Here is a 54775-nt window from a genome sequence, read left to right as displayed (position 1 = left end):
GTCGCCGCAGGCGAAGTGCCGCGCGTGATCGGCGGGCTCAAGCCGGCATGACGCGGCTGAGGCTCGCGATCCTCATCTCGGGCCGCGGCTCCAACATGGAAGCTCTGCTGCGCGCCGCCAGGGACCCGGCCTACCCGGCCGAGCCAGTGCTCGTGTTGTCCAACCGCCCGGACGCCGCCGGATTGCAATTCGCCGAAGCGGCGGGCGTCGCCGCGCTGGCTATCGACCACAAGACCTACGGCAAGGACCGGGAAGCCTTCGAGTTCCATGTCGACTCAACCTTGCGCGGCGCCGGCGTCGAGGTCATCGCGCTCGCCGGGTTCATGCGGGTGCTGACGCCCTGGTTCGTCAAACGCTGGGAAGGCCGGATGATCAACATCCACCCGTCCCTGTTGCCGAAGTACAAGGGGCTCGACACCCACCAGCGCGCCCTTGATGCCGGCGATACCGAAGCTGGCTGCACCGTCCACTGGGTCAGCGCCGGAGTCGATGAAGGCGAGATCATCGCGCAGGCCCGCGTGCCCATCTTGCCGGGCGACACGGCAGAGACGCTGGCCGCGCGGACACTTCCCGCCGAGCACAAGCTCTACCCCGAAGCGCTCGCCAAGGCGTGCGCCGTGATCGCCGCGCGCTAGCCGTGCCGCGACCGAAGCACTGGATTGCCGCCGCGATGTCGGGCAGGTTCCCTGAAGCCCGGCAGGGGAAGAAGGCAAGCGCATGACCGACATCGTCATCACCAAGGAAGACGGACCCCGCAAAGGCCGCTACGTCGCGCGTATCGATGGCATCGATGCCGAGGGCGAGATCACCTACACGCATCCCCGCGCCGGTGTGATCAGCGCCAACCATACCGGCGTGCCCGAGGCGATGGGCGGACAAGGCGTCGCGCGGGCGCTGCTCGATTTCATGCTCGAGGATGCCCGCACCAACGGTTTCAAGATCATCCCCGTCTGCCCTTATGTGCGCGGCCAATATGCCAAGCATCCCGAATGGGCGAACCTTTTCACTATCGGGCCGGGCGAGATCCCCTGACCGCGCCGCCCGCCCCGACACCCCCGAAAGATGGACACCTCCATGCAGCAGATCGTCTTGAAGCAATATTGCGACGGCCCGCCGAAGCCTTCGGATTTCGAGCTTGTCACCCTGCCTCTACCTGAACCGAAAGACGGACAATTCCGTGTACGGCATGTCTGGTGCTCGGTAGATCCCGGCACGCGCTCGCGGCTGTCCGGCGGCGACAGCTACGCGGCCGCCCTGCCCCTCGGCAAGCCGGTGGACGGGTTCAGCGCCGGCGTCATCGACGCGTCGAACAATCCGGACTGGCCGGTCGGCACCAACGTGTTCTGCGCGGGCGGCTGGAAAACCCATTCGCTGCAATCCGGCAAAGGCTTCATCGGCAAGGTGATCGATGTGCCGGGCGTGCCGCTCTCGGCCTGGATCGGCGTGCTGGGCGTGCCCGGACTGACGGCCTGGTTCGGTATGAAGGACGTCGCACGTTTCAAGGAAGGCGACACGGTGCTGGTGACGTCTGCGGCGGGCCCGGTCGGCGCGACCGCCGGCCAACTGGCGAAAGCCTGGGGTGCCTCGAAAGTGGTCGGCGTGGCAGGCTCGGATGCGAAGTGCGACTGGCTGGTGAAAGAGGCGGGCTTTGACGCCGCGATCAATTACAAGTCGGCGGCGGACCTCACCGGAGCCATCGCGGCGGAATTTCCGGCAGGCGTCGATATCCTGTTCGACAATGTCGGCAATGCGATGGTCAACCGCGTGCTGCCCTTGATGGCAATGAACGGGCGGATCTGCATTTCCGGTCAGGTGGCCGACTATAATCTGACCCCGGAGCAAACCCCGGGCATCGTCAACACCAAGCCGTTTATCACGCACCGCGTGAACATGCAGGGCCTCGTCGTGTTCGACTTTGCGCGCCGCTTCCCCGAAGCGCTCTCCACCATGGCGCGGATGATCGCGGACGGATCCCTGAAGACGCAGGAAGAACAATTCGAAGGAATCACCGCCATGCCCGAAGCCTTCTGCGGCCTGTTCCGCGGCGAGAATACCGGCCGGCGCGTCGTGAAGGTCGGCGAGGACTAGGCAGCCCGCGTCCGGACGCAGCTTTCGGGCTGGCCGGTTTTGGGGGGCTTGGGTTTTTCAGACTCGCTTATGCAGGGCGGCGTGCGCCGCGCTGGATTCCGGCTTTCGCCGGGATGACAGGATGATAGGGGTTGGGGTCATGTCAGGGCGGCCTTAAGGAGGGTCAGCGCTTCCTCGGCAAAGCGGCGCATGTTTTCGGGGCGGTCGGTGAGGCCGGTTTCGAGCGTGCGGGAGACTTCGAACTTTCCAGGACCGGCGAGCGCCACGCAGGTGTGGCCAGCGGCGTCACCATAGCCGTTGCCCGTGGGGCCCGAGGCGCCGGTTTCGCAAAGGCCCCAATGGGCATCGAGCTTACCGGCGATGGTGCGCGCGAGGAGCCGGGCGTAAGGTTCGGTCGAGGAGCGCATGCCGCCGAGATCCTCACGGCGCAGCCCTAGCAAGCCGCGGAAGGCCTGCGGCGTGTAGATGACCCCGCCGCCGCGATACCAGGCAGACGCGCCCGGCGCGGCCAACAGGGCAGCGGAGATCAATCCGCCTGCGGAAGATTCCGAAACCGCCACGGTCTCGCCGCGCGCCTTGAGGCGCGCGCCGATGTCCTCAGCAAGAGGCAGGAGAGATTGCATGGCCCTACTTGTTGCCGATCCATTCGAATTCCGGCTCATCCCACCAGGGGAAGAAGCCCGGCATGCCATCCGACACCTTCACCGGATAGGTCGGCTGGCGCTTCTCGAGGAAGCTCATGACACCTTCCTTGGCATCCGGCGTCTTGCCGCGCGTGTAGATGGCCGCGGAGTCGACGATATGGGCTTCCATCGGGTGGGAGGCGCCGAGCATGCGCCACATCATCTGGCGCGTCAGGGCGTTGGAAACCGGCGCGGTATTGTCCGCTATCTCGCGGGCCAGGGCGCGCGCGGTGGTCATCAGGTCTGCCAGCGGCACGACGCGGCTAACGAGGCCGCCGGAGAGGGCTTCGGACGCGGGGAAGACGCGGCCTGTATAGCACCACTCCAATGCCTGCTGGATGCCGACCAGGCGCGGCAGGAACCAGCTGGAGGCAGCTTCGGGGTTGATGCCCCGGCGGTTGAACACGAAGCCGAAGCGGGCATTCTCCGAGGCGATGCGGATGTCCATCGGCAGCTGCATGGTGACACCGATGCCGACGGCGGCGCCGTTGATGGCGCCGATGACCGGCTTGAGGCTGTTGAAGATGCGCAGGGTGACGCGGCCGCCGCCATCGCGCTGGATGTCGACCGACTCGGTGCGGCCCTTCTCGCCGTCGCCGGCGCGGGCGTCATAGTCGAAGGTCTTGGCGCCGGCTGACAGGTCTGCGCCGGCGCAGAAGGCGCGCTCGCCGTGCCCGGTGACGATGACGACCTTCACATTGTCGTCGGCGTCGGTGATGTCGAAGGCCTCGATCATTTCGTACATCATGGTGCCGGTGAAGGCGTTCATGTTGTCCGGGCGATGGAGGGTCAGCGTGGCGATGCCGTCCTCGATGTCGAGAATGATTTCCTTGAATTCCTTGGGACGGGCCATGCTGATTCCTCCGGTCTGGTTAAGCTGGCCCCGACAAGGGGCCCCTTCCCTTGCGTCCGTCAAGCGCAGGACGAGGCGCGCGGATGGGGAGTGACGGGGCCGTCATTTTTCGCTAGCGATCCGGCCATGGATTTTGTGCCCCTGCCCGAAGTGACCACCCTGGCCGCGCCGTTCTTCGTGCTGTCGGTGGCGCTCGAATGGTGGGCGGTCAAGACCGGCCGGGCCAAAGGCCGCTACGAGACGAAGGATGCCTTCGCCTCGATGGCGATGGGGGTGGGCAACCTGGTGGTCAATACGCTGACCGCTGCGGTGTTTGCCTGGCTGATGGCACTGGCCTGGCCGTACAGGATTGCAACGCTGCCGATGACCTGGTGGACGGTGGCGCTGGCCTTCCTGCTGTATGACTTCGTGTATTACTGGAAGCACCGGTTTGCGCACCAGATGCGCTGGTTCTGGATGGAGCATGTGACGCACCATTCCTCCGAGCACTACAATCTGACGACCGCGCTGCGCCAGCCCTGGTTCGGGCCGTTCACGGGGCTGATCCTGCTCGGCGTGCCGATGGTGTGGCTGGGCTTCCATCCTTATATCATTGCGTTCGTAGGCGGCCTGAACCTGCTCTACCAGTTCTGGATCCATACCGAGGCGATCGGGCGGATGCCCGGCTGGTTCGAAGCGGTGTTCAATACGCCGAGCCATCACCGCGTGCACCATGCGACCAATCCCCGGTACCTGGATGCGAACTATGCCGGCGTGTTCATCATCTGGGACAAGATGTTCGGCAGCTTCGTACCGGAACTGGACCGGGAAAAGCCCGTATACGGAATTGTGAAACCCGTCGGCTCGTACAATCCGGTCGTGCTGGCCTTCCATGAGCTTGCCGGACTGGTGCGCGACTGCGCCCGCGACGGGTTGCGCCCGTGGCGCTGGCTCGGGCGGGCGGTGAATGCGCCCGGCTGGAGCCCCGACGGGGCGCACGCCCGGTCGACAGAGCTGAAGCGCGCCTATGTCAAGGATCATCCGGAAGAGGCCGGACAAGCAGGACTGCCGAAATGACGACTCAAGACTTGATCAAAGCCTATTACGCCGCGTTCAACGCCAAGGACTGGACGAAGATGGCCGGCTGCGTGGCGGAGGATATCAACCATTTCGTCAACGAGGGCGACAAGCGCGGCGGGCGCAAGGCGTTTGCAGAGTTCATTGCGCACATGGACGATTGCTATAACGAGACGCTCACGGACATCGTCGTGATGCCGTCCGCAGACGGATCACGCGCGGCGGCCGAGTTCATCGTCCACGGCATCTACAAGAAGACCGATTCCGGACTGCCCGAGGCGCACGGACAGACCTACCGCCTGCCAGCTGGCGCATTCTTCGACGTGAAGGACGGCGCGATTACGCGGGTGACGACGTACTACAATCTCAAGGAATGGATCCGGCAGGTCTCGTGAAGACGCGAACGCTGACCGGCGCAGACCTGGAGGCGGCCCTGCCTGCGCTGGCGGCGCTGCGCATCGAGGTGTTTCGCGCCTTTCCTTATCTCTATGCCGGGACAGAAGACTACGAGCAGCGCTACCTGCGCGACTTTGCGGCGGCGAAGGACAGTTTCGTGGTCGCCGCCGAGACAGAGGCCGGGCGGATCGTCGGCTGCGCGACCGGTTCGGCGATCACGGGGCATCACGACGCGTTCGCGGCGCCGCTGGCGGCAGCGGGGTATGACCTCGCCTCGACATTCTATTTCGGCGAGTCGGTGCTGCTGGCGGACTATCGGGGCCATGGGCTGGGCCATGCTTTCTTCGATGCGCGCGAAGCCCATGCACGAGCGCGGGGATACGAGCGCACCTGTTTCTGCGCGGTCGAGCGGGCGAAGGACCATCCGCTGAGGCCGGCGGACCATTCGCCGCTGGACGCGTTCTGGACCAAGCGGGGCTATCGCAAGCTGGACGGCCTGCTGACCACATTCGACTGGCCCACGACCCCGGGCGGGCCCAGCGAGACGCACGCCATGGGCTACTGGATGCGGTCGTTCTGACGCCCCCTCCCGCGAGGTCAATCGTGGACAGTTCGGGGGGCGACGCTAGAGTTCGCCGCGAAATGCCACCGGGACAAGGTGGCCCCCGAGGAGACCGCCATGCACCCGTTCCACCACGCGAAAACCCATCCTGACAAGCCCGCCATCATCATGGCCGCGACCGGTGAAACCATCACCTTCAAGCAGCTGGACGAGCGCTCCAACCGGATCGCGCACGCACTGCGGGCCGCAGGCTGCAATCCCGGCGACACGATCGCGATCTTCGCCGAGAACTCGCCCCGGTATTTCGAAGTCTGCTGGGCGGCGCAGCGGGCGGGGCTTTACTACGTGGCCGTCTCCTCGCGCCTGACGACACCGGAAGTGGGCTACATCATCGAGGATTCGGGCGCGAAACTGCTGATCGCCGGTGCGAGCAAGGCCAGCGTGGCGAAGGAAGTGAAAGCCGCGACAGGGCTGACCGATTGCTGGTCGATCGACGGCACGATCGAGGGGTTCAAGTCGCTCGAGACGCTGACGGCGACCTATCCGACAACGCCAATTGCCAACGAGATGGCCGGCACCGACATGCTCTATTCCTCCGGCACGACCGGCCGTCCGAAAGGCATTCGCCCGCCGCTGCAGCCGGACCTGCCTATCGATGCGGACAATGCGCTGATCCAGATTGCGAAGGTGATGTCCGGTGCGAATGCTGACTCGATCTACCTCTCCCCCGCCCCGCTGTATCACGCGGCGCCGCTACGCTGGTGCATGACGTTCACGCGGATCGGCGCGACGCTGGTGATCATGGAGAAGTTCGAGCCCGAGGCCTACCTGAGCCTTGTCCAGAAGTACAAGGTCACTCACTCGCAGCTCGTGCCGACGATGTTTGTGAAGATGCTGAAGTTACCCGAAAACGTGCGCAAATCGTACGACGTCTCCAGCCTGAAGTTTGCGATCCATGCTGCGGCGCCCTGCCCTGTGCCGGTGAAGGAACAGATGATCGCCTGGTGGGGCCCGGTGATCGACGAGTATTATGCCGGCTCTGAAGGCAACGGCATGACCTGGGTGAAAAGCCCGGACTGGATGACCCACAAGGGCACGGTCGGCCGCGCGATTATGGGCGAGCTGCACATCTGCGACGAGAATGGCGACGAAGTGCCGGTGGGCGAAGAGGGCCAGGTGTATTTCGGAGGCACCACGCCACCGAACTATCATAACGACCCCGAGAAGAACAAAGCCGCGCTGAACCCGAAACACCCCGACTGGTCGTCACTGGGCGATGTCGGCAAGGTGGACGAGGACGGTTTCCTCTACCTCACGGACCGCAAGGCCTTCATGATCATATCCGGCGGCGTGAACATCTATCCGCAGGAATGCGAGAACATCCTGATCACCCACCCGAAAGTGGCCGATTGCGCCGTGATCGGTGTGCCGGACGAGGAGTTCGGCGAAGCGGTGAAGGCTGTGGTGCAACCGATGCCAGGCATTGCGCATTCGGAAGAACTGGCGGCTGAGCTGATGGCCTTCTGCCAGGCCAACCTGTCAAAGATCAAATGCCCGAAGAGCATCGACTTCGATCCAGAACTGCCGCGCCACCCGACCGGCAAGCTGTACAAGCGGCTGATCCGCGACCGCTACTGGGGCAACAAGACCAGCCGGATCGTTTAGGGCCGGCCCCTTGCCGCCCAGGCCCGCCCGGCGCATCCTGCCGGAAAATCCCGGGAGGAAAGCATGGTCCAGCGCAGCGATTTTCCGGAGAGCTTCGTCTGGGGCGCGTCGACGGCGTCGTACCAGATCGAGGGCGCCTTCAAGGATGACGGGCGGGGCCTGAGCATCTGGGATGCATTCAGCGCCGAGCCGGGCCGTGTGAAGAATGGCGACACGGGCAATGTCGCTTGCGACCATTACCATCGGTACAAGGAAGATGTGGCGCTGATGAAAGCGGCCCATTTCGGCGCCTACCGGTTCTCGACCTCGTGGAGCCGGGTGCTCCCGGAAGGCCGGGGACAGCCGAACGAGGACGGGCTCGATTTCTATGACCGGCTGACAGACGAATTGCTGCGCCAGGGCGTCGCGCCGTGGCTCTGCCTCTACCACTGGGACCTGCCGCTGGCTTTGCATGAAGCGGGGCTCGGCTGGACGAACCGGGAGATCGTGCCGCTGTTTGCCGACTATGCCGGGCTGATGGCGCGTCGGTTGGGTGACCGGATCGTCCATTGGGCGACGTTCAACGAGCCGAACATGTTCACAATGCTTGGCTATGGCGCGGGTGTGCATGCGCCGGGCATTCGCGACCGGGAAGCCTGGCTGGACGCGGTGCACAACGTCAACCTGTCGCACGGCGCGGCGGTGCGCCGGCTGAGAGCGGAGCTGCCGGCCAGCGCACAGATCGGATCGGTGCCGAACCTGCAACCCGCCCTGCCCGCGACCGACACGGACGAAGACCGTGCGGCGGCGGCGATAATGGATTCGGCCATGAACCGGGGCACGGCCGATCCGGTCTTCCTGGGCAAGTATGATCCGATCATGCGCGGCTGGCTGGGCGACCGCGTGAAGTCCGATGACGAGGCTGACATCCACGCGCCGCTCGACTGGCTGGGACTAAACCACTATTCGCCGACTTATGCCTCGGCGCGGGCCAACGCTTTCGGCTTCCGCAACGTTGATCCGCCGGACGGCGCGGAGACGACGCTTATGGGCTGGCATGTGCAGCCGGGCGCGTTCCGCGACATCCTGGTCGAGACGTCCAAGCGCTATGGTTTGCCTGTCTATGTGACCGAGAACGGCATGGCCGACGATGTGGAACCGGACGCGCACGGCCGGGTGAATGATGCCGCACGGGTGGCTTACCTCGAACGGTATCTGGGCGCCGTGCTGGAAGCGCGCGCGGCGGGGGCGGACGTGCGCGGATACCTCGTCTGGTCGATGCTGGACAATTTCGAATGGGCGATGGGCTACGGGCCGCGGTTCGGCATCGTGCATGTCGACTACAAGACCTTGAAGCGGACCCCCAAGGCATCGTACCGCCTGCTGGCCAGCCTGGCTGGAGCGAATCACGCGACATGACGCTGATCCCGAACCAACGGCATCTGTTCGATATTCCGGACGATGTCGCCTACCTGAACGTTGCCACGATGGGGCCGCTGCCGGTGGCGGCTGCCGAGGCCGGTCAGCGCGGTCTCGCGCGCAAGCTGCAACCCTGGACCATTCCGGATGCGGACTTCTTCGAGGATACGCGCCGCCTGCGTCCGCTGCTGGCGCAGCTGATCGGGGCGGATGAAGCGGGCATCGCCTTCGTGCCATCGGCCAGCTACGGGCTGGCGGTGGCCGCGCGCAACATAACGCTGGCGAAAGGTCAGAAGATCCTGCTGCTGGAGGACCAGTTTCCCTCCAACGTCTACACATGGCGGGAGATGGCGCGAGCGACCGGCGCGCAGATCGAGACGGTTCGGGCGGCGGGCAATGCGTCCCTGTCGGACGCACTCCTGCAGGCGATTACGCCGGAGACGGGATTGGTGGCCTGCGCCAATGTGCGCTGGACGGACGGGGCGCGCATCGACCTGACGGCAATTGGCGCGCGTTGCCGGGAGGTGGGCGCGGCGTTGGTGCTGGACCTGACACAAAGCTGCGGAGCGATGGTGTTCGACGTGCGCGCCGTGCAGCCGGATTTTGTCGTGGTGGCAGGCTACAAGTGGCTGCTCGGACCCTATGCGATGGGATTCCTCTATGCTGCGCCGCACCGGCGCGACGGCACACCGCTGGAGCAGAACTGGATCAACCGCGAAGGCGCGGAGGACTTCTCCCGCCTGATCGACTATCGCGACCAGTTTGCTCCGGGGGCGGAGCGATATGACATGGGTGAGCGATCGAACTTCGTGCTGCTGCCCGCCTTCCACGCCGCCGTGCAGCAGATCCTCGATTGGGGCGTAGACCGGATCGAGGCCACGCTGGCGCATCGCAACCGGGCGCTGGCGGGCGAACTTGAAGCGCTGGGCTTGCCGGCGATGGCGGAGGCCGAACGCGGGCCGCACTATCTCGGCGCGTTGCTGCCCGACACGGCGCCCGCAGATCTAACTACGCGGCTGACGGCAGAGAAAATCTTCGTGTCGAAACGGGGCAACCGGTTGCGGATCACACCGCACCTGTTCACGTCGGACGCGGATGTGGCGCGCTTCCTGGCGGCGTTGAAGCGCCATCTCGGCTGAGCCGTCAGAACAGCCAGCTCTCGGGATTCTCCGGCGGGGCGCCGGCGCTGAGCGCCTGCAGGCCTTTGTTGAGGCGCAAGATGTACCAGACGATGGTCGCCATTATGATCAGGACGCCGAACAGGAAATAGGTCAGCACGAGGCCGATCAGGACATAGATGACGCTCTTCCCGAAGATGTGGAGCTGGTTGAGGGCGTGACGCTGCAGCATGGCGTCGCCGGCATCCCGGCCGAGCCAGGCCAGGAGGGCGGCGGCAATGTTCAGCCCCGGGACCAGAAGGCCGGCCAGCAGACCAGCATAGACCAGCCGCGCGTAGCCGGGTGTACCCTTTTGCAGGGAAAAGAGCGTGGTTAACTTCATAGCGGCCATGGTCAACGATCCTGCTGTCCAGAATGAGGCCGCGGCGCCTGCAGTCAAGCGGGGGTCGATTGACGCGCCGTTACCCTTGCGGAAGCGCCGGGGCCACGCCAAAACAGGCAAAACCATTCAAGGAGGATCCGATGGCAAACCCACGCAAAGTCTCATACGCCGACCTGGAATCGCTGGCCGGACAGGAAGTCGGCGTGTCCGACTGGCATGTCATCGACCAGGACCGCGTGAACAAGTTTGCCGACGCGACCGGCGACCACCAGTGGATCCACGTCGACGTGGCCCGCGCCACCAAGGAAATCGGTGGCCCGATCGCCCACGGATTCCTGACCCTGTCGTTGTTGCCGATGCTGGGCGCGGAAGTCCTCCGCGTCGAAGGCACCACGCGCGGAATCAATTATGGATCGGACAAGGTGCGCTTCACCAACATGGTTCCGGTCGGCTCGAAGGTGCGTCTGCGCCAGAAATGCCTGTCGGTTGAGCCCAAGGCCGGCGGCAAGCAGATGAAGATGGAAGCGACCGTCGAAATCGAAGGCAAGGACCGCCCGGCGCTGGTCGCAGAGTCAATCACGGTTCTCTACGGCTGAAGCACACCCTATATTGGGGGCGAGCCAGATAGGGAGCGCCCCCAATGACCAAGACCAAGATTCAACGCACCGACCGCGAATGGCGCGAAATCCTCACTGAGGAAGAGTTCCGCGTCGGCGTGAAGGAAGGCACCGAACGGGCCTTCACCCCCGGCAATTTCAATGACGAGAAGCGTGCGGGCCTCTACCACTGCAAGGGCTGTGGCACGGCGCTCTGGTCGTCCGAGCACAAGTTCGATTCGGGCACCGGCTGGCCGAGCTATTGGCAGCCTGTGACGCCGGACGCCGTGGCGACCAAGACCGATTTCAAGATGATTTACCCCCGCACCGAATGCCACTGCGCCAGCTGCGGCCTGCATCAGGGACATGTGTTCAAGGACGGCCCGCCGCCGACCGGTGAGCGCTGGTGCATCAACGGGATTGTACTGGACTTCCGGCCGGCCGAATAAGAGCTGGACAGGTCCCGCCGGGCTGCTCCACTCTTTGGCGGCCCTCAGAGCGGAGCCTCCCACACGCCTTGCCGCTCATCTCGCCGGCCTTGCGGCCGCCACGTCCCTCTTTTCCGGATGCACCATGACCAAGAACCTTGCTGAAACGGTGGCGCCGACCCTGCCCTCCGCGCCCGTGGCCGCGCGGGTCGATCACGAGATCACCCAGCTGGGACATACGCGCAACGATCCCTATGCCTGGCTGAAGGACGAGAACTGGCAGGAGGTGATGCGCGACCCGGCACTGCTGAAGCCGGATATCCGAGGATACCTCGAAGCGGAAAACGCCTTCACCAAGGCCCGCCTCGAAGAGCCGACCAGCGCGCTGCGGGAAGAACTGTTCAACGAGATGCGCGGCCGCATCAAGGAAGATGACAGCTCCGTGCCGTCGATCCATGGGGGCTGGGCGTACTACACGCGCTTTCGTGAGGGCGGCGAGTATGCGATCTATGCTCGCCGGCCTGCGGCCGATGCGTTCAATCCAGAGAGCGAAGAGACGATCCTGCTGGACGGCGACGCGATGGGCAAGGACGAGGACTATTTTGCCTTCGGAGACCTTGAAGCCTCCCCGGATCACAAGTTCCTGGCTTATGGCACCGACACCAAGGGCAGCGAATATTACGAGATCCGTGTCAAGAACATCGAAACCGGTGAAGACACCGGCGTCTTGATCGAAAGCGCTTACGGCTCATTCGAATGGAGCGCCACCGGCAAGGCGATCTTCTGGGTATTCCGCGATCCCAATGGCCGACCGAGCGCCGTCTACCAACGCGACCTCGCCTCAGGAGAGGATACGCTGATCTATGAAGAGAAGGACCCCGGCTTCTTCGTCGGCCTCGGCACGAGCGAAAGCGAGGAAGTGATCTTCATTTCGGCGGGCGGGCATACGACTTCGGAAGCCTACTGGTTTCCGGCAAATAAGCTGAACCCGAAGCTGCGCCTGATCGCGCCGCGCCAGACGGACAACGAATATTCGGTCACCCATTGGGACGGCCAGTTCTACATCATCACCAACACGGACGGCGCGGTGGACTTCAAACTCGTCCGCGCGCCGATGGATTCGACAACCCGCGAGGCCTGGGAAGATGTGATCCCGCACCGCCCCGGCACGCTGTTGCTGGGCGTGCACGCGCAGAAGGATTACCTCGCCGTGATGGAGCGCGAAGGCGGCCTGCCCCGCATCGTGATCCACAAGCGCGGAATGGAAGAAAGCCACGCGATCAGCTTCGACGAAGCCGCTTTCGATCTCGATCTGGATGGCGGCTATGAATACGACGTGCCGGTGCTGCGCTTCGAGTATGCCTCGCCGACAACGCCGGACCAGGTAGTCGATTACAATCTCGATACGCACGAACGCATCCTGCGCAAGACGCGCGAAATTCCTTCCGGCCACAATCCAGCGGATTATGTTGTCGAGCGGATCCTTGCGCCGTCCTGGGATGGGGCGGAAGTGCCGGTGACCCTGCTGCGCCACAAGAATACGCGGGTGGACGGCACTGCGCCGGTGCTGCTCTACGGGTATGGCTCTTACGGCATCACCATCCCGGCAGATTTCCGCACTGGCCGGCTCAGCCTTGTGGATCGCGGCTTCATCTACGCCGTCGTCAACCCTCGCGGCGAAATGGCCAAGGGCTACCAATGGTATCTCGATGGCAAGCTCGACAAGAAGACCAACACGTTCAAGGACTTCATCGCGGCCGGAAATTATCTGGTCGAGAAGGGCTACACGAAGCGCGGACACCTGATCGCGCAGGGTGGCTCGGCGGGCGGCCTGCTGATGGGCGCTGCTGTGAACATGGATCCGGGCCTGTTCGGCGGCATCATCGCCGCCGTGCCCTTCGTGGACGTGCTAAGCACGATGTCGGACGAGAGCCTGCCGCTGACCCCGCCGGAATGGCCGGAATGGGGTAATCCGCTAACGGATGAAAATGCCTACCAGACGATCCTCGCCTACAGCCCTTATGACAACGTGACGGCGCTGGACTATCCGCCCATGCTGATTACGGGCGGCGTGGCCGATCCGCGGGTGACTTATTGGGAGCCCTCGAAATGGGCCGCAAAGCTGCGCGCGGAAGCGCCCAAGGCGGGCCCCTATTTCCTGCGCATCAATCTCGACTCGGGTCATTTCGGTGCCTCGGGCCGGTTTGAAGGCCTGAAGGAAACGGCGATCGAATACGCTTTCGCGCTGGCCGCTGCGGGCCAGATCGACACCGTGGACCTGTCGAAGCCGGAATAGAGCGGGTGCTGTACTTCCTCGACTGCGAATTCAACGGGTTTGGAGGGGAGCTGATCAGCCTCGCCCTGTCGGGCGAGGTGAGCGAGCTTTACCTGGCCCGGCCGGAGGCGGAACTCGACGCCCTGGCGCCTCACCCCTGGGTCGAGGAAAACGTGCTGCCGGTTGTGTCCATTCCCTCGGCGCGGCCCCGGATCGTGCCGCTGGAGGGGTTCGGGCGCGCCATTCAGGACTTCCTCGCGGCCGATCCCTCGCCCGCGCTGGTGGCCGACTGGCCGGAAGACCTGATGCACCTGATGCAATGCCTGATCATCGCGCCGGGGCACACGGTGCGTATTCCCGACCTGTCGATGCGCCTGATGCATGTCTCGGCCTTTCCGACCGACATGGTGGACGCCGTGCAGCACAATGCATTGTGGGACGCGCGGGCCCTGCGCCATGTTGTAACCACCGCCGCGCCCCGCTGACGCGGCCCGCAGAAACACGGGAAGATGCCGGTTGCAGCCTCGGGGGCCTTTGCCTATACAGCGCGTTCGGTCGGAGCGTGGCGCAGCCCGGTTAGCGCACTAGTCTGGGGGACTAGGGGTCGGAGGTTCGAATCCTCTCGCTCCGACCAAATTCCCGAAAATCAGGCAGTCAGGCGGCCCGGCGTGCGAGCGCGGCGTCGATGCGGCTCTTGATGTCCGTCAGTTCCTGCAGGGCGCCTTCAAGGCGGGCCTTGCGGTCCGGGTCGGTGCCGAGGTCAGCGTGCGCCGCGAAGGCGCGCGCAACGCTTTCTTGCAATTCACGCGCAGGGCTGGGCACCGCTTCAAATGCGCCAGCCGCAAGCGTAACGGTGCCGGCCAGAACGGCGTCGATCCCCTGCTCGGCCAGGATCAACTTGGCGCCTTTCAGCGTCATGCCACGCTCATGCACCAGCACGCGGATGGCGCGCAGGGCGTCCATGTCCTGAGGGCGGAACATGCGGCGGCCATCCTCGCGCTTGATCGGGCGCACATCCTTCGGGAAACGGGTTTCCCAATAGCGCAGCACGTGGGTTTCAAGGCCCAGCTCGTTTGCCGCTTCACCAATCGACCGGAAGGCTGACGAAGATTTCTCGATCCGGGACTTGAGTGCGGTCATGCTTGTATCCTGAAAGGGTTCAGTCGCGTCCGACGCGTGACTTCAGCATCGGCGAAGGACGGAACGTGACGACACGGCGGGCGGCGATGGGCGCCTCTTCACCGGTCTTGGGATTGCGGCCTTCGCGGGCCGATTTCGAGCGGACAACGAAATTGCCGAAGCGGGCGAGTTTGACTTCTTCTTCATGCTCGAGCGCCGCGCCGATCAGGTCGAGCGTGCGGTCCAGCAGGTCTGACGATTCTTGCCGTGTAACGCCGACTTCGCGAACGATCGCGTCGGTGACTTCGGCACGGGTAACAGTCGCGTTGCTCATCTTGCCCATTCGCCTCTCGTTAAAGCCTAAGCCCGGTATCTTAACGAAATCCTAGCGAGGCCGTTAGCGAAATCTGATGGGCGCGGACCTTAAATCCGGAAAAGACTGGCGCCCCAGGAGAAGCCGCCACCCATCGCTTCGGACAGGATCAGATCGCCCGGTTTGGCGCGGCCGGTGCGTACGGCATGGTCCAGCGCGAGCGGAATCGAGGCCGCCGACGTGTTCGCGTGCTGGTCGACGGTGATCACCACCTTCTCTTCCGGAATGTCGAGTTTCTTCGCCACGCCGTCGAGAATGCGCTTGTTGGCCTGATGGGGTACGAACCAATCGATGTCGGCCGAGGTCAGGCCTGTTTCCGCCAATACGGTTTCGATGGCGGAGGAGATATTCGTGACGGCGTGCTTGAATACGCGGTTCCCCTCCATCCGGACATGGCCGATCGTGCCCGTGGAGCTGACGCCGCCGTCGACATAGAGCAGGTCTGCCTTCGAGCCATCGGTGCGGATATGATGGGTGATGATGCCTTCGTCGGGCGCAAATTCGCCGTCGCGCGCTTCGATCACGACCGCGCCGCCGCCATCGCCGAACAGCACGCAGGTGCCGCGATCCGACCAGTCGATGATGCGGGTGAAGGTCTCCGCGCCGATCACCAGCGCGCGCTTGAACAGGCCCTGCTTCAAGAGGGAGTCGGCGGTGGCAAGCGAGAACAGGAAACCGGAACAGACGGCCTGTACGTCGAATGCCGCGCCCTGCGTGATGCCGAGCTTCGCCTGCACGGCGGTTGCGGTGGCGGGAAAGGTCTGGTCGGGCGTCGTGGTGCCGAGCACGATGAGATCGATCGCGGACGCGTCAATACCGGCAGCGGCCAGCGCACGGCGCGCCGCAGCGGTCGCAATATCGGAGGTCAGTTCGCCATCGGCTGCGATGTGGCGCTGGCGGATGCCGGTGCGTTCGCGGATCCATTCGTCAGAGGTATCCACCATGCCCGCGAGTTCGGCATTCGTGAGAATGCGCTCGGGAAGGTAGCTTCCGGTGCCGAGAATGAAACTGCGCCGCGCCATGCTGGTTCGTCCTTTTGATCGCCGGTGCGCTGCCGTCAGGCTGCGACGCCGCCGGTTCCAATCTTTGCGAGGTTGGTGGCGATCTCACCCTGGAAATCGCTGCCAGCGAGATCTGCAGCCATCTCGCAGGCGCGGGCAAAGCCGCGCCCATCGGCGCCGCCATGGCTTTTCACGGAGATGCCGCCGAGCCCCAGCAGGACCCCGCCATTGACGTTGCTCGGGTCCATCAGCGACTTCAGCCGCTTGAGGCCGCTCATCGCGAGCACCGCGCCGGCCTTGGACATCAGGCTTTCGGTGAAGGCCGTGCGCATGTGGCTGGCCAGCATCCGCGCGACCCCCTCGCCCGTCTTCAGCGCGACGTTGCCGGTGAAGCCGTCCGTCACAACCACATCGACCGCGCCTGTGGAAATGTCGTCGCCCTCGACGAAGCCGCGATAGTCCATATCGAGCCCGGCCGCGCGCAGCCATTCATGGGCTTCGCGGACCTCTTCATGGCCCTTCATTTCTTCAGAGCCGATGTTCAGGAGCCCGACCGAAGGCTTTTCGAGGCCCAATGTGGCCCGGGCAAAGGCCTCGCCCATGATCGCGAAGGTAACGAGCTGCTGGGCATCGGCTTCCACGTTGGCGCCGACATCGAGCACGACCGTCCGGCCGCGCAGGGTGGGCCAGACGGCTGTCATGGCGGGGCGGTGCACGCCCTCCATCTTGCGAAGGATCAGCATCGAAATGGCCATCAGCGCGCCAGTATTGCCGGCCGATACCGAGGCCCCGGCCGTGCCGTCCTTGACCGCTTGCACCGCGTTCCACATGGAGCTGCCCTTGCCGCGCCGGAGCGCCTGGCTGGGCTTCATGTCGCTGGTGATCTTTTCAGCCGCATGGATGATCGTCGCACGCGCTTCCAGCCCCGGACGGCCCGCCACCAGCGGCTCCAGCAGCGCTTCATCGCCATGCAGCTGAACGCGCATGCCCGTGCGGCTTTCGAGGAATTGCGCGACCCCTTCGACGACGATGCCTGGGGCATTGTCTCCGCCCATGGCGTCGATCGAAAGGGTGTTTGAAGACTGCATCCGGTCCTGTGCCTGACAATGAGTGGCCAGATATACGTAATTTCGCGTGGTTTAAGGGGCGCCGCAGGGCAAGGCAACGGCTCTCATGCGCCTGATGTCAGCCCTGCGCAGGTGCATTGCTGGTCCATTCCAGCTGTCCGTGCAGGATTTCGGCGTCGGATTGGCGGGCCAGTCGTGCCTGCATGCCGAGCAGGATGGTAGCCATGCTGACCGCGCGCGTTGCCGCAACGACCCCGTTGCGGCGCAGGACATCGGCAATCCGGGCCGCCTGCCCGGGCGATTCGGCATCCTGGAGCGCGGCGAACAGGGCCTTGCCGAGGCCGGCATGATTTTGGGCCAGTTTACGCACTTTGCGGGCGATCGAGGCGTCGCCCACGCCTTTTTCCCTGTAAGCGGCGTCGAACCCGTCGAGCACCAGCGCATCCAACCGTTCGATGATGCGCGCAGCGTCCGGGCCCGGGATGCGGCTGATACGGTCGCAGGCGAGGCTGGTCAGGATTGTGACCATTCCGGCCCGTCCGCCGAACGTGTCCGGTACGCCGCTGGCCACATAGTGGACCGGCGCCAGGGCATGGCTGAGCAGACGGGCATAGGCCTCCGCCGCCGCTTTCCGGCGGGCAGCGCGCCGCTGGAACCAGTTGCCCGAAAATGCCGTCACGAATGCACTCCCATGCTTGCCAAGCCCGGTTACCTCCAGCTAGGTCGTTGGTCAAAGCCCATCGGGAGCGACTCCATGCGTAAATCTGCCTTCTTGGCGGCAACCCTGCTTGTTCTGCCGTTGACGGCCTGCCTGTCGCCGGCACGCGACTTCCACGGGTACATTCCTGATGAAGTCCAGCCCTATGACATCAAACCGGGCGAGGACACACGTTCGTCGGTTTCGGCCCAGCTGGGTTCACCGTCGACCGAAGGCCTGTTTGACACCAACACCTGGTTCTACATTTCGGACGTCCAGGAACGCTTTGCGTTCTACAAGCCGAAAGTGGCAGATCGCAGCATTACGGCCATCCGGTTCGGCGATGACGACAAGGTCGATGAAGTGCTCCGATACACGGCGAAGGATGGCCAGGTGATCAGCTATGCCGCCCGTGAGACGCCGACGCGCGGCCGCGAACTGGGCCTGTGGGAGCAGATCTTCGGTACGGTCGGCAACGTGCGCCTGCCGAACACCGACGAAGCCACACCAGACAACCCGACCGGACGGCGCCAGTAAGTCCAGCCTTTCTGCAAAGGCAGCTAAAATGAAAAGCCCCGGAACCGAAGTTCCGGGGCTTTCCTTTTCAGTTCAGGATCTGGCCCTCAGTGGGACGCCAGCACCGCGAGCATCAGAAGCGCGACGATGTTGGTGATCTTGATCATCGGGTTCACGGCCGGGCCTGCGGTGTCCTTGTAGGGGTCACCGACGGTATCACCGGTCACGGCAGCTTTGTGGGCTTCAGAGCCTTTGCCGCCATGGTGGCCGTCTTCGATGTACTTCTTGGCGTTGTCCCATGCGCCGCCGCCCGAGGTCATCGAGATGGCCACGAACAGGCCGGTCACGATCACACCGAGAAGCATGGCACCGACCGACGACAGGGCCGCGCCCGCACCGGCGATCAGGAAGATCGCGATAAAGAGCACGATCGGCGAGAGCACCGGAAGCAGCGACGGCACGACCATTTCCTTGATCGCGGCCTGCGTGAGGATGTCCACGGCGCGGCCATAGTCGGGCTTCACTTCGCCCTTCATGATGCCCGGCATTTCGCGGAACTGGCGGCGGACTTCTTCGACCACCGCCTGCGCCGCGCGGCCTACCGCCATCATCGACATGCCGCCGAAGAGGAACGGAAGAAGGCCGCCGAACAGGAGGCCGACCACAACGTAGGGGTTGGCGATCGAGAAATCGACCGTGACGTTATGGAAGAACGAACCTTCCACGGCGCGTGCCGAGAAGTATTTCAGGTCTTCCGAATAGGCCGCGAACAGCACCAGGGCGCCGAGACCGGCCGAACCGATGGCGTAGCCCTTGGTGACGGCTTTAGTCGTGTTGCCCACAGCGTCGAGCGCGTCGGTTGTCTTGCGGACTTCCGAAGGCAGTTCGGCCATTTCGGCAATACCACCGGCATTGTCCGTAACCGGACCAAAGGCGTCGAGCGCAACGATCATACCGGCGAGGGCAAGCATGGTGGTCGTTGCGATGGCGATGCCATACAGGCCGGCCAGGTTGAAGGTCAGCAGGATGCCGCCGATGATCGTCAGTGCCGGAAGCGCGGTAGCTTCGAGCGACACGGCGAGGCCCTGGATGACGTTCGTGCCGTGACCGGACTCGGAAGCTTTCGCGATCGAGCGCACCGGGCGGTACTTGGTTTCCGTGTAGTAGGCCGTGACCACAACAATCAGCAGGGTGACGAACAGGCCCGCCACGCCGCAAGCAAAGAGCTTCCAGCCGGTGATGTCGGCCGCCTGGCCCGTGACCGGATCGACGAGGCCGAGCAGGTCGCCTGCGCCGACAAGCGTGCCGGCAAGGCCGCCCGGCAGGACGGTTTGGATGGCAATCGCGAGGCCGCCGATGGACAGAACGCCCGTGACGATCAGTGCCTTGTAGAGTGCGCCCATGACATCGGTGGAGCCTTTCGCCAGCGTGGCGAAGAAGGTGCCGATGATCGAGGTGACGATGCAGACGGCGCCGATGGCGAGCGGCAGCATCATGATCTCGCCGATGTACGGCGTGGAGGCGAAGTAGATACCGCCAAGCACCATGGTGGCGACGAGGGTCACCGCATAGGTTTCGAACAGGTCGGCCGCCATGCCGGCACAGTCACCGACGTTGTCGCCGACGTTGTCTGCGATGGTAGCGGCGTTGCGCGGATCATCTTCCGGGATACCGGCTTCGACCTTGCCGACCATGTCGCCGCCGACATCCGCACCCTTGGTGAAGATACCGCCGCCGAGGCGGGCGAAGATCGAGATGAGCGAGGCGCCGAAGCCGAGCGCCACGAGGGAGTCGATGATTTCGCGCTTCTGGCCTTCATCCGTCAGCGACAGACCCATCGGGCCCGTCAGGATGCCGTAATAGCCAACGATGCCGAGCAGTGCGAGGCCAACCACGAGCATGCCAGTGACAGCGCCCGATTTGAAGGCCATCTGCAGGCCCTCATTGAGGCCCTTGCGGGAGGCTTCGGTAGTGCGGACGTTGGCGCGGACCGAAACGAGCATGCCGATGAAACCGGCTGCGCCCGAGAGCACGGCGCCGATCACGAAGCCGAGTGCCGCTTGCCAGCTGAGCGCAACGGCGAGCACGATGGCGACACCGACACCGACGATACCGATGGTGCGGTACTGACGGCTGAGATAGGCGTTAGCGCCTTCCTGGATGGCCTGAGCGATTTCGATCATGCGCGGCGTACCTGCCGGCGCTTTCATGATCGAGGTGATCTGCCAGTAGCCATAGGCAACCGACAAGAAGCCCGCACCGAGTGCGAGTAAATACCATGTCATTCGCGTTCCTTCCTTAACCCCTGATTGGCCTCCAACCCTGCAAATACTGGGCTGTGGCGTCTTTTAGCGACGGTTCTGCCTGCCAGCCGGCCCCCTGAGGTGCAACCCGCCTCGCTTTACGGGCGAGTGGCAGACAATCCGATTCTTCCATGCTCGAAGGCCACGGTTTCCGGGAGGTTAACGCGGCCGCCCTGATCGAGCAGGACCAACCCCGCTTCTGCCCGGATTCGCCCGATACGCGATATAGGTAGACCCAACGCCTCCGCCTCTTGAACGACCCGGTCCCGGCTTGTGGGCGCCGCCGCGATCAGCAGCTGGTAATCGTCGCCCCAGGTCGCGAGATCCAGCGCCTCGGCCTGCCCGGCCGCCCCCCCGGCGAACGGCACTTGGTCCAGGTTGATTTCCACACCGCCGCCCGACGCCTCGGCCAGCGACAGGGCATCGCCCAGCAGGCCGTCGGAGACGTCCATTGCAGCGGTCGCGAGCCTGGCGACGAGCCCAGCGGCCGCTTTTGGCGGAAGCTCCGGGGCTTGGAGCCTGGCGACGAACGAACTCGATTGGCCTGCGTCGCGGTCCAGGAAGCCGCGCCGCGCTGCGCCGATTTCGCCGGTAACCCAGAGGTCGTCGCCCGCGCTGGCCCCTCCCCGGCGGACCGGTGCCGGGCCAAGGCAGGTGCCGGTCAGTGTCAACGAGAGGAACAGCCCGGCGGGGTTCACAACGGTGTCACCGCCGATCAGGGTCGCCCCCCAGGCGGCCAGTTCGGTGGCAAGGGCCGCCGCAAACCGGGCCAGCTCGGGTTCAGAACGGTCCGCCGGCCACCCGAGTGTCAGCAAGGCTTCACACGGCTCCGCGCCGCTGGAGAGGATGTCGGACACGTTCACCCGCACGAGCTTCTGCGCGACGCTGGCGATGGGATCTGCCGGCAGGAAGTGGACGCCTTCGACCATGGCATCTGTGGTGATGACCACCGGCCCGGCCGGCGTGGCCATCAGTGCCGTGTCATCCGTGAGCCCAGCCGCGCCGGGCGCGGACACAAGGGGCGCGAGGTAGCGCTTGATCCAGTCGCGTTCAGCCATGCCGGCGCACCGGTAAGCGGGGGGCTTCAGAGCCCCTCACGGCCGATCGCGTAGAAGCGGTCGCGGCGCTGGCGGCGGAGTTCTGCCGGGGTCATGCCCTCAAGATCGCGCAGGGCCGCGTCGAGCGCCTTGGCAGCAGAGGCCATGGCGCGCTGGGGATCGCGGTGAGCGCCGCCAACCGGCTCCTTGACGATGCCGTCGACGATACGCGTGCGCAGCAGGTCCGGCGCGGTGATGCCCATCGCTTCCGCGGCATCCTTGGCCTTCGACGAGTCGCGATAGAGGATCGAGGCACAGCCTTCCGGCGAGATCACCGAATAGATGGCATATTCCATCATCAGAACGCGGTTGGCCGCCGCGATGCCGATGGCGCCGCCCGACATGCCTTCCCCGATGATCAGCGTGACGAACGGAACGCCGAGCGACAATCCGCGCTGGGTGCCGCGCGCGATGGCTTCCGCCTGGCCGCGCTCTTCACCGCCCTTGCCGGGGTAAGCGCCCGCCGTATCGGGGAAGCTGAGGACCGGCATGTTGAACTTCTCGGCCAGGTCCATCAGGCGGACCGCCTTGCGGTAGCCTTCAGGGTGCGCCATGCCGAAATTGTGCTTGAGGCGCTTTTCGGTGGTGCGGCCCTTCTCGTGGCCCATGATGACGACCGAACGCCCGCGGAACCGCGCCAGGCCGCCGATGATCGCTTCGTCATTGCCGAAGTGACGGTCGCCGGCGAGCTCTTCGAAATCCTCGAAGATGTTGGCGATGAAGTCGGAAAAGTGCGGCCGGTCCGGATGGCGCGCCACCTGCGTGATGCGCCAGGCGTCGAGATCGGAATAGATCTGCTTCAGCTGCTTGGCCGACTTGGTCTTCAGCTTTGCGAGTTCGTCGGTGATCGAGGGGCCGTCCTTGCGCGCGGCAAGGGCTTCCAGCTCGGCAATCTTCGAATCGAGTTCGGCGATCGGCTTTTCGAATTCAAGATAGGTAGCCATGAGCGGTTCCTAGCAATCTGCCAGCGGTTCGCCTAGCCGGGTTATGACGGAAGCACTTTTCCGAGCATCACGACCGCCGGAAGGATCAATACCCCCAGAAGGACCGGAAACACAAAGAAAATCAATGGCAAAGTCAGCTTGGCCGGCAAGGCCATGGCCTTCTCTTCGGCATAGAGGATCCGGCGCTGGCGCATGTCCGCGGAGAAAACCCTGAGGGTCTGGCCGAGGCTGGTGCCCATTTCTTCCGCCTGGCGGAGCATGGTGGCCAGCGATCCGGCCTCCTCGATTCCCATCCTGTCCGCAAAGGCGCGCCAGGCGGTCTTGCGCGCCCGGCCGGCCCGCAGTTCCAGTGACAGCGTGCGCAGATGCGTTGCGATCACGGGGTGGCGCAATTCCAGTTCCTCGCCAACGCGCTGCACCGATGCGTCCAGGCTGAGCCCGGCTTCGACGCAGGCGACCATCAGGTCCATCATGTCCGGAAAGCCGAGCGAGCCGGCCTGCTTGCGCTGCTTGATCTTGGAGTCGAGGTACATGCCGGGCGCGGCCAGTCCGAGCAGCACCAGAAGGATCGATACCCCGACAGGCGCATATTTCGGCAGGCCCGCAAAGTAAGGCAGCGCAAACAGCAGTGCGACCTGCGGAATGACCACACAGACGAAACGCGCTGCAAAGTAGCGCGACACAGCATTCTGTTGCGGATAGCCGGCAAGGTTCAGCTTGGCGCGGATGGCGCTGACTTCGGCGCCCTCGGTCGGGCCGGCATTGTCAGCGAAGCCCATCACGGCGCGGCCGATGCGGCTTTCATTCTTGCGCGGCTCGGCCGGCGACTCCTTGCTGCGGCGGATCAGACGGCGGTTCACGTCCTCATCGGCCTGCCGGTTACGGATGAAGGTCACGATCGCCGGGATAGCGGCGAGCACGGCCAGAAAGAACATTGCGGCGGGAATCATGGAGCCGGAAAAGATCGTCATGCGCGTCTCCGGATCACATCTTGAAGTTGATCATCTTGTTCATCACGATGTTGCCGATGATCATCCAGACGAGCAGCCCGGAGAAGCTGTACTGGATCATCGGTTCGTGAATCACGTTGCCGTAGAATTCCGGCCGCATCATGTGGATCGCGCCCATCACCAGGAACGGCGCAGACGTGAGGATCATCGCGGACGTGCGCCCTTCCGAGGAAGCGGCCCGCACCTTGAGACGCATGGTCTGCCGTTCACGGATGGTATTGGTATTCGCCTTGAGAAGTTCGGTCAGATTGCCGCCCGTCTTTTCCTGAAGGCGCACGGTGGCTGCAAACAGCTCCACATCGGGGTCACCGCAGCGTTCCGCCATGCGCTGCACAGCGTTGGTCAACGACATGCCGTAGGAGACTTCGTCGGCGGTCATGCCGAATTCCGTGCCGATGGGATCCGGCATCTCTCGGGCGACGAGACCGACGGCTGTAGCCACTGGGTGGCCCGCTTCAAGGCTGCGGCAAACGATCTGCAGGGCATCCGGAAGCTGCGAGGCAAGTTTCTTGGCACGGGCGCCGGCCAGATGCTTGATCACTCCGATCGGCCCGAAAACAAACGACAGGACATAAACCGGGATCGCGACCCACAGCCCGCCCGCATAGTACCAGCAGAGCCCGGCCGGGATGAGCGAGCCTGCGGCCGACATGGCGGCCCATTTGACCGGTTCGAACTTCAGGCCCGACCGCACGATCAGCTGGTTCAGCCAGCGCAGCGACATCGCCAGATTGCCATCCTTGTCGAGGCCGCGGCTCTTGCGCAGCTCGATCATCGCTTCGTTGTGCGTGGCGTAGCGGTCCTTGAACTGGAGGCGGCGGTTCACGATGCGCTGCGTTTGCGCTTCGGTGATCAGCCCGAGCACAGACTGGATCGCCATGAATATCGCACCGATCGCCATCACCGACGGGATGATGAGCATGGTGTCGAAACTCATGAGATCAGGCAGGCCGAACACGCGCTGTCTCCGGTCAGAAACGGTTGGACGGATCGAACAGGCCAGCCGGCATGAACACGCCCCGGCGCTCCATTTCATCCAGGAATTTCGGACGCAGGCCGGACGCCACGAAATGGCCCTGCACCTTGCCATTATCGGCCGTACCGGTCCGTTCGAACTTGAAGATTTCCTGCAGCTGGACCACCGAGCCTTCCATGCCGGTGATTTCAGCAATCGACACGACCTTGCGCGAGCCATCCGACAGGCGCGTGGCCTGGACGATGAAGTTCACGGCCGAGGCGATCTGTCCACGGATGGCCTCTTCCGAGATTTTCATGCCGCCCATCATCACCATCTGCTCGAGACGCGTCAGCGCATCGCGCGGGTTGTTGGCGTGGATTGTCGCCATCGAGCCTTCGTGGCCTGTGTTCATGGCTTGCAGCATGTCGAACGCTTCTTCGGAACGCACCTCACCGAGGATCACCCGGTCCGGACGCATGCGAAGCGCGTTCTTGACGAGTTCGCGTTGCCGGATCTCGCCCTTGCCTTCGATGTTGGGCGGGCGCGTTTCCATGCGGGCCACGTGGGGCTGCTGAAGCTGGAGTTCGGCGGCATCTTCGATGGTGATGAGGCGCTCATCCGGGCTGATGGCGGAGGAGAGCGCGTTGAGCAGCGTCGTCTTGCCCGAACCGGTACCGCCGGAAATCACCGTGGAGGCCCGGCACTTGACGGCGCCGAGAATGAAATCCGCCACCGGACGCGGAATGGCGCCGAACTCCACCAGCTTGTCCATGGTCAGCGGCGACTTGGAGAATTTGCGGATCGAGACCAGCGGGCCGTCGATGGCGATCGGCAACACGGCCGCGTTCACACGGCTGCCATCCAGCAAGCGGGCATCGACCAGCGGCTGGCTTTCATCCACACGGCGGCCCACGGCGGCGACAATACGCTGGACGATGCGAAGGAGGTGGTCATTGTCCGCAAAACGCACGGGCGCAAGCTGCAGCTTGCCGTGGCGTTCGACATAGACCTGATTGCATCCGTTGATCAGGATATCCGCAATGGAATCGTCTTTCAGAAGCGGCTCGATCGGTCCCAGCCCGGTCATTTCGTCCATCACCGCATCGGCGAAGGACGCCTCCTCGGCAGAGGAAAGCGCCATTTCGTCCTTGCGGATGATCTCGCCGATGATCGCGCGCACCCGGCGGCGCATCGTTTCGTCATCCAACTTGTCGAGCGCCGACAGATCGAGTTCGTCGATCAGCTTCGCATGTACACGGAGCTTGGCATCGAGCAGGTCGAAGGCGGCCGTCTCGGCCTTGGTGCGCGGCGCCGGCGCGGCGACGGGCTGCGGCGCAGGTGCTGCGGCGGGCACCGGCTTGACGGCAGGTGTAAATCCAAAACGGCTCATGCTTTCGCCTTCTTGGCTGACTTACCGGGCTGTGCGTTCTCGATCATGCCCTCGGGCGCGAGCAGGCGGACCATATCATCGACATCCTTCACGAGTGGGCTCTTTGGCTTCACGTCGGCAATCGGCTTGCCGAGATTGACGGCCGTGCGCGCCGCGTCCCAGTCGGACGTCACCGTGACATCGATCTTGCGCTCGATGGCCTTCTCGGCCGTGTCGACCGGGAAACCTGTGCGGAATTGCTTCTTCTTGAACATCCGGTTCAACACCAGACGGGCGCGATTGTTCTCGCCGCGCAGCACATCGATATCCCGGCACATGTCGGCGGCCGCATGCAGGCTGGGCACGGTCAGCTCACTGATCACCACGGCCTGATCCACAGCGGCGAGGACGGATTTTGTCCACGGCATCATGTGGCGTGGCATGTCGAGGATCACGAAGGGGAACGCGGCGCAGGTGACATCCAGCAGGCGCAGCACAGCCGCCTCGCTCGCCAGCTCATCCGCATCCGGATTGCGCGGCGATGCGATGATCGAGACACCATCTTCGTGCTGCCAGCACCAGGCGGCCAGCAAGCGGGCATCGAGACGCTCCGGCGCCGCCGACAGAGCCTGAAGATCGAGCTTGGGGATCGCTTCGAGGAAGGATGCGGTCATGCCATCGGCAACGTTCAGATCCACGAGGCAAACCTTGCCGTGCCCCACGAGGCGGGCAAGCGCGAAGGCGCTTTCGATGGCCAGCGTCGAGACGCCCGCGCCGCCAACGGCGCCGCGAAACGCCCAGCAAACCGAGTCCGCTGAGGTGCTCTTGGATTGGGTCTGGGCATCGGACAGACGCGTTGCTGTGTCAGCAATGTCGCCGGCGTTGGCGGAAACCGACAGTACGTCCCAGGCCTCAAGCTTCATCAGCGCCCGGACCATATGTGCCGGCAGTTGATCGGACACGATGACAACCGCCGTCGAGGGATGGTCGACTGCGAGCATCAGCAGAAGCTGGTCCCAGCCGGGCACACCCTGCTCGATCAGCAGCAATCCGCCGCCATGGCGCTGGGCAATCTCGGGCGGCGCCAGCGCCGAGAGGTCGCGCACATCCGGGCATACGTCCTTCAGCGCAGTAATGCGCTCGGGCGTCGCGAGCGCCGCGATCATGTTCACCTTTCGCGCGCCGGCTTCAGGCGCCGGCCGGCTCTGGAGTTGGGCGGATGCGTGCATTACTCGGCGCCCCCGGTGCCGGTCGACGCCAGTTCCTTGGTCTGGCCTTCGTTCAACGCCTTGACCGCATTGACCGCGCGCACGCCGGACGTCGACTCCACCTTGCGCGAATTGGGCAGGTCCACGTCACGGTCCGACTGCGCTGCAATATTGGCGCGCGTGGCGCCGCCCAGCACGTAGCGATCCTGCGCATCGAATGACGCACACCCGCCAAGAAGCCCTAGCACGAAGACAAGTGAGATCGATTTTGTGGCTTTCATGATGATCAGTTCCCTGAAATCTGCATAGGCTCGCCGGTCGTCCGCCCGAACAACAGCAGCTCGGCTTCCGTCGGCTCTGCGAAACTGTCGAGCGGCGACGCGAGCTGGTCCGGATGCGGCGCGGGCTGGACAAGCCGCGGCGTGACGATGATCACCAGCTCGCTCTCATTGCGCTGATAGCGCTTGGACGAGAACAGCGCGCCGAGGATCGGCACACTGCCCAGCCACGGCGTCTGGCGGATGTCGTTCGAATAGTTGTTCTGCAGGAGGCCTGCGACCGCAAAGGCCTGCCCGTCATGCAGCTCCACCGTCGTGTCCGCGCGGCGCACCGAGATGCCCGGAATTTCGATGTTGGATGCACGGATGCCGTTTGCCTTGTCGAGCGCCGAAACTTCCGGGCGCACGCGCAGGTTCACGAGTCCCTCGCCCAGAACGGTCGGCGTGAAGTCGAGGCTGACCCCGAATTTCTTGAACTCGACCGTGATCTGATTGTCCTTGTTGGACACCGGAATCGGAAACTCACCGCCCGCCAGGAAGCTGGCCGTGTCACCCGACAGCGCCACGAGGTTCGGCTCGGCCAGTGTACGGATCACGCCCTTCTCCTCCAGCGCCCGAATGCGAACATCGATATTCTCGCCGCCGAGGTTCGTGAACAGCGCAACCGTCTTTTCCGCGAGGCCGGAGACCGTGCTGCTTTCGGTCGTGGACTGAAAATCATTGGCGTCGATCGTGTTGCCGAAGCCGATCTCGCGCACCGCGCTGCGGCTGGCTTCCAGGAAACGCACCTCGAGCAGCACCTGCTGGCTCTGGCCAACGGTCAGCCCATTGGCGACACCGCCCGGCACATAGCGTTCGGCGACTTGCAGCGCCATTTCGGCAGCGCCGGCGGTCGTCACGCGGCCATCGAGAAACACGCCGTCATGCACCGGATAGACTTCGATCGGTTCACCCGGCAACAGGCGCTTCAGGTCATCGCGCAGCTCTTCGAGGCCGAGTTTGACGTCGATCTCGATCAGTTCGGCAATTGCGCCAGCCGAATTATAGAGCAGCACCGTAGTGGTGCCCGGCGTCTTGCCGCGCAGGAAGAATGACCGGTTCGATGTCGCCATGGCTTCGGCGATCTCGGGATCGGCGACCACGATGGTGGCAAACGCGGCGTCGGCTTCGACGACGGCGGATTGCCCGCGCCGCACTTCAAGCCGTTCGGCACCGGCGACCGCCATCCGCTGCGTCCAGGCGGCTGCGGCCGGCGCGAGGCACAGGCACGCAAGGATTGCGGCTGATATGATCCGTACAGGGCGCATCAGCGTTTTTCCTCCGTTTTGGGTTCAGCGCGCGCAATCGGCGCGGTGATCTTCACGTCACTTTCGCCATTGATGACGCGCACGGTCGTTGTCACAGGCGCGCTGCGGCCTGTCCGCGGCTGCACAACCGGTTTCACCTTCACAGGCTTTTCCGGCTCCTGCGCCACGACCATGGCTTCTTCTTCCCGGCTGATCAGGGCGAGGCCCAGCGCGGCGCGCTGGCTGGCTGCGCCGAGCACCAGCGCATCGTCGGGCGTCACTTCAAGGGTCACAGTCTGGGAGGGCTTGGCGCCTTCCAAGTTCTGTTCAAAGGACTGGTCCACAGCCAGCACCTTCACATGGCGCAGCACGGGGCGCGCGAGGATGTTGGCCGAGATGCGCGCGCCTTCAGACCGCCCGTTGGCGTCTTCGAGTTCCATGAATTCGTTAACGTCGACCCGGTCTCCCGGTAACACAAAGCCGGAAACGCCGGTGTCATTGCGCACGACGATGGAGACAGCCCGCATGCCTGGCGTGATGCTGGCGGCGAGGGTCAGAACCGCGCCGGTATTGTCGATTTTCGGCAGCAAAAGCGGGTCCCCCGGCACCATCAGACCGCGCGAATAGGCTTTCGGGCCCAGCTCAGACACATTGCGCAGCGCGCCTTCCGGCACAGCCCGCTCCGGCCACTCCACTTCCTTCACAAATTTCGGATCAATCAGCGCGCCGGGCTCGACCGTGGATGTCATCACCAGCACGGTGGTCATCGCGACAGCCGGCACAGGGCTGGCCTGCGCGTCGGGCGCCTTGTCGGAAATCAGGCCGCGGCCAAAGAAGATGGCGCCGGCGCCGAGTGCGACGGAAACGCCAAGGCTGATAAGCGGTGTGGCTTTCATTCTGGATGCCCTCGTCCAGGCAGCATTCTGCTACCATCAGCCTGCATCCTTAATGACGGGGTGATAAAGCCCGTTGAAGGTCAAAGGGAGAATCTGGTCCGCAGGCGGAAGATGCGATTAACCATGCAGAAAGGCGGCCGGCGCGAATGGTTAGCAAGGTCTTGCTGTAAGGACCAAACTTGCTGCAGCGCCAACAGAGGCGCAGACGTCAGCTGTGAAAGAACAGGTCCGGCTCGCCCGCACGCAGGATCACAGCCGTCAGACGGCCTCCGTAAACCGCTCCGGTGTCGATGTTCAGGCGTCGTCCGCCGCCCCCCGATTCCGGAAGCGAATCTTCCGTCGGCGTATGACCATGGATAACACGCTTGCCTTTCAAGGCCGGCGCCGTCCAGCAGGAAGGATCGCGGAATTCCCGCCGCCTTGTCCACATGTGAACCTGCTCGCCGCAAGCAGGATATCTGTCCGGATCGACCCCTGCGTGGACAAAGACCAGCCCCGCTGACTCGACGGCATGGTGCGTCGGCAGCGTCTTCAGCCACCCCAGGTGTCTTTGCATCAAACCGGCCGGCTTGCCGGAATAACTTTCGAAAGTCTCGGCGCCGCCATTGGTTGACCAATGCCGCACACTGACGGCGCTGGATTCCGAGCTTTCAAACGCGTCGATCATCATCTGCTCATGGTTTCCGCGCAGCGTCACCGGGCGCGGCAATCGCGTGCGCTCGAAGTCCATGAGATAGTCGATAACGCCGCAGGAATCCGGGCCGCGATCGATCAGGTCGCCGAGATGGACGAAGTGCAACGGTGCTTTCGGAAATTGCGTCTGCGCAAAGGCCAGCACCTGCTGGTGAAGTGCCTTCAGCCGATCAAGCTCGCCGTGGATGTCGCCGATGGCACAATGGATCGGTTGAGTCATTGCGTGCCTTTACGCTCCGAACACGGCAATTCTTGGACAATGGCCTAGTCCGTGGACGACAGCACTTTCTGGAAGTCGGCCATGTCGACATTGCCTCCGGTCACCAGCACGCCGACCCGCTTGCCTTTGAGCTCCGCCGGCAGACTGCGCAGAGCCGCCGCCAGCGCCGCTGCGCCGCCGGGTTCGGACACGATCTTCAAATGCCGCGCCGCCATACGCATGGCATGGCGCGCATCGCCGTCACTGATCCGCAGGCCGCCCGCCAGCAGGCGCTTGCCGATGGCGAAGGTCAGCTTTCCGGGTTCCGGCGTCAGGATCGCGTCGCAGATCGAGCGCGTACCCGGCGCGTTGGCGACGATCTCGCCGGCCTCCAGCGACCGCGCCCAGTCGTCGTGCGCTTCCGGTTCAGCCGTCCAGATCCGCGTTTCCGGCGACAGTCGCTCGAAGGCCAGGGCGATTCCGGTGATCAGGCCGCCACCGCCCGTGCAGCAGATCAGCCCGTCCAGCGTCTCGCCGGCGTCCTGCATCTGACGGGCAAATTCCAGTCCGGCCGTGCCCTGCCCCGCGATGATGTCCTTGTCGTCATAGCTCGGCACGACGATGGCGCCGCGCTTAGCCGCGAGCCGGTTGCTGATCTCTTCGCGGCTCTCGGCGTTGCGATCGTAGAGCACGACTTCGCCGCCATCGGCTTTGACGCCGTCGATCTTCACCTGCGGCGCGTCCGACGGCATCACGATCACGGCGGGCATGCCGAACAGCCGCGCCGCCCGCGCCACACCCTGCGCGTGGTTGCCGGATGAAAACGCAACGACGCCCGCTGCGCGTTGCTGGTCGGAAATCTGGGCCAGCCGGTTGGTTGCGCCGCGCATCTTGAAGCTGCCGGTCACCTGGAGGCATTCGGCCTTCACGAAGATCCGCGCGCCCGCTTCGGCGTCGATTTCTGCGTGGCTCAGAACCGGTGTGATGCGCACAAGTCCGCGCTGGCGCTGGGCGGCAGCCAGGACATCGTCGAAGGTCGGCAGGTTCGCAGCGTCTGTCATGGCGCGAGTGTTTAGCGGCCCGCACGGCCAAGACAATTGAAAAAGCCCGCCGAATGATCGGCGGGCCTCCCCCCACTCCGGCGGCCCTATGTCCCCAACAGGCCGCCATGCGGTGCGTCCGGTCAATGTCCTGATGAGGGCCCGGTCGCTTGCAATTTGCGAATGCAAATCACATGCCTGAAACCACGCGGTTCAGCGGGCTGCGGCGGCCTTGACCAGCGCACGTGCGAAGTCCGCCGTGTCGGGATTGTCGAGGGCATGCGTCAGCACGGCTTCGAAATAGCCGGTCTTGTTTCCGCAATCGTGGACGGTGCCTTCAAACTCGTAGGCATAGAAGGGCTGCCTTTCCATCAACTTCGCCATGGCATCCGTCAGCTGGATCTCGCCGCCCGCACCGGCGCCCTGCTTTTCCAGCAGGCCGAAGATCTCGGGCTGCAGGATGTAGCGGCCGGTGATCGCCAGGTTCGACGGCGCGGTTTCCCGCGGCGGCTTCTCCACCATGCCCGACATGCTGATCAGCCGGCCGTCGCGCGATTTCGGCGCGATCACGCCATAGGACGACACCCGGTCTTCCGGCACAGGATCAACCGCGATGATGTTCCCGCCCACCTTCTCGAACGCATCGGCCATCTGCTTCAGGCTCGACGGTTTGCCCTTCACAATCACATCCGGCAGTAGCACGGCGAACGGCTCGTGGCCGATCACGTCGCGCGCGCACCAGACCGCATGGCCGAGCCCCAGCGGCGCCTGCTGGCGCACGAAGCTGGACGCCCCTGCCGGCAGGCGCGAGGCCTCGACAGCTGCCAGGATGTCGGTCTTGTTCTTGGCGTTCAGCTGGGTTTCCAGCTCATAGGCATGGTCGAAATAGTCCTCGATGGCGCCTTTGCCGCGTCCGGTGACGAACACGATATGCTCGATCCCGGCTTCCCGGGCCTCGTCTACGACATACTGGATCACAGGGCGGTCCACGACCGGCAGCAGCTCCTTCGGAATGGCCTTCGTCGCCGGCAATACCCGTGTGCCAAGGCCGGCCACCGGCAGAACCGCTTTCCTGATACGCATCAAAGATCTCCTGATGGGGCTGCCCTACAGGCGCCCTTTAACCCTGTCTAGCAAGTCGGCTGCCAGATTCGCAGGCGTCAAAGCCCGGAACCCAACATCAATCCGGCAACCGAAAGCGACAGGATTGCGACAAGCACCAACCCGGCCGAATGCCAGAGCCAGGACCGGGCCGGCTGGACGATTTCCCGGATGAGACGCTGCTGCAGCGCGCGGGCCGGCGATGCGTGCGGGCCGCCACCTTCCGCGCCGACTGCTTTTGCCACATCAGCAGGCGGCGTTCCGGGCGCCTGTACGGGCGCTTCGAAAGCCTCGGATTCTTGTTTTTTGCCAGCCAACATGACGCAGACCTTTTTCTGGATGCTGCCAGCCTAGCGCCCCAGTCCTAAGTCTTGGCTAACGCAGGCCGATCAAAAAAAGCGACCCGAAACTGAAGGTTAATACTTCACCAACGCCGACTCAGCGGTTATGTGCACCTGCGAAGAACACGGCCGCAAGGGGACTTTCCGGCATGTACCACCAAAAGGTCGGGCTCGATGAGCCCAGCCTCGAAGACGATTTGTCCGAAGTTTCAGACGGGATCGCCATCGAGGACGGATTTTGGGGGATCAATGGCGGCGCCAAGCGCGCGGTGGATGTCCTGATGTCGCTCCTCGCGCTCGTCTTCCTGGCGCCGTTGATGCTGCTCGTCTTCGTGGCCATCAAATGCGATGGTGGCGGCGCGTTCTACGTCCAGTCGCGTGTCGGTCGGGGCGGAAAGCTGTTCCGCATGTATAAATTCCGCACAATGCACACGAATGCCGAGGCCGTGCTGCAGCGTCTGCTGGAAACGGACGACGACGCCCGCGCCGAATGGAACCGTTTCCAGAAGCTGCGCAATGACCCGCGTGTCACCCGTATCGGCCGGTTCCTGCGTGCCTCGTCGATCGATGAGCTGCCGCAACTGTTCAATGTGCTGAAAGGCAATATGTCGATCGTCGGCCAGCGCCCCATCCTCGCCCACCAGCGTGCGGCCTACGGCCGTCATATCGACGGCTACGAATTGGCCCGCCCCGGCATCACCGGTCTGTGGCAGGTGAAGGGCCGCAACCGCCTCAGTTTCGAGCAGCGCGCTGCTCTGGGCACGGACTATGTGAGCCGCTGGACGCTGGGCCGTGATCTCTGGATCCTGCTGCTCACCGTGCCGGCCCTGCTTTCGTCAACCGGCGCGTACTAACGCGCCCGCCGCGTCGCGGCGCACGCCGAACACGTGTTCAAGGACATGCGGATTGAGCGCATCCTGTGCGCCGTCATCGGCCACCTTGTGTCCGGCCTCCATCACCATGATCCGCTGGCAATAGCGCGCCGCGAGTTCCAGATCGTGCAGGACGACGAGAATCGCCCGGCCGGAAGCTGCCTCCGCCACCAGGGTCTCCATCAGCGACAATTGATGCACGATGTCGAGCGCGGCGCAGGGCTCGTCGAGCAGCAGGCTGGGCGCCGGGCTGGCCAGCAGCCGCGCAAGATGCACCCGTGCCTGTTCTCCGCCTGACAGCGTGTGAAAAGCGCGCGGCGCAAGGCGCGCGGCATCGGCTTTCTCGAGCGCCGCATCGACCGCCTGCCGGTCGGCCCCACCAAGATGATCGTAGGCTGCGGGGGATTCCGCAAACCGGCCGAGCGACACGACATCCCGGGCCGCCAGGTTCCAGGCAACCGGCCGGGCCTGCGGCAGCCAGGCGATACAACGGGCCCGCGCCCGCAAACTCAGGCGCCGGGCGTCCACGCCGTCGATCCGGATCTCACCCGCCGCGAGGGGCGTCACACCGGCCAGCGCTTTCAGAGCCGAACTCTTGCCCGCACCATTCGGCCCGACGAGCGCGACCATCTCGCCCTCGCCCAGTTCGATGGAAAGGTCCGTGACGACGCGCTGGCCACTCAGGAAGATCGACAGTCCGTTGGCGGAGATCATGCAGACGCCCTCCCGAGCCGCGCGGCAATCCAGATGAAGACCGGGCCGCCAAGCAGCGCGGCCGCAACGCCCAGTTTGAGCTCCTGCTGCACAGGCAGGATGCGGACAAGAACATCCGCCGCGAGCAGGATCACGCCCGCCAGCAAGGCCGAGGGCACCAGCAATTTCTGCGGATCGTGGCGCACGAAAGGCCGCACGATATGCGGCGCGACAATGCCGACAAATCCGATCGCGCCGGCCGTCGCCACGCTTGCCCCGGCCAGGATCGACGTGCCGCCGATCACCAGTATCCGGGTGCGCCGGATGTCCGCGCCAAGGCTTGCCGCCGTCTCTTCGCCCAAGCTAAGCGCGCGCAAGCCCGGCGCGGCCATCATCACCAGCGCGGTCCCGACGGCCCAGGCTGGCGCGGCAAGGGCTATGTCCGCCCACGAACGGTTCGCGACCGACCCCATCATCCAGTTGACCAGATCGGACAGGCTGTACGGGTTCGGCGCAAGGTTCATCGCGAGCGATATGAGCGCGCCCGCAAAACTGGAGAGGCCGATCCCGATCAGCAAGAGCGTCACGCTGTTTGCGCCGCGCAGCGTGGCAACGACCAGCACGAGTGTCGCAAGCCCCGCGCCGAGAATGGCGGCCAGCGGAACGATCAACCCGCTGATACCGGCCAGTCCGAAAAAGATCGCAACCACGGCACCGAGCGCCGCAAAGGCCGAGACGCCGAGAACGCCGGGTTCGGCCAGCGGGTTCTGCAACAGGCCTTGCAAGGCCGCGCCTGCCAGTCCGAGCGTCGCGCCGACTCCAAAGGCCGCGGCAGCGCGCGGCAAGCGGATTTCCCACAGGATGGTCCGGGCGGCCGCGTCGCCCTGCCCCACCAGAGCCCCCAGACTGGCCTCAAGCGAAAGAGGCGCCGTGCCGACGAGACCGGACAATGCAAAGAGGCACAGCGAAACCAACGTCAGAAAAACAACGAGCCGGCTCATGGAGCGGCCTCCAGCGCGCGCGCAATTGAGTCCGCTTCGTCCGCGACCAGCCAGGCTGGACAGGAAACGCGGGACTCATCCATCGCCACGACACGCGCATCGCGCATGAGGCGCTGCATCACCGGATGACGCGACACAGACCAACGATCCGTTGCATCATCGTCAAATCCGAAGAAGGCTGTCAGCATCAGCGCGGGCGGTGCTTGCACCAACCGTTCGAGTGGCAGGCCGGTCCAACCGGTTCCCGTGTTGGCATTCGAAAGCCCGGCATGGCGCATGATGGCGTCGATCATCGTGCCCTGTCCGGCGCTCACGCCGCCCGGCGTCACGTAGAGCGCGGACAGGCCGTTCGCGGGGCGCGGCGGCGGCGAGGCAGCGATCAAGGCGTCGACCCGTGCCGATTGGCCGATCTCGGCCGCCACGGCGCGCGTCACGCCTATGGCGCTGTCGATGTCTTCTCCATAACCGATCTGGACGGTCCGGATTCCAAACCGTTCGTACAGGGACAAGGCGCGCGCATCGCCGCCCCAGCTGCGCACGACAAGATTAGGATGGAGTGCGATGACGTCTTCCGCCGCCGCGCGCACTTTGGGGATTCCTGCCGCGCTGGCCCGAAGATGGCTGAATTTGCGTTCGGCATCCTTGGAGACGGCAAGAATCTGGTCGCGGTCAGCCAGCGCGAGAACGAACTGGTCCGCGCAGTAGTCGAGCGACACAACCGTCGGTTTGGCCGGCCCTGCTGAGGCAAGGCCGGCCAGCCCGATCAGGCAGAAGGCAACAATGGCCCGTTTCAACGCAGTTTCAGCCCCACATAAACGCCGGCGCCCGGTCCGTTATAGCCGAACACGTCGGTGGCCGTCTCGTCCAGCAGGTTCTCACCGCGAAGCGTCAATGCCAGACGTTCCGTCAGCGGATATTCTGCGGTGAGCGCGGCCAGGGTGTAGGCATCGAGCGAGACAAGGCGCGACGGGAATGGACCGAAATCGAAGTCGCCCTGCTCGCCCACATGGTCGAGTGCAAGCCCCAGACGAAGCCCGTCCTCACGCACCTGCAAGTCGGCCGAAAGCGAGGCCGTCATGTCCGGCACTCGGATTTCATCTGCGCCGGCATCATCCTGCGAGTCAAAGAACGTCGCCTGACCCGACAGCGATACGTTCGAGGCCAGCTGCCACCGGCCCGACAGTTCAACGCCGCTGCGCTCGCTCTTGCCCGCCCGGTTGCGCGCGGTCGACGTGAAGTCGGGATTGAATGCCGTGTAGATCTCGTTTTCGAGATCGGCCTCGAAATAGGTGAGGCTGAAGTCCGCCGGCCCGGCCGTCTGGTCCCAGCCGATTTCCCAACTTGTCGACTGCTCCGGTTTCAGGTCCGGATTACCGGTGAAGCTGCCGGGGAAAAACCCGAATAGCTCCGTGAACGTTGGGTTCTTGATGCCCGTTCCAGCCGAGGCCCGGACACGCCCGCCGAGGGACTCGAACGCATAGCCCGCGCCGACACGCCAGGTGACGGCGTCCTTGAACCGGCGCCGGTTATCGTCGAGGCGCGCGGAGGCCGAAAGGTCCAGCGCGCCAGAACTCAACCGGTACTCACCGGCGATGCCGAGCGATTCAAACGCCTCGGACGCATCCGTCGCGCCGAAATACTGGACATCGCTACGGTCATACGTCTCGCGCTCATAGTCGATCAGCCCGGTCAACCGGTGGACACCTTGCGTATAGCCGGGCGACCAGCTCAGCTTCGTGCGCTTGCCCTTCGCCGTGTCGCTGAGCGCACCGTCCGCGAAATTGTCGCGGTCTACTTCATTGAAGCTCGCACGCAGCACATGGTCCACCAGGCCCGTTTGGCCCGTCAGCGCAGCGCCGATTAGTCTCTGTTCCGCTTCGGTGCGGCGGTCCTCGTCATTCAGCAGGCCATCGAAATCCGTATCAGAATCGAAGTCGGAACTTGCCGCGCGGGCAAGGCCCACCAGCGACAGCGCCCAATCCGCACCCAGATCGAACTTCGCGGTCGCGAGCCCCGTCAGCGCGTCCGAACCGTCCTTGCCGCCGCCCGTGCCCGACGAGTCTTCGCCGTCGGTCGCAAAACCGGTCGCGGCCAGCCCGAACCGGTCATTTGTCCAGCCGAGCGTGCCCTGCGCCGTGCCGAAGCTGCCGCCTTCGGCAATGCCCGTCAGCCCGGCCCCGCGCGCTGCCTCCAGCAGCAGCACGCCGCCGATCGCATCCGATCCATAGATCGACGAGGCTGCGCCTCGCAACACTTCAATCCGCCCAGCCGGCAAAGCGGTCAGCAATCCGAAATCCGTATCGCCGTTCACCGGGTCCGACACCTCGATGCCCTCGAACAACACCAGCGTGTGGTTGGCTTCCGCGCCGCGCAGGCGCACCTGCGTCAGGCCGCCGAGACTGCCCGCGCGCGACACCGCCACGCCCGGCACAGCACGCAGCTGGTCGGCGGGGTTCGGCGACAGGCGCACCGCCAGGTCTTCTTCCGACAGTACGGACACCGACACCGTCGTGCGGTCCGCCTCAACCGGGCGCAGGCCGGTGACCTCCACCGTGTCGAGCACGCGCGCGTCGTCTGCAAAAGCGGGGGATATATTGAGCGCCAGCGCCAAGGCGCCAAGCAAAGTCAGTCTGAGGATCATGTCCACAGCTCCTTCAGATGCCGGGAGCGCGCGCTCCGCGGCGGGTTCATGACATGTCGCATGAACGGAAGGAGTGCCTTCCGCAGCCCAACGCCTGGTCCCGGGCGGCGAGCTCACGACGGCAAAAGGCAGGTCTCCTGGCTAAGCGGATCAGGGCCTCATCGAGCTGCCTTCCCGGTTTCCCAGTGGCGTGTGGCTCAACAGACTCCCCGCTGACAGTTACGGGCATAGCGCCGGATTCCCACCGGCTTCCCTTTTCACCCGGGCTGTTGACCCGGGCACCTTTCGCGTGAGGATCGTGTAATGACTATTTTGCAGCGCCGCAAGCGGGCCGGTTACAGCGGGCTGAGCAGGTGCCCGCCATCCACCACCAGGGTTGACCCCGTCATGTAGCTGCCCGCGTCGGAGGCCAGCAGCAGCAGTGCCCCGTCCAGCTCCTTGTATTCCCCGAACCGGCGCATCGCGATCCGCTTGCGCATCGCGTCCCCTGCCTCGGAGTCGAGATACTCGTCATTGATCGCTGTCTTGTAATAACCCGGCGAGATCGCATTCACCCGGATCCCGTAGCGCGCGCTTTCCAGCGCCATGTGCCGCGTCAGGTGATCGACCCCGGCCTTCGACACGCAATAGGCCGTCGTCATCATCTGCGTCCGGTGCGCCGTGATTGAGGCGATATTCACGATCGAACCCTTTACCCCCGCCGCGATCATCGCATTGGTCGCGGCCTTGCCGACGCGCCACACCCCTGTCAGGTTGGTGTCGATGACCGCATTCCAGTCTTCTTCGCTCTGTTCCCTGTACCAGCCCTCGCGGGACATACCCGAATTGTTGATGATGATATCGCAGGGCCGGCCCAGCGCGTCCTGGATCTCGGCAAACGCGCCCGTCACCGAATCCTCGTGCGTCACATCCATCTCGACCGGCAGCGCCCTGCCGCCTTTGGCTGAAATCTCGGCCGCCACCCGTTCCAGCCGGTCCATGCGGCGCGCCGCAATCACGACAGAGGCGCCGGCACCGGCCAGCACATGGGCAAAATGCTCGCCAAGCCCGCTCGAAGCCCCGGTCACCAAAGCCGTCCTGTTAGCCAGACTAAACAAACTCATGCCCCTAACCTCCAAAAAAACTGTTGCACCGCGCAAGGTTTAACCTAATCCAAGGCTCCATGAAGATATCAGTGCTCAAAGAACGGCAACCCGGCGAAACCCGCGTGGCGGCAACTCCGGAGACAGTCAAGAAGCTCGTGGGCCTCGGCCACACGGTCACGGTCGAATCCGGCGCCGGCACGGTCGCGGGCTTTCCGGACCCTTCCTTTGCGGAAGCCGGCGCCACCGTCGTCGACGGACCAGCCGCAGCGGCGGGCGCCGACATTGTCTTTAAAGTACGCCGGCCCCTGCCGGATGAGGTCGCGGCGCTTCCCGAAGGCGCCGCCCTGATCGCCCTGATGGAGCCCTTCGCCTTCCCGGCCAGCGAAATCGCGGCGCTGAACGCGAAAAAGATCGCAGCGCTGTCGATGGAATTCACCCCGCGCATCACCCGCGCCCAGTCGATGGACGCGCTGTCGTCCCAGTCCAACCTTGCCGGCTACCGCGCCGTCATCGAAGGCGCCCAGATCTATGGCCGCGCCATGCCGATGATGATGACAGCGGCGGGCACGATTGCCCCGGCGAAAGTGTTCGTCATGGGCGTCGGCGTCGCCGGCCTCCAGGCCATCGCCACCGCCCGCCGTCTCGGCGCGGTCGTCACCGCCACGGACGTGCGCCCCGCCGCCAAGGAACAGGTTGCCTCGCTCGGCGCGAAGTTCATTGCGGTCGAGGATGACGAGTTCAAGGCGGCCGAAACCGCAGGCGGCTACGCCAAGGAAATGTCGCCGGAATACCAGGCGAAACAGGCTGCGCTGACCGCCAGCCACATTGCCAAGCAGGATATCGTCATCACCACCGCGCTGATCCCGGGCCGTCCCGCACCCGTGCTGATCACCGAGGAGATGGTGAAGTCGATGAAGCCCGGCGCGGTCATCGTGGACATGGCCGTCACCCAAGGCGGCAACTGCCCGCTCTCCAAGGCCGACGAAATCGTGGACGTGAACGGCGTCAAGGTTGCCGGGTTCTCGAACCTGCCGGCCCGCCTGCCCGCTGATTCGTCCTCGCTGTTCGCAAAGAACCTGCTGGCCTTCATTCCGTTGATCACCGCCGAAGGCGGCGCGATCAATCTCGATACGGACGATGAGATCGTCAAAGCCATGCTGCTCACGCGGAATGGCGCCACTGTCAGCGAAAGGCTCAAGTCATGAAGCGCGCCCTTTCCATCATCGCCGCTGCGGCGCTCGCCCTGCCGGCGCATGCCGATGCCGGCGGCATCGAGTCGACCGTCTTCCTCGCGGCCATCTTCGCGCTGGCCTGCTTCGTCGGCTATTATGTCGTCTGGTCGGTGACGCCCGCCCTGCACACACCGCTGATGGCCGTCACCAACGCCATCTCGTCGGTCATCGTGGTCGGTGCGCTGGTTGCCGCCGCCGCACATGGCCTGTCGCAGGAAGGCTGGGTCGCCAAGATCCTCGGCGCGGTCGCCGTGATGCTCGCCAGCGTCAACATCTTCGGCGGCTTCCTCGTCACCCAGCGCATGCTGGCCATGTACAAGAAGAAGGGCCAGTAACACGTGACGCTGACCCAGGCCCAATCGCACTTCGATGCCTATGCCGACGCGTTCTCGCGCCGCGACATGGGCGCGATTGCGGCCATGTGGCGTTTCCCGTGTTTCATCTCTGACCAGAATGGCGGGGCCGGCTTCCGTGACGCGGAGGCCTTCCGCCGCAACCTCGACCGTCTGAGCGGCTTCTACGATGCACAGGGCGTGGCGCATGCCGATGCCCGGGTTCAGACCGCAACAACCGATTTTGACGGGGTCGCGCAAGTTCGCGTCGACTATCGTCTCGCCGACGCACACGGCCAAACCATCATCGCCTGGCCCACGGACTATGTCCTGCGGCGCGGCGAAGATGGCGCCTGGAAAGCCTGCTTTGCCATCGCCGATGGTGAAGTCGCAGCATGGGCCGAACGCGGCACGCCGCTAGGAGCAAAAAATTGATCGATTCATTCCACTCTACCTGGGCGCCGCTGCTCTATCTCGTCTCGGGCGTGCTCTTCATCCTCGCGCTGCGCGGGCTGTCCAGCCCCGCCACCAGCCAGAAGGGCAACCGCAACGGCATGATCGGCATGACCATCGCCGTCGCCACCACGCTGGTGCTGCTCTGGGACAAGCTTGATCCGGTCACCTGGGGCCTGATCATCGGCGCGGTCGCCATCGGCGGCACCATCGGTGCCATCATCGCCCGCCGCATCCCGATGACGGACATGCCGCAGCTCGTCGCCGCCTTCCACTCGCTCGTCGGTCTCGCCGCCGTGCTCGTGGCGTCGGCTGCGCTCTATGCGCCCGACAGTTTCGGCATTCTCGGCATCACCGGCATCAAGGCGGCCTCGCTGATCGAACTCGGCCTCGGCGCCGCCATCGGTGCGCTCACCTTTACCGGTTCGGTCATCGCCTTCGCCAAGCTCAACGGCAACATGAGCGGCGCGCCGATCCTGCTGCCCGGCCGCCATGTGCTGAACCTCGCCATCGGCGCCGGCATCGTCGCCTTGCTCGCGATCCTGATCCAGTCGCACGGCACCGCCCATTGGGCGTTCTGGGGCCTCACCATTCTGGCGCTCGTGCTCGGCATCACGCTGATCATCCCCATCGGCGGCGCCGACATGCCGGTCGTCGTATCGATGCTGAACTCCTATTCCGGCTGGGCCGCCGCCGCCCTCGGCTTCACGCTCGGCAACTTCGCCCTGATCATCACCGGCGCGCTCGTCGGCTCGTCCGGCGCCATCCTTTCGTACATCATGTGCAAAGGCATGAACCGATCTTTCATCTCGGTCATCCTCGGCGGCTTCGGCGGCGAGGATGCAGCCGCGGCTGCCGGCGGCGCAAAGGTCGACCGGCCGTACAAGCGCGGCTCGGCAGACGACGCCGCCTTCATCATGAAGAACGCCTCCAAGGTCATCATCGTTCCCGGCTACGGCATGGCCGTCGCCCAGGCCCAGCATGCGCTGAAGGAAATGGCTGAGAAGCTGAAGGAAGAAGGCGTGGAAGTGAAATACGCCATCCACCCCGTTGCAGGCCGGATGCCGGGTCACATGAACGTGCTGCTTGCCGAGGCCCAGGTGCCCTACGATGAAGTCTTTGAACTCGAAGACATCAACTCCGAGTTCAATTCCTCCGACGTCGCCTTCGTCATCGGCGCCAACGACGTGACGAACCCGGCCGCGAAGACCGACAAGTCCTCGCCGATCTACGGCATGCCGATCCTCGACGTCGAGAACGCCCGCACGGTGCTGTTCATCAAGCGCTCAATGGGTTCGGGCTATGCCGGCATCGAGAACGAGCTGTTCTTCAACGACAACACGATGATGCTGCTCGCCGACGCCAAGAAGATGGTCGAGGACATCGTCAAGGCGCTCTGATCCCGCCTCTCCTCACACGCGAAAGTGTCCATAAGTCAGACCCGACTTGTGGGCCGTCTAAGGACGGTTTGTGGTCGGGCGAGACGCCTGTTTCAGGCCCTCGAACGCGATCTCTTGTGCAACACACGCCTGCACCGGATCGGTGTTGCGCAAGGCCTCCGCGTGCGCCGAAACCGTCTGCCCCCCGACCAACCAGTCGGGGGCGACGTCGGCCAGAGGTTCCAGCACGAACCGGCGCTCGGTCAGGCGCGGATGCGGCAAGATCAGCTCTGGCGTCGTCATCTCGGCGCCTTGCATCATCAGGATGTCGACATCCATCTCCCGTGGTCCCCAGCGCTCGCGCGGCTGCCGGCCGATTTGTTGCTCGACCGCCTTGCAGGCGGCCAGCAGGTCCAGCGGCGCAAGCGGTGTCTCGATCCGCACACAGAGGTTGAGGAAATCAGGTTGCGTAACGCCGCCCCAGGGCGCGGTGCGAAACACGCGGGAAACCGCGAGGATACGGATGCCGGGTGTTGCGTTCAGCGCCGCAAGGGCGTTGCACAGGCTCGCCTCCCGGTCGCCCAGATTGGCGCCGAGGCCGAGGCAGGCTTCAGGCATTCCGGCTCCGAGTGACAGCCACGCCGACATGATCGACGAAATGCCGGATCGGCGCGGAAGGCTTGCGCACGGTGACCGTCACGCGCTTCACCAGCGGCTGAGTGTCGAGCACCGCCTGCGCGATGCGTTCAGCAAAGGTTTCGATCAGGTTGAACACGGTCTCTTCCGACAGCTTGGCGGCGAGGTCGCACAGCGCGCCGTAATCGACCGTATCGCGCATCAGGTCCGTCGTTGTCGCCGGGCCCGCCAGTTCGCAATCCATGTCGAGGTAGAATTTCTGCCCGAGATTCTTCTCGGCATTGTGAACGCCGTGGAAGCCGTGAAGGCAGAGGTTCGAAACGAAAACGCGGTCGCTCATCGGTAATTGGTCATCTCGCTGTACATGTCCAACGCATCGCGATGATGCGCAACATCATGCACCCGCAACACCTTGGCCCCCATCTGCACCACCTTCAATCCCACCGCCAACGTCCCCGACAACCGCTCCTCCACCGGCCGCCCGGTCATCCGCCCAATGAACGATTTGCGCGAAACACCGACGAGAACGGGGCGGCCGGAGTCGACGAGGACGTCGAGGTTGGCGAGGGCTTGAAGGTTCTGTTCGTAGGTTTTCGAGAAGCCGACGCCGGGGTCGAAAATCAGGTGTTCTTGCGGGATTCCGTATTGTGTGGCGCGCGCATAGGTTTCGGACACGAAGGCAGCCATGTCGGCGCGCAGGTCCAACGAGGGGTTGGCGGCGCCGCGGTTGTAGGTGGCGACGACGAGCGAGCCGGTTTCGGCAACGGTTTTGGGCATGTCGGGATCGCGGGTCATCCCCCAGACGTCATTGATCACCACAGCGCCGAGCTCTGCCGCGTTGTGGGCGACACGCGCCTTGTAGGTGTCGATCGAGAGCGGCAGGCCGTCTTCCTGGCCGAGCGCAGCCAGCACCGGCTCGACGCGTTGCCATTCTTCGCGGGCATCGACTTCGATGGCGTCGGGGCGCGTCGATTCCCCGCCGATGTCGAGGATGTCGGCACCAGCCTCACGCATGCTGGCGGCGTGCGCGAGTGCGGGCTCGAGCCGGTCGAACTTGCCACCGTCCGAGAAGCTGTCAGGGGTGACGTTGAGAATGCCCATGACCAGAATGCGCCGCCCGGCCAGTTCGTGAAGGAGCGCGTCGCGAATTTTGCTGCGTGCAGCCTTGTTCATATCGCCTTCCCCCGCTTTGGGTTTTGCTCCCTTAGCAGCGCCAGACGCAGAGGCAAGGTCTCAGTTCGGAACCGGATTCAGTCGTTCATGCCGGATACAAAACTCGCGAGCGCTTCGGCCTGGACCTCAAAGGCCTTGGTACCCGGGGTGACGAGTTCGACATGACCCGTATCGGGCACCACGATCAGCGCCGTCTGGTCGCCCTCCGCTTCCGCACGGACCGTCAGGGCCTCCCCCAGCATGGGCGGCGCGATGCGGTCCTCTGCGCCGTTCACGCTGACAAACGGAAAGCCGAGCGGGAACAGGCGCGCGGGTGACGTATCCTCAAGCGGATCGGGGCGTTCCGAGCTCGGCTGGCCCACAAGCGCGTCATAGACAGCATCGAGACAGCCCGGCTGGGTGACGGGCCGCGAGGCTTCAAGGTCGGCAAGGCCGCCGGACACAACGACGCCCTGGAACTCCAGCGGATCAGTGACGCGGAGCGGGCTGTTATCCGGCAGGCGGCTGCGGGCGGCAGCCCAGAGGATCAGGTGTCCACCGGCCGAATGGCCGAGGCCGGTGACGCGGGACAGGTCCAGATTGTACTCACCGGCGCGCTGCGCCAGCACATCGACGGCCGCGCCGACATCCAGGAAGGTTCCGGGATAGCCGCCGCCGGCTTCATCGACGCCCCGGTACTCGATGTTCCAGACCGCCCAGCCCTTGTTGCGAAGGCCATCCGCCATCCAGTTCATCAGCGTCATGTCGGCAATCGATTTCTGCCAGCAGCCACCATGCACCACGACGACGACCGGAAACGGACCGGCCCCCTCGGGCAGCCAGAGATCGACAATATCGGTGGACCCCTCGCCCCAGCGGATTTGCTGCGTGGCCGTCACCGGCGGACGGCTTGTAAGGTGGTCCCATGTCATCAGCTTGGCGGGCGCAGCGGGCACTTCAGTCGCCTCTCTGGCCGGCAGGACCGAAGGCGGCATCTCGGTAGACGGCGCACAAGCCGCCAGCGCAAAGAGCGAAACCGCCGCAACCTGAAACTTCCACACACCACTCTCCCTTGCCGCAACGACCTTGAGGGCTACTGTCGCACCTTCACCTGAAGAGGCAACCGCCCGTATGCGCCAGATCCCGACCTCACGCGCTGACGCGGTCGAGTGCGACCGTGCCGATCCACTGGCCGCCCGGCACGGCCTGTTCAACCTGCCGGACGGGATCGCCTATCTGGTGGGCCATTCGCTGGGTCCGCCGCCTGCGACGGCCGGCGCCCGCCTGAACGCCGCGATGCAAGATTGGCAGAGCGATCTGGTGCGGAGCTGGAACAGCGCTGGCTGGATCGACCTTTCGGAACGCACCGGCGGCCAGATCGCGGCGCTGATCGGCGCCGAGCCGGGCGAAGTGATCGTGGCTGACAGCGTATCAGTGAACCTGTTCAAGCTGGCGGCAGCGGCGCTGCCGTTGGCGCGCAGATACGTGCTGTTCGTGGAGGAGGACGAGTTTCCGACCGACCAATACATCGCGGCGGGACTCGCGGGCGTATCGGGCGCCGAAGTGCGCCGCCTGCCTTCCGGCGGCACGTTCGACGCGCTCAATGCGGGCGGCGTTTATCTCAAGAGCGCGGTCAATTACCGGTCCGCCGAAGTGGCCGACATCGCCGCGCATGAACGCGAAGCGGCTGCGCATGGCGCGCTGATCCTGTGGGATCTGAGCCATGCGACCGGCGTGTTGGATCTGGCGCTGAAGGCTGATGGCGCGCGGCTGGCTGCAGGCTGCACTTATAAATACCTGAACGGCGGCCCCGGCGCGCCGGCCTTCGTTTATGCGGCGCACGACATCGCCGGACTGCTACGTACGCCTTTGCCGGGCTGGATGGGCCATGCAGCCCCGTTTGCCTTCGACGGCGGCTACACACCGCGTGAGGGCGCGGCGCGCTTTGCCAGTGGCACGCCGCCGATCCTTTCGCTGGCGGCGCTGAGCGGCGCCCTGGAGGCGATGGACGGCGCGCCGCTGAGCGCCTTGCAGGCGAAGGCCCGCGCGCTGAGCGCCATGGCGATTGCCCGCGTGCAGGCGATGGGGCTTGAGGTCCTGTCGCCGGTCGAGGACGCGAAACGCGGCGGGCATGTGAGCGTGCGGATGGCGGAGGGGTATCCCGTGGTACAGGCGCTGGCGGCGCGGGGCGTGATGGCGGATTTCCGCGCGCCGGATACGGTGCGGTTCGGCTTCTCGCCGCTGTTCCTGCGATATGCGGCGGTCTGGGACGCGCTGGATGCGCTGGCGGACATCTTGGCCAGCAAGAGCTGGGATCAGCCGCAATTCCATGCGCGCGCGAAAGTGACGTGACCCCCACATTCGCGCCGGGCCAGATTGACGGCGGAAGTTATTGGCACTATCAGTGTCATATCATGGACACGTTGCCGAGGAGCCAGCCCGCTTGAAGAGTCTCAGAACGCCCGACGCGCAATTCGAAAACCTCTACCAGTACGATTTCCTCCCCAACTATCTCACCGTGTCCGGCGCGGACGGCACGCCGCTGCGCATGCATTACCTGGATGAAGGGCCGCGCGACGGCGAACCGGTTCTCTGCCTGCACGGGCAGCCTTCGTGGAGCTATCTCTATCGCAAGATGATCCCGTTGCTGACCGCAGCGGGCTACCGCGTGCTGGCGCCGGACCTGATCGGTTTCGGAAAGTCAGACAAGCCGACAGAGATGGACGACTATTCCTATTCCGGGCACGTCGCGTGGCTGAATGACTGGCTGACGAAAATGGACCTGACCGGCCTGACGCTGGTGTGCCAGGACTGGGGCGGGCTTATCGGCCTGCGCGTGGCAACGGACCAGATTGACCGGTTCAAGCGGATCGTCGTGGGCAATACCGGCCTGCCCGGCACGGCGATGCTGACCGACGAGATGTCGGCTTTCATGGAGCAGATGTATGCTTCCGTTCCGATGCCGAACACGGACATGGTGCGCGAGGCCTTCCAGTCCGGAGGGCCCGGCGCGTTCCTCTACTGGGTGAAGTATGCGAGCGAGTCGCCGGACTTCTCCGTGCGCGATGTATTCAAACTGCTCTCAGGCATTCAGGACGACCGCATTCTGGACGGATATGTCGCTCCGTTCCCGGACGACCGCTATATAGCAGGCGCGCGGAAATTCCCCGCGCTGGTGCCTCTGCTGCCCAAGCACAAGGACGAGCGGCTGGCGAATGACCGGGCCTGGGCCGTTCTCGAAGCGTTCAAGGGCCGGACGTTGATTGCGTTCAGCGACGGCGACCCTGTGACCAAGGGCGGCGACGCGATTTTCAAGGCCCGCATACCGGGCGCAGAATCTGTTATGATCAAGGATGCCGGTCACTTCCTGCAGGAAGATGCGCCGGAAGCCTTTTCGAACGCGATCATCGACTTCATGAAAAAAGACTGACACCCAAGGGGAAGCGCATATGAAACGGATCCTGCTGATTGGCCTTGCGGTCATTCTCGGTCTGGGGGCCCTCGCCTACGTCAAGAGAACATCGATCATCCTGTTTCTGGCGAGCCGCGCGGAGCGGCCGGAAGTCGAACCGAACCATCCGATCGCCTGGCAGCAGGGACCCGCGGAAGCGGCGCTCCCAGCCGGCGAGCGGCCGCCGAACATCATTTTCATCCTCGTCGATGATCTCGGCATCAATGACCTCTCGACGTTCGGCGGCGGTGTGGCGGGTGGCCGCGTGCCGACGCCGAACATCGATGCGCTGGCGGCGCGGGGCGCCATCTTCTCGACCGCCTATTCAGGCACAGGCACCTGCGCGCCCTCGCGGGCGATGCTGATGACCGGGCGCTATCCCACGCGGACGGGTTTCGAATTCACGCCAACGCCGAATGGCATGGGCCGGATCGTGTCGATGATCTCCAATGAAGCTGACACCGGCTTGCCGAAGGTTGTGTTCGACAAGAAAGCAGCGGACGCAGCGCCCGACTTCGAGAACCAGGGCTTGCCCGGCGAGGAAGTGACCGTCGCAGAAGTGTTGAAGACAGCCGGATATCACACGGTGCATATCGGCAAGTGGCATCTCGGCAGTGCGGGCGAGTTCACACCCAATGCGCAAGGCTTTGACGAAAGCCTGCTAATGACCGGACTACTTCATCTGCCGTCGGATGATCCGGATGTCGTGAACGCCAAGCTTGATTTCGACCCAATCGACAAGTTCCTTTGGGCGCGCGGCGATTTCCAGACGACCTACAATGGCAGCAAACCGTTCCGGCCGGGCGGATACCTCGCCGACTACTGGACCGACGAGTCGCTGAAGGTGATCGAGGCGAACAAGAACCAGCCCTTCTTCTTGTATCTGGCGCATTGGGGTGTGCACACGCCGCTGCAGGCGACAAAGGAAGACTATGAGGCGGTGGGTGATATCGAGCCGCATCACCTGCGGGTGTATGCCGCCATGTTGCATGCGCTGGACCGCAGCGTCGGCCGGATCGTCGAAAAGCTGGAGGAAGAGGGTCTCGCGGACAATACGCTGATCGTGTTCTCCAGCGACAATGGCGGCGCGGGCTATATTGGCCTGCCGGGCATCAACGATCCTTATCGCGGGTGGAAGATCACGCTGTTCGAGGGCGGGATCCGTGTACCGATGTTTGTCAGCTGGCCCGGGCACATCCCGGCGGGCACGACGATCGACACGCCGGTGGCGCATATCGACCTGATGCCGACGCTTGCGGCGGCAGCCGGGGCTGACTTGCCGGCGGACGTGGAGATCGACGGGCGCAACCTGCTGCCGCTGGCGGAAGGCACGGGCGGACTGGAGCGGCCGGACGATGCGATCTTCTGGCAGAGCGGCTATTACCATGTCGTGCGGGCGGGCGGCTGGAAGCTGCAGGTGGACGGCAAGCAGAAGAAGACATGGCTGTTCGATCTCAACACCGATCCGACCGAGGCGAACAACCTCGCCGACGCGCGGCCGGACAAGGTGGCGGAGTTGCAGGCGCTGCTCGACCGTCACCTCGAAGGGGCGCGCAAGCCTCTCTATGCATCGACCACGGACATTCCCGTTGCGATCGACAAGACCGGCGCCGAGATGGCCGAGCCCGGTGACGAATATATCTGGTGGCCGAACTGAAGGCAGGCAGGGGTTAGTCCGCGGCCGATGGGCCGCGGACGATGCGGAAGCCGATATGGCTGGCCGAGAAATCGCTTTCCTGCGGATGGCGCGCCGCCGGGCGGTAGCGGCGGCAGTAATTGTCGGCGCAGAGGTATGAGCCTCCCTTGAGGGTCTGGTTTCCCTCGCCGAAGGGCGTGTCCGTCCATTCCCAGACATTGCCGATCATATCATAGAGCCCGGCTTCGCTCGGCGGGAAACAACCGACCGGTGCAACTCCGGCAAAGCCGTCCGTGGCTTCGTTCGTGAACGGAAAGAATCCTTGCCAGGTATTTGCGACCGGCGCGCCGGCCTCCGTGTAGGCACCGGATGCAGGCTTTGCCGGATTTCGCAGACCGAGCGTCGCGGCATATTCCCACTCTTCCTCCGATGGCAGACGCCCGCCGGCCCAGGCGGCGTAGGCACGCGCGTCGGCGAGCGTGACATGCACCACAGGGTAATTGTCCCTGCCCTCGATGTCCGACCCCGGACCTTCAGGCGTGTGCCAGCTGGCACCCGGCACGAGCACCCAGCGGTCCAGATCACCGGCGACGCCGGTGGGCATGCGGAACACCGCTGAGCCCGCGCCCGGCCGGCCCTCGGCCACGCCGCGTTCGGCCTCGGAGACGTATCCGGTTTCTTCAACGAAGCGCGCGAACTGGGCATTCGTGACTTCATGCGCCTGGATTGCGAACCCATCGACATGGAGGACGATTTCGGGCGATTCTTCAGGATAGATCGCGAACGCGCCCTTGGTGTAGCGGCCCGATGGCAGCGAGACGAATGTGCCGATGGCTTCGGCGCCAAGGCCGCATGCGGGCGAGACGGCGGTGGCCTCGGACGCTGCCGCGTGATCCGGCGCAGGCGCGCCGCATGCCGCGAGAGCGAGCACCGCCGACGCGGACACCCAAGCCCTCATGGCGCGACCAGGCGCTCCACGGTGAGGCAGACCACTTTGGCGGCTTCGGCCGCTGACAGTTCGCTGTCCTGACGCAGGCGGCGCCAGGACTGGAAGCTGACCGCGGTTTCGATAGCGGCAAACAGGACCGGATCGTTTTGTACCGCCTCCGGCAGCTGCGCCTTCAGGGCTGCGCGTTCCATCACGAGGTTGCGCCGGTATTCCTCCATCAGGAAGCGCGACTGGAAGCGGCGGATATTCGCCGAGACACGCACGGGCAGCACATGCTCGTAGATGTCGAAACGCCGGCGAAGATGCTCAATGAGCCGCTCGCGCCATTCGCGCGCTTCGAAGGGCGCGAAAACTTTCGGCATGATCTCCGCGGTGATCCGCTCGGCCATCTCGATGTAGAGGCTGTCCATGTCCTCGAAATGGCGGAACACCGTGCGCAGGCCGACCTCCGCGCGCTCTGCCACCTTGGCCGCGCTGGGGCTCATGTCGCCCTCACGGATCAGCTCGAACATCGCTTCGATGATCTGCGCGCGGCTGCGCTCGCTGCGTTGGCGCCGGCCGTCAGGTGCTTCAGTTTTGCTGCTGGCCGTCTCCAGCCGCACGATCTTGTTCTGGGTCATTCAGAAGGCCCTTGTTCTTTTTAACTCACTGCTGCCCGCCGGCAGTGAATAGATGAGGCCATCTTCGGCGACCTGCATCGGGCCGGCGAACTTACCTTTCGCATCTTTCATGAACAAGGCGTTGAGTGCACGCGAGGGCAGCGGCGGAATGGTATGGTAAAAGACGAGCTGACGCACACCGGCCTCGGTCGCCGACCGCGCGGCGTCGTCTGGCGTGGCATGATAGGTCAGGATGTCGTTCAGGATATGCGCAAGATCGGCCCGACCTGCCGCGGCGGCGGCATCGTGCATCTTCGCCACCATTTCGCGGTTGAGCGCCTCGTGGAACAGGATATCGACACCCTCAGACGCCGCCACGAGATTGGCGTCGTAGATCGTGTCGCCGCTGAAGGACACTGCGCGGCCGTTGTAATCGATGCGGTAACCAAAAGCCTCCTCGACCGGCTGGTGATTGACGCGAAACGCAGTCACCGTGACGCCGTCCTGTTCGAAGATGACCACCTGCCCGCCAGGCCCCTTGGGAATGACCACCGGCATGGGCGCACCGCCCCGGCCTTCGGGATTGGCGATATCGACACCGTGATGCGCGGTCCGGTAGGTGCCATCGATGCGGTAAGCCGCGTTGAACCCATTGACCAGTTCGTCAACGCCGGGCGGACCATAGACCGGCAGCGGCACATCGCGCCCGCCATTCACCCAGGCCTGCATGAGCTGTTCGCCAAGTCCGTCCATATGATCCGAGTGCAGATGAGTAAGCAGGATCGCGTCAATCTTTCCGATGGGATATCCCATGCGGATCATCGTGCGCGCACCGCCCGAGCCGGCATCAATAACGAAATGATGCTGGCCTGCGATCACCGCCATACAGGGACCGTTACGCTTCGGATCCGGCAGGGGCGTGCCGGCGCCGCAGACGAACACGTGCAGTCCGTCGCCTAGCGCGGCTTCGCGGTCGACACTGAAGTTCTGTTTGACGGCCCGGTCAAAAATGAACCCGGCGATCTGGATGCGGAACAGGAAGCTGCCGACGAAGGCCGCGATAGCAAGAATCAGTACACAGATCAGTAGACGACGCGTGAGGCTCATTGGCCACCCCCTTCCGACTTCAGGATCATTTCAAGGAAGGGCGATGGCGTTTCGGTCTTTGGCAAGACCGTTTCGATGTTCAGCTGGCCTTTGAGACCGGCCGCCCGGTGAACGGAAATTTCGCGCCATTCTTCAGAGAGCGACATACGCACCATGGAACCGCGGTCGGGGTACATGGCAATCGCGACTTCATCCCAGAGCTCCTCAACCTGACCGAGCGCGAGGAAGGTAACGTCTGCCGCAAAGATTCCGCGGCCGCCGAATTTCGGCAACAGCGCCGAGACCGCGCGTCCGTAGATCATGTAGGCATCGCGGCCCGACATGTCGGCATCGCGGCCATCTTCATATTCCGCCTTGTCCTTGAACTTCAGGAGGTTGACCATGAAGATCGGACCGTCAGGACCTTTCTCGATCATCGCCTGCAGGCGCGCCGGATCGGTGGGGAACACCTCGTTGACGACTTCCATTCTTCATTCCTCCTTGTCCGGACTACCCGGTCTGCTTTCTCAATTCGTCCTCGACCAGCCACAGCCGGTCCTGACCCCATGTGATGACATTGCCGACCCGGAAGCTGGGAACGCCCCAGACGCCGAGAGACACCATTTCCGCCCGGTTGGCCTCTGCTTCGGCGCGCCAGGCGTCGGTCTCCAGATGCGGGCGCGCGTCGGCCCAATCGAGCCCGGCCGCTTCGACGATCTGGCGCATGCCAGCGTCGCTGCCGGCGTCAACGCCCTGCGACCACACGCCTGCAAGGAACGCGTGGCAATATTCGAAGCCCCGCCCCTGCTCGCGCGCCCAGGGCAGCAGCGAATAGCCGCGCTCGACGGGTTTGCCGACCGGATCTGCGATCTTGCCGAACGGTACGCCAAGGCGGCGCGCCTCGCGGGCTGTGTCCAGCGTGATGTAGCGGCCCTTCATCCGGGGCACCGGCAAGCCGCGCATGACCATGGGCAGCACATAACGAAGCTTCAACTCTGCCCCGTAGGCATCGGCGAGTGCCTTGGCCCGTTGCGCGACGATATACGTGTACGGACTTCTGAACGAGAGATAGTAGTGCAATTCTGGCTTGACCACAGGTGCCGGACCCGCTGCCTTGCCGGACGGTGAGACCGGCGGCGGGAAGATCACGCTGTCGCCTGTGTTAGGCTTGCGCGCGCCGAGCTCCATCAGTCGTGTTTCGAGATAGTGGAGCCGGTCCACACCCCAATACCATTCGCCACCATAATGGAAGGTGCCACCGAGATAGTGGCCGAGCGCCTCACGCCGCGCACTGCCTTCGGCAAGGCGGGCACCGAGTTCGGCCGCATCGCCAGATGGGCCAGCAAGCTCTCCGCGCCAGGCCGCGGCGCTGATCGCGGCAGCATCCTGAACGAAGCGCCCAGTATCAATGGCAGCGGCGAGCTGCAGGCCGGCGCGCAGCAGCTGGTCAGGCGCGGGCTGGTGGCCGGGATCAGTGAAGCTGAGACCGGCCTTGACCGCCAGCCGCTGCGCGTCCTCGCGCGCATAGGCTTCCAACTGGGCCCGCTCAGGCGCTGCCCAATCGGGCGCGGGGTTGACCAGGTGCACTGACAACGCGACGTCGTAGCGCGATACGAAGGCGGGCAGAACCTGCAGGCAGAGGTGTGAGTATGGGTCTGTCACGTCGTGGAAATAGTCCACCACATGAGGGGCATTGGCCGCCTGGCGCTTGGTTTCCTGCATGGTCCGGTTCCGCTTCAATCGCTTTTCACTGGTGATGCTCGCCGCGACCCGCGAGACGAGAAAGGTCTTCAAGGACATGACAAAACGCGCCCCTTTCCGGGTTGAGAACCCTTGCGGGCGGGCAACAAAACCGGACTGGCCATTCGGGCGGTTCACGCCTTTCTCGATCGAAGCTTATAATGGCACTATTAGTGTCATAATAATCGATCCGGCTCAAGTCCACATTTCAATCAGCCGCGGCGGGCCCGTCTCCGGCGCCAAAACCAGATGCCGCCGCCCAGGAGCGCGACGAGAACAACCAGGCCGCCGACGAGGAATGGACCATACTGACGACGCTGGCGCTCGAGCGAATGGCGGGTGACTTCGGCAATGGAATCATAGCCTTCGGGCACTTCGAGCACGCCGACACGCTGGCTGTAGGCGGCATATTCTTCCAGCAGCTCGGCGCGCTTGTCCGGAAGGGCGGCGCTGAGGTCTGCCGTTTCTCCGGGATCCCTGCTGAGATCGTAAAGGCGCCAGACGCCATCGCCGTGCGGCTTCTGGTTTCGCGTCAGCTTGTAGTCGCCTTTGACGACGGCGGCATTGCCGGACACCTCGATAACGATGGCATCGCTCGGCGCATACACCGCCTCGGCGTGTCCACTGAGGAGTGGCACGAGGCTGCGACCGGTCATCGGCTTGGCCCCGTCGAGATCCGTGCCAGCGCCGGCAAGTGCCAGGAGCGTCGGCGCAATGTCGGCCACATGGGCGCGGCCTTCGATCCGGGCGCCTGGCGCAACGATGGCGCCTGACATGATGAAAGGCACGCGGATGCCGCCCTCGGATCCGAGGAATTTGAACTTGTCATGCGGTGACGCGGC

The 54775-nt window shown here is 64.4% G+C and carries 60 protein-coding genes, 1 tRNA gene and 1 riboswitch (2 of these 62 only partly in view); of the genes, 24 read left to right on the top strand and 37 right to left on the bottom strand.

Annotated features, from left to right (window positions below):
- The 4 genes from purM to GC148_RS05190 all read left to right on the top strand — a co-directional run.
- Window positions 1-51 carry the final stretch of a phosphoribosylformylglycinamidine cyclo-ligase gene (purM, locus tag GC148_RS05205; RefSeq protein ID WP_291069310.1) on the top strand. 975 nt of this gene lie to the left of the window's left edge, so the window shows 51 of its 1026 coding nt (coding positions 976-1026); its start codon lies beyond the left edge, outside the window; its stop codon occupies window positions 49-51.
- Window positions 48-635, top strand: a complete 588-nt coding sequence (purN, locus tag GC148_RS05200) for a phosphoribosylglycinamide formyltransferase (protein WP_291069308.1) — start codon at window positions 48-50, stop codon at window positions 633-635. The genes purM and purN overlap by 4 nt, the downstream gene beginning before the upstream one ends.
- A gap of 82 nt (window positions 636-717) precedes the next feature.
- Window positions 718-1032 carry a GNAT family N-acetyltransferase gene (locus GC148_RS05195; protein ID WP_291069306.1) on the top strand — a complete coding sequence of 105 codons (315 nt, stop codon included), beginning with the start codon at window positions 718-720 and terminating at the stop codon, window positions 1030-1032.
- Between the two features lie 42 nt (window positions 1033-1074).
- A complete protein-coding gene (locus GC148_RS05190) occupies window positions 1075-2088 on the top strand; it encodes an NADP-dependent oxidoreductase (RefSeq protein WP_291069304.1) in 1014 nt (337 codons plus the stop codon).
- Window positions 2089-2225: 137 nt separating this feature from the next.
- Here the strand turns inward: GC148_RS05190 and GC148_RS05185 are convergent, their stop codons facing one another.
- Entirely contained in the window at window positions 2226-2711 is a 486-nt protein-coding gene (locus GC148_RS05185) for a CinA family protein (RefSeq protein WP_291069303.1), read from the bottom strand.
- A 4-nt stretch (window positions 2712-2715) separates the two neighbouring features.
- Window positions 2716-3624, bottom strand: coding sequence for a crotonase/enoyl-CoA hydratase family protein (locus GC148_RS05180; protein WP_291069301.1), 909 nt, complete (start codon window positions 3622-3624; stop codon window positions 2716-2718).
- 126 nt (window positions 3625-3750) lie between these two features.
- Between GC148_RS05180 and GC148_RS05175 the strand changes: the two genes are divergently transcribed.
- The 6 genes from GC148_RS05175 to GC148_RS05150 all read left to right on the top strand — a co-directional run bounded on the left by GC148_RS05175 (window position 3751) and on the right by GC148_RS05150 (window position 9840).
- The gene (locus tag GC148_RS05175) at window positions 3751-4680 is read left to right on the top strand and encodes a sterol desaturase family protein (RefSeq protein WP_291069299.1); all 930 of its coding nucleotides are present in this window, start codon (window positions 3751-3753) and stop codon (window positions 4678-4680) included.
- On the top strand, window positions 4677-5075 hold the full coding sequence (locus GC148_RS05170) for a ketosteroid isomerase-related protein (protein ID WP_291069297.1): 399 nt from the start codon (window positions 4677-4679) through the stop codon (window positions 5073-5075). The genes GC148_RS05175 and GC148_RS05170 overlap by 4 nt, the downstream gene beginning before the upstream one ends.
- Window positions 5054-5656: a GNAT family N-acetyltransferase gene (locus GC148_RS05165; RefSeq protein WP_291069296.1), complete on the top strand. Its 603-nt coding sequence runs from the start codon at window positions 5054-5056 to the stop codon at window positions 5654-5656. Before GC148_RS05170 ends, GC148_RS05165 begins: the two co-directional genes overlap by 22 nt.
- A 99-nt stretch (window positions 5657-5755) precedes the next feature.
- Window positions 5756-7303: an AMP-binding protein gene (locus tag GC148_RS05160; RefSeq protein WP_291069294.1), complete on the top strand. Its 1548-nt coding sequence runs from the start codon at window positions 5756-5758 to the stop codon at window positions 7301-7303.
- Window positions 7304-7366: 63 nt separating this feature from the next.
- The gene (locus GC148_RS05155) at window positions 7367-8701 is read left to right on the top strand and encodes a GH1 family beta-glucosidase (protein WP_291069292.1); all 1335 of its coding nucleotides are present in this window, start codon (window positions 7367-7369) and stop codon (window positions 8699-8701) included.
- Window positions 8698-9840 (top strand): aminotransferase class V-fold PLP-dependent enzyme, encoded by a 1143-nt coding sequence (locus GC148_RS05150; RefSeq protein ID WP_291069290.1) that lies wholly within the window; start codon window positions 8698-8700, stop codon window positions 9838-9840. The genes GC148_RS05155 and GC148_RS05150 overlap by 4 nt, the downstream gene beginning before the upstream one ends.
- A 4-nt stretch (window positions 9841-9844) precedes the next feature.
- Here the strand turns inward: GC148_RS05150 and GC148_RS05145 are convergent, their stop codons facing one another.
- On the bottom strand, window positions 9845-10210 hold the full coding sequence (locus GC148_RS05145; protein WP_291069288.1) for a DUF4870 domain-containing protein: 366 nt from the start codon (window positions 10208-10210) through the stop codon (window positions 9845-9847).
- Between the two features lie 131 nt (window positions 10211-10341).
- Between GC148_RS05145 and GC148_RS05140 the strand changes: the two genes are divergently transcribed.
- The 5 genes from GC148_RS05140 (at window position 10342) to GC148_RS05120 (ending at window position 14134) form a co-directional block, all read left to right on the top strand.
- A complete protein-coding gene (locus GC148_RS05140) occupies window positions 10342-10797 on the top strand; it encodes a MaoC family dehydratase (RefSeq protein ID WP_291069287.1) in 456 nt (151 codons plus the stop codon).
- 44 nt (window positions 10798-10841) lie between these two features.
- Window positions 10842-11246 (top strand): peptide-methionine (R)-S-oxide reductase MsrB, encoded by a 405-nt coding sequence (msrB, locus tag GC148_RS05135; RefSeq protein ID WP_291069285.1) that lies wholly within the window; start codon window positions 10842-10844, stop codon window positions 11244-11246.
- 124 nt (window positions 11247-11370) lie between these two features.
- The gene (locus tag GC148_RS05130) at window positions 11371-13521 is read left to right on the top strand and encodes a S9 family peptidase (RefSeq protein ID WP_291069284.1); all 2151 of its coding nucleotides are present in this window, start codon (window positions 11371-11373) and stop codon (window positions 13519-13521) included.
- Between the two features lie 5 nt (window positions 13522-13526).
- Window positions 13527-13985: a hypothetical protein gene (locus GC148_RS05125; protein ID WP_291069282.1), complete on the top strand. Its 459-nt coding sequence runs from the start codon at window positions 13527-13529 to the stop codon at window positions 13983-13985.
- A 71-nt stretch (window positions 13986-14056) separates the two neighbouring features.
- Window positions 14057-14134 (top strand) — tRNA-Pro (locus GC148_RS05120).
- Between the two features lie 20 nt (window positions 14135-14154).
- On the opposite strand, the gene GC148_RS05115 is transcribed toward GC148_RS05120, so the two are convergent.
- From GC148_RS05115 to GC148_RS05095, 5 genes are all read right to left on the bottom strand, one after another.
- Window positions 14155-14640: a MerR family transcriptional regulator gene (locus GC148_RS05115; RefSeq protein ID WP_291069280.1), complete on the bottom strand. Its 486-nt coding sequence runs from the start codon at window positions 14638-14640 to the stop codon at window positions 14155-14157.
- A gap of 19 nt (window positions 14641-14659) precedes the next feature.
- Complete coding sequence (locus GC148_RS05110) at window positions 14660-14953, bottom strand: integration host factor subunit alpha (RefSeq protein WP_291069278.1); 294 nt, start codon at window positions 14951-14953, stop codon at window positions 14660-14662.
- Between the two features lie 89 nt (window positions 14954-15042).
- Window positions 15043-16014: a beta-ketoacyl-ACP synthase III gene (locus tag GC148_RS05105; RefSeq protein ID WP_291069276.1), complete on the bottom strand. Its 972-nt coding sequence runs from the start codon at window positions 16012-16014 to the stop codon at window positions 15043-15045.
- Between the two features lie 35 nt (window positions 16015-16049).
- Complete coding sequence (gene plsX, locus GC148_RS05100; RefSeq protein ID WP_291069274.1) at window positions 16050-17081, bottom strand: phosphate acyltransferase PlsX; 1032 nt, start codon at window positions 17079-17081, stop codon at window positions 16050-16052.
- A gap of 97 nt (window positions 17082-17178) precedes the next feature.
- On the bottom strand, window positions 17179-17739 hold the full coding sequence (locus GC148_RS05095) for a ubiquinol-cytochrome C chaperone family protein (RefSeq protein ID WP_291069272.1): 561 nt from the start codon (window positions 17737-17739) through the stop codon (window positions 17179-17181).
- A gap of 75 nt (window positions 17740-17814) precedes the next feature.
- On the opposite strand from GC148_RS05095, the gene bamE reads away from it, so the two are divergent.
- Complete coding sequence (gene bamE, locus GC148_RS05090; RefSeq protein ID WP_291069270.1) at window positions 17815-18294, top strand: outer membrane protein assembly factor BamE; 480 nt, start codon at window positions 17815-17817, stop codon at window positions 18292-18294.
- A gap of 86 nt (window positions 18295-18380) precedes the next feature.
- Here the strand turns inward: bamE and GC148_RS05085 are convergent, their stop codons facing one another.
- From GC148_RS05085 to GC148_RS05020, 14 genes are all read right to left on the bottom strand, one after another.
- Window positions 18381-20558, bottom strand: coding sequence for a sodium-translocating pyrophosphatase (locus tag GC148_RS05085; protein ID WP_291069268.1), 2178 nt, complete (start codon window positions 20556-20558; stop codon window positions 18381-18383).
- 116 nt (window positions 20559-20674) lie between these two features.
- Window positions 20675-21634 carry a thiamine-phosphate kinase gene (gene thiL / locus GC148_RS05080; protein WP_291069266.1) on the bottom strand — a complete coding sequence of 320 codons (960 nt, stop codon included), beginning with the start codon at window positions 21632-21634 and terminating at the stop codon, window positions 20675-20677.
- A 26-nt stretch (window positions 21635-21660) separates the two neighbouring features.
- A complete protein-coding gene (locus GC148_RS05075) occupies window positions 21661-22617 on the bottom strand; it encodes an acetyl-CoA carboxylase carboxyltransferase subunit alpha (protein WP_291069265.1) in 957 nt (318 codons plus the stop codon).
- 41 nt (window positions 22618-22658) lie between these two features.
- Entirely contained in the window at window positions 22659-23588 is a 930-nt protein-coding gene (locus GC148_RS05070) for a type II secretion system F family protein (protein ID WP_291069263.1), read from the bottom strand.
- Between the two features lie 13 nt (window positions 23589-23601).
- Complete coding sequence (locus GC148_RS05065; protein WP_291069262.1) at window positions 23602-24564, bottom strand: type II secretion system F family protein; 963 nt, start codon at window positions 24562-24564, stop codon at window positions 23602-23604.
- 34 nt (window positions 24565-24598) lie between these two features.
- Window positions 24599-25975, bottom strand: coding sequence for a CpaF family protein (locus tag GC148_RS05060; protein WP_291069261.1), 1377 nt, complete (start codon window positions 25973-25975; stop codon window positions 24599-24601).
- Window positions 25972-27183, bottom strand: a complete 1212-nt coding sequence (locus GC148_RS05055; RefSeq protein ID WP_291069260.1) for a hypothetical protein — start codon at window positions 27181-27183, stop codon at window positions 25972-25974. Before GC148_RS05055 ends, GC148_RS05060 begins: the two co-directional genes overlap by 4 nt.
- The gene (locus GC148_RS05050; RefSeq protein WP_291069259.1) at window positions 27183-27443 is read right to left on the bottom strand and encodes a hypothetical protein; all 261 of its coding nucleotides are present in this window, start codon (window positions 27441-27443) and stop codon (window positions 27183-27185) included. Before GC148_RS05050 ends, GC148_RS05055 begins: the two co-directional genes overlap by 1 nt.
- A gap of 5 nt (window positions 27444-27448) precedes the next feature.
- Window positions 27449-28747 carry a type II and III secretion system protein family protein gene (locus GC148_RS05045; RefSeq protein WP_291069257.1) on the bottom strand — a complete coding sequence of 433 codons (1299 nt, stop codon included), beginning with the start codon at window positions 28745-28747 and terminating at the stop codon, window positions 27449-27451.
- Window positions 28747-29622, bottom strand: coding sequence for a Flp pilus assembly protein CpaB (gene cpaB, locus GC148_RS05040; RefSeq protein WP_291069255.1), 876 nt, complete (start codon window positions 29620-29622; stop codon window positions 28747-28749). Before cpaB ends, GC148_RS05045 begins: the two co-directional genes overlap by 1 nt.
- A 208-nt stretch (window positions 29623-29830) precedes the next feature.
- On the bottom strand, window positions 29831-30535 hold the full coding sequence (locus tag GC148_RS05035) for a metallophosphoesterase family protein (protein ID WP_291069253.1): 705 nt from the start codon (window positions 30533-30535) through the stop codon (window positions 29831-29833).
- Window positions 30536-30579: 44 nt separating this feature from the next.
- Window positions 30580-31575, bottom strand: coding sequence for a threonine/serine dehydratase (locus tag GC148_RS05030; protein WP_291069251.1), 996 nt, complete (start codon window positions 31573-31575; stop codon window positions 30580-30582).
- Window positions 31576-31767: 192 nt separating this feature from the next.
- The gene (gene galU, locus GC148_RS05025) at window positions 31768-32637 is read right to left on the bottom strand and encodes a UTP--glucose-1-phosphate uridylyltransferase GalU (RefSeq protein WP_291069250.1); all 870 of its coding nucleotides are present in this window, start codon (window positions 32635-32637) and stop codon (window positions 31768-31770) included.
- Window positions 32638-32714: 77 nt separating this feature from the next.
- Window positions 32715-32975, bottom strand: coding sequence for a hypothetical protein (locus tag GC148_RS05020; RefSeq protein WP_291069248.1), 261 nt, complete (start codon window positions 32973-32975; stop codon window positions 32715-32717).
- A gap of 170 nt (window positions 32976-33145) precedes the next feature.
- Between GC148_RS05020 and GC148_RS05015 the strand changes: the two genes are divergently transcribed.
- The gene (locus tag GC148_RS05015) at window positions 33146-33850 is read left to right on the top strand and encodes a sugar transferase (protein ID WP_291069247.1); all 705 of its coding nucleotides are present in this window, start codon (window positions 33146-33148) and stop codon (window positions 33848-33850) included.
- Here GC148_RS05015 and GC148_RS05010 read toward each other — a convergent pair.
- The 5 genes from GC148_RS05010 to GC148_RS04990 all read right to left on the bottom strand — a co-directional run bounded on the left by GC148_RS05010 (window position 33833) and on the right by GC148_RS04990 (window position 39306).
- The gene (locus tag GC148_RS05010) at window positions 33833-34582 is read right to left on the bottom strand and encodes an ABC transporter ATP-binding protein (RefSeq protein WP_291069245.1); all 750 of its coding nucleotides are present in this window, start codon (window positions 34580-34582) and stop codon (window positions 33833-33835) included. The genes GC148_RS05015 and GC148_RS05010 overlap by 18 nt on opposite strands.
- Window positions 34579-35562: an iron ABC transporter permease gene (locus GC148_RS05005; RefSeq protein ID WP_291069243.1), complete on the bottom strand. Its 984-nt coding sequence runs from the start codon at window positions 35560-35562 to the stop codon at window positions 34579-34581. The genes GC148_RS05010 and GC148_RS05005 overlap by 4 nt, the downstream gene beginning before the upstream one ends.
- Window positions 35559-36356, bottom strand: a complete 798-nt coding sequence (locus GC148_RS05000; RefSeq protein WP_291069241.1) for a hypothetical protein — start codon at window positions 36354-36356, stop codon at window positions 35559-35561. Before GC148_RS05000 ends, GC148_RS05005 begins: the two co-directional genes overlap by 4 nt.
- The gene (locus GC148_RS04995; protein WP_291069239.1) at window positions 36353-38203 is read right to left on the bottom strand and encodes a TonB-dependent receptor; all 1851 of its coding nucleotides are present in this window, start codon (window positions 38201-38203) and stop codon (window positions 36353-36355) included. The genes GC148_RS05000 and GC148_RS04995 overlap by 4 nt, the downstream gene beginning before the upstream one ends.
- A 109-nt stretch (window positions 38204-38312) precedes the next feature.
- A riboswitch (cobalamin riboswitch) is annotated at window positions 38313-38504 on the bottom strand.
- Window positions 38505-38538: 34 nt separating this feature from the next.
- Entirely contained in the window at window positions 38539-39306 is a 768-nt protein-coding gene (locus tag GC148_RS04990; RefSeq protein ID WP_291069237.1) for an SDR family oxidoreductase, read from the bottom strand.
- A 59-nt stretch (window positions 39307-39365) separates the two neighbouring features.
- On the opposite strand from GC148_RS04990, the gene GC148_RS04985 reads away from it, so the two are divergent.
- From GC148_RS04985 to GC148_RS04970, 4 genes are read left to right on the top strand one after another with little or no spacing between them, the layout of a single operon-like run.
- Complete coding sequence (locus tag GC148_RS04985) at window positions 39366-40493, top strand: Re/Si-specific NAD(P)(+) transhydrogenase subunit alpha (protein WP_291069235.1); 1128 nt, start codon at window positions 39366-39368, stop codon at window positions 40491-40493.
- Window positions 40490-40855: a proton-translocating transhydrogenase family protein gene (locus GC148_RS04980; RefSeq protein WP_291069233.1), complete on the top strand. Its 366-nt coding sequence runs from the start codon at window positions 40490-40492 to the stop codon at window positions 40853-40855. Before GC148_RS04985 ends, GC148_RS04980 begins: the two co-directional genes overlap by 4 nt.
- Before the next feature lie 3 nt (window positions 40856-40858).
- Window positions 40859-41287 carry a hypothetical protein gene (locus tag GC148_RS04975; protein WP_291069232.1) on the top strand — a complete coding sequence of 143 codons (429 nt, stop codon included), beginning with the start codon at window positions 40859-40861 and terminating at the stop codon, window positions 41285-41287.
- Window positions 41287-42705 (top strand): NAD(P)(+) transhydrogenase (Re/Si-specific) subunit beta, encoded by a 1419-nt coding sequence (locus tag GC148_RS04970; protein WP_366063190.1) that lies wholly within the window; start codon window positions 41287-41289, stop codon window positions 42703-42705. The genes GC148_RS04975 and GC148_RS04970 overlap by 1 nt, the downstream gene beginning before the upstream one ends.
- Before the next feature lie 57 nt (window positions 42706-42762).
- Here the strand turns inward: GC148_RS04970 and folK are convergent, their stop codons facing one another.
- From folK to GC148_RS04950, 4 genes are all read right to left on the bottom strand, one after another.
- Complete coding sequence (gene folK, locus GC148_RS04965; RefSeq protein ID WP_291069229.1) at window positions 42763-43302, bottom strand: 2-amino-4-hydroxy-6-hydroxymethyldihydropteridine diphosphokinase; 540 nt, start codon at window positions 43300-43302, stop codon at window positions 42763-42765.
- Window positions 43295-43660: a dihydroneopterin aldolase gene (folB, locus tag GC148_RS04960; protein WP_291069227.1), complete on the bottom strand. Its 366-nt coding sequence runs from the start codon at window positions 43658-43660 to the stop codon at window positions 43295-43297. The genes folK and folB overlap by 8 nt, the downstream gene beginning before the upstream one ends.
- Entirely contained in the window at window positions 43657-44493 is an 837-nt protein-coding gene (folP, locus tag GC148_RS04955) for a dihydropteroate synthase (protein WP_291069225.1), read from the bottom strand. The genes folB and folP overlap by 4 nt, the downstream gene beginning before the upstream one ends.
- A gap of 77 nt (window positions 44494-44570) precedes the next feature.
- Window positions 44571-45533, bottom strand: coding sequence for an alpha/beta hydrolase (locus GC148_RS04950; RefSeq protein ID WP_291069224.1), 963 nt, complete (start codon window positions 45531-45533; stop codon window positions 44571-44573).
- A 70-nt stretch (window positions 45534-45603) separates the two neighbouring features.
- Between GC148_RS04950 and GC148_RS04945 the strand changes: the two genes are divergently transcribed.
- From GC148_RS04945 to GC148_RS04935, 3 genes are all read left to right on the top strand, one after another.
- Entirely contained in the window at window positions 45604-46824 is a 1221-nt protein-coding gene (locus GC148_RS04945) for an aminotransferase class V-fold PLP-dependent enzyme (protein ID WP_291069222.1), read from the top strand.
- Between the two features lie 91 nt (window positions 46825-46915).
- Complete coding sequence (locus GC148_RS04940; RefSeq protein ID WP_291069221.1) at window positions 46916-47902, top strand: haloalkane dehalogenase; 987 nt, start codon at window positions 46916-46918, stop codon at window positions 47900-47902.
- Between the two features lie 19 nt (window positions 47903-47921).
- Complete coding sequence (locus tag GC148_RS04935; RefSeq protein WP_291069220.1) at window positions 47922-49580, top strand: sulfatase; 1659 nt, start codon at window positions 47922-47924, stop codon at window positions 49578-49580.
- 13 nt (window positions 49581-49593) lie between these two features.
- On the opposite strand, the gene GC148_RS04930 is transcribed toward GC148_RS04935, so the two are convergent.
- The 6 genes from GC148_RS04930 to GC148_RS04905 form a co-directional block, all read right to left on the bottom strand.
- Window positions 49594-50517, bottom strand: coding sequence for an SUMF1/EgtB/PvdO family nonheme iron enzyme (locus GC148_RS04930; RefSeq protein ID WP_291069218.1), 924 nt, complete (start codon window positions 50515-50517; stop codon window positions 49594-49596).
- On the bottom strand, window positions 50514-51128 hold the full coding sequence (locus tag GC148_RS04925; RefSeq protein ID WP_291069216.1) for a TetR/AcrR family transcriptional regulator: 615 nt from the start codon (window positions 51126-51128) through the stop codon (window positions 50514-50516). Before GC148_RS04925 ends, GC148_RS04930 begins: the two co-directional genes overlap by 4 nt.
- Complete coding sequence (locus GC148_RS04920; RefSeq protein WP_291069214.1) at window positions 51129-52214, bottom strand: MBL fold metallo-hydrolase; 1086 nt, start codon at window positions 52212-52214, stop codon at window positions 51129-51131.
- Window positions 52211-52681 carry a DUF1330 domain-containing protein gene (locus GC148_RS04915; protein ID WP_291069212.1) on the bottom strand — a complete coding sequence of 157 codons (471 nt, stop codon included), beginning with the start codon at window positions 52679-52681 and terminating at the stop codon, window positions 52211-52213. The genes GC148_RS04920 and GC148_RS04915 overlap by 4 nt, the downstream gene beginning before the upstream one ends.
- A 22-nt stretch (window positions 52682-52703) precedes the next feature.
- Window positions 52704-53993 (bottom strand): DsbA family protein, encoded by a 1290-nt coding sequence (locus GC148_RS04910; RefSeq protein ID WP_291069211.1) that lies wholly within the window; start codon window positions 53991-53993, stop codon window positions 52704-52706.
- Window positions 53994-54145: 152 nt separating this feature from the next.
- Window positions 54146-54775: the 3' end of an arylsulfatase gene (locus GC148_RS04905; RefSeq protein ID WP_291069209.1), read on the bottom strand. It continues 1140 nt past the right edge of the window; the window shows 630 of its 1770 coding nt (coding positions 1141-1770); its start codon lies beyond the right edge, outside the window; its stop codon occupies window positions 54146-54148.

Origin of the sequence: Hyphomonas sp., from assembly GCF_016125515.1 — a bacterium.
Taxonomy (GTDB): Bacteria; Pseudomonadota; Alphaproteobacteria; order Caulobacterales; family Hyphomonadaceae; genus Hyphomonas.
This window is presented reverse-complemented; position numbering and strand designations above follow the sequence as displayed.

Coding starts and splice junctions, on each gene's coding strand:
- GC148_RS04935 (WP_291069220.1), top strand. CDS start 47,922: ATGAAACGGATCCTGCTGATTGGCCTTGCGGTCATTCTCGGTCTGGGG.
- GC148_RS04995 (WP_291069239.1), bottom strand. CDS start 38,203: ATGATCCTCAGACTGACTTTGCTTGGCGCCTTGGCGCTGGCGCTCAAT.
- GC148_RS05155 (WP_291069292.1), top strand. CDS start 7,367: ATGGTCCAGCGCAGCGATTTTCCGGAGAGCTTCGTCTGGGGCGCGTCG.
- GC148_RS04945 (WP_291069222.1), top strand. CDS start 45,604: ATGCGCCAGATCCCGACCTCACGCGCTGACGCGGTCGAGTGCGACCGT.
- GC148_RS05075 (WP_291069265.1), bottom strand. CDS start 22,617: ATGGCTACCTATCTTGAATTCGAAAAGCCGATCGCCGAACTCGATTCG.
- GC148_RS05150 (WP_291069290.1), top strand. CDS start 8,698: ATGACGCTGATCCCGAACCAACGGCATCTGTTCGATATTCCGGACGAT.
- thiL (WP_291069266.1), bottom strand. CDS start 21,634: ATGGCTGAACGCGACTGGATCAAGCGCTACCTCGCGCCCCTTGTGTCC.
- GC148_RS05185 (WP_291069303.1), bottom strand. CDS start 2,711: ATGCAATCTCTCCTGCCTCTTGCTGAGGACATCGGCGCGCGCCTCAAG.
- GC148_RS04920 (WP_291069214.1), bottom strand. CDS start 52,214: ATGAGCCTCACGCGTCGTCTACTGATCTGTGTACTGATTCTTGCTATC.
- folB (WP_291069227.1), bottom strand. CDS start 43,660: ATGAGCGACCGCGTTTTCGTTTCGAACCTCTGCCTTCACGGCTTCCAC.
- msrB (WP_291069285.1), top strand. CDS start 10,842: ATGACCAAGACCAAGATTCAACGCACCGACCGCGAATGGCGCGAAATC.
- GC148_RS05045 (WP_291069257.1), bottom strand. CDS start 28,747: ATGCGCCCTGTACGGATCATATCAGCCGCAATCCTTGCGTGCCTGTGC.
- GC148_RS05170 (WP_291069297.1), top strand. CDS start 4,677: ATGACGACTCAAGACTTGATCAAAGCCTATTACGCCGCGTTCAACGCC.
- GC148_RS05130 (WP_291069284.1), top strand. CDS start 11,371: ATGACCAAGAACCTTGCTGAAACGGTGGCGCCGACCCTGCCCTCCGCG.
- GC148_RS05180 (WP_291069301.1), bottom strand. CDS start 3,624: ATGGCCCGTCCCAAGGAATTCAAGGAAATCATTCTCGACATCGAGGAC.
- GC148_RS05030 (WP_291069251.1), bottom strand. CDS start 31,575: ATGACAGACGCTGCGAACCTGCCGACCTTCGACGATGTCCTGGCTGCC.
- GC148_RS05070 (WP_291069263.1), bottom strand. CDS start 23,588: ATGACGATCTTTTCCGGCTCCATGATTCCCGCCGCAATGTTCTTTCTG.
- galU (WP_291069250.1), bottom strand. CDS start 32,637: ATGCGTATCAGGAAAGCGGTTCTGCCGGTGGCCGGCCTTGGCACACGG.
- GC148_RS05005 (WP_291069243.1), bottom strand. CDS start 35,562: ATGAGCCGGCTCGTTGTTTTTCTGACGTTGGTTTCGCTGTGCCTCTTT.
- GC148_RS05115 (WP_291069280.1), bottom strand. CDS start 14,640: ATGACCGCACTCAAGTCCCGGATCGAGAAATCTTCGTCAGCCTTCCGG.
- GC148_RS05145 (WP_291069288.1), bottom strand. CDS start 10,210: ATGGCCGCTATGAAGTTAACCACGCTCTTTTCCCTGCAAAAGGGTACA.
- GC148_RS04925 (WP_291069216.1), bottom strand. CDS start 51,128: ATGACCCAGAACAAGATCGTGCGGCTGGAGACGGCCAGCAGCAAAACT.
- GC148_RS04985 (WP_291069235.1), top strand. CDS start 39,366: ATGAAGATATCAGTGCTCAAAGAACGGCAACCCGGCGAAACCCGCGTG.
- GC148_RS05195 (WP_291069306.1), top strand. CDS start 718: ATGACCGACATCGTCATCACCAAGGAAGACGGACCCCGCAAAGGCCGC.
- GC148_RS05020 (WP_291069248.1), bottom strand. CDS start 32,975: ATGTTGGCTGGCAAAAAACAAGAATCCGAGGCTTTCGAAGCGCCCGTA.
- purN (WP_291069308.1), top strand. CDS start 48: ATGACGCGGCTGAGGCTCGCGATCCTCATCTCGGGCCGCGGCTCCAAC.
- GC148_RS04915 (WP_291069212.1), bottom strand. CDS start 52,681: ATGGAAGTCGTCAACGAGGTGTTCCCCACCGATCCGGCGCGCCTGCAG.
- GC148_RS05010 (WP_291069245.1), bottom strand. CDS start 34,582: ATGATCTCCGCCAACGGACTGTCGATCTTCCTGAGTGGCCAGCGCGTC.
- plsX (WP_291069274.1), bottom strand. CDS start 17,081: ATGCAGTCTTCAAACACCCTTTCGATCGACGCCATGGGCGGAGACAAT.
- GC148_RS05165 (WP_291069296.1), top strand. CDS start 5,054: ATGGATCCGGCAGGTCTCGTGAAGACGCGAACGCTGACCGGCGCAGAC.
- GC148_RS05160 (WP_291069294.1), top strand. CDS start 5,756: ATGCACCCGTTCCACCACGCGAAAACCCATCCTGACAAGCCCGCCATC.
- GC148_RS05175 (WP_291069299.1), top strand. CDS start 3,751: ATGGATTTTGTGCCCCTGCCCGAAGTGACCACCCTGGCCGCGCCGTTC.
- GC148_RS05065 (WP_291069262.1), bottom strand. CDS start 24,564: ATGAGTTTCGACACCATGCTCATCATCCCGTCGGTGATGGCGATCGGT.
- GC148_RS05035 (WP_291069253.1), bottom strand. CDS start 30,535: ATGACTCAACCGATCCATTGTGCCATCGGCGACATCCACGGCGAGCTT.
- GC148_RS04980 (WP_291069233.1), top strand. CDS start 40,490: ATGAAGCGCGCCCTTTCCATCATCGCCGCTGCGGCGCTCGCCCTGCCG.
- GC148_RS05055 (WP_291069260.1), bottom strand. CDS start 27,183: ATGCACGCATCCGCCCAACTCCAGAGCCGGCCGGCGCCTGAAGCCGGC.
- GC148_RS05190 (WP_291069304.1), top strand. CDS start 1,075: ATGCAGCAGATCGTCTTGAAGCAATATTGCGACGGCCCGCCGAAGCCT.
- GC148_RS05105 (WP_291069276.1), bottom strand. CDS start 16,014: ATGGCGCGGCGCAGTTTCATTCTCGGCACCGGAAGCTACCTTCCCGAG.
- GC148_RS05050 (WP_291069259.1), bottom strand. CDS start 27,443: ATGAAAGCCACAAAATCGATCTCACTTGTCTTCGTGCTAGGGCTTCTT.
- cpaB (WP_291069255.1), bottom strand. CDS start 29,622: ATGAAAGCCACACCGCTTATCAGCCTTGGCGTTTCCGTCGCACTCGGC.
- GC148_RS05060 (WP_291069261.1), bottom strand. CDS start 25,975: ATGAGCCGTTTTGGATTTACACCTGCCGTCAAGCCGGTGCCCGCCGCA.
- GC148_RS05085 (WP_291069268.1), bottom strand. CDS start 20,558: ATGACATGGTATTTACTCGCACTCGGTGCGGGCTTCTTGTCGGTTGCC.
- GC148_RS05110 (WP_291069278.1), bottom strand. CDS start 14,953: ATGAGCAACGCGACTGTTACCCGTGCCGAAGTCACCGACGCGATCGTT.
- GC148_RS05015 (WP_291069247.1), top strand. CDS start 33,146: ATGTACCACCAAAAGGTCGGGCTCGATGAGCCCAGCCTCGAAGACGAT.
- folP (WP_291069225.1), bottom strand. CDS start 44,493: ATGAACAAGGCTGCACGCAGCAAAATTCGCGACGCGCTCCTTCACGAA.
- GC148_RS04910 (WP_291069211.1), bottom strand. CDS start 53,993: ATGTCCTTGAAGACCTTTCTCGTCTCGCGGGTCGCGGCGAGCATCACC.
- GC148_RS04990 (WP_291069237.1), bottom strand. CDS start 39,306: ATGAGTTTGTTTAGTCTGGCTAACAGGACGGCTTTGGTGACCGGGGCT.
- GC148_RS04930 (WP_291069218.1), bottom strand. CDS start 50,517: ATGAGGGCTTGGGTGTCCGCGTCGGCGGTGCTCGCTCTCGCGGCATGC.
- GC148_RS05140 (WP_291069287.1), top strand. CDS start 10,342: ATGGCAAACCCACGCAAAGTCTCATACGCCGACCTGGAATCGCTGGCC.
- folK (WP_291069229.1), bottom strand. CDS start 43,302: ATGCCTGAAGCCTGCCTCGGCCTCGGCGCCAATCTGGGCGACCGGGAG.
- bamE (WP_291069270.1), top strand. CDS start 17,815: ATGCGTAAATCTGCCTTCTTGGCGGCAACCCTGCTTGTTCTGCCGTTG.